Genomic DNA, 57,671 nt, shown 5'->3' with positions numbered 1-57,671 from the left:
ATTTATATTTAAATGAAAATTAATCTAAACTTCATATTGTTTTTCATCTGAAATAATAAAAAAAACCTCTAAAAGTTAGAGGTTTTTTTTAAACAAATAACAACTTAGGCACTAAGCTTGATTTCACGGCATCTTAAAGTATCAGCAACATCGTTTAAAAGTTGTGCCGTTTTATCCCAACCTAAACAGCCATCGGTTATAGATTGACCGTAGGTCATTTCATCCGAAATTTTCTGATTTCCATCAACCAAATGGCTTTCAAGCATCACACCGCGAACATTCGTACTTAAGCGTTCTGCAACAATGGTTTTTAAAACTTCAGGCTGATTTAACGGATTTTTACTACTATTACCATGACTACAATCAATCACTAATGCAGGTAATTCACCTTTTGCTTTTTGTTTGATTTTTTCAATTTCAACCAAAGCAAAGTTTGCACCTGTATTTGAACCACGTAAAATTAAATGTGCATGTGGATTTCCATCCGATTCAATAATAGATGGTAAACCTGATTGGCTTAAACCTAAAAATTGATGCGAATTTGATGCCGATTGAATGGCATCTAAAGCAATTTGAATTGAACCATCTGTACCATTTTTGAAGCCAATACTAAACGGCATATGACTTGAAATTTCACGGTGAATTTGAGATTCACTTGTTCTTGCACCAATTGCACCCCAAGCCAATAAATCATCAAAATATGCTGTTGCCATAGGGCTTAAAATTTCAGAAGAAATGGGTAAACCCATTTCAATTATTTCTAAGTAAAGCTGACGCGATTTTTCTAAGCCTAATTGCATATTTGCAGATCCATCTAGGTTTGGATCGTATAAAAAGCCTTTCCAACCCACTGTTGTACGCGGTTTTTCTATGTATGCACGCATCACAAGGAAAATTTGGTCAGATACTTGTGCTTGTAATTTTAATAAATTTTCAGCGTATTCAAATGCAGAAATCGGGTCATGAATAGAACATGGACCTGTAATCACCATCAATCGTTTATCTTTTCCATTTAAGATATTTTGAATGGTTTGGCGTTGTTCAGAAATTTGATGTACTAATTTTGCAGATAATGGTAACGCTGCCTTTAATTCTGTTGGCAAACTTAAAGTCGTTTCTTTGTTGGTTGTTTTTTCTAATGTATTTACTAAAGCATTCATTTTTCATTCCTTTGGACTGTATTTTTTCAGTCCGATCATTTATTTGAGCATATTGGGTCTAGTGGATTGCGTCATAAGTTGATTAAAGTAAAACCAATAAGAGTTGCTAAAATATGACAAAGTTAATGTTTTCATGAAAATTCTCCAAAATATAAATTAAAAGACATAAAAAAACCTGATCGGGTTGCCGATCAGGTATAAACTGGTGGGCAACCTATTTATCTGCCCAAACGCGTTCAGGCAATTATCTAAATTGCCAGAAATAATAAGTTGCGTTTGAGATAACAGGTTGCTTTAACATCTTTTCATCTAATAAAAATAAGCTTTTAACCAAAATACCTGTAATGACTAGCTTTGACAAGATATTTTTTGTTTCATAGCAAAAAACCTACATTTCACAAAAACATATTATTGGTAAGCATGTCTTTTGCCAGATTTTCAGGTACTGCTTTACTAAATAGAAAGCCTTGCCCCACACAGCATCCAAAGGATTTTAGATTCTCTAACTGTTCTTTTGTTTCAATGCCTTCAGCAATAACATCGAGTGACAAAATAGGACCTAGTTTAGTAATGCCTTCTACAATGGCGCTTACGGATTTTTCCTTATTTAATCTATGAACAAAATTGTAATCAATTTTTAAACAATCGACGGGATAATCGGTTAAATGCGCCATAGAAGAATGCCCTGTTCCAAAATCATCTAAAGCAATACGTATTCCTGCATTTTTTAATTTAGTTAAAGCTCTAATGACGTACTCCGAACCTCTCGATTCAAGAACATGCTCAGTAATTTCTACTTCAATTAATTTGTGCGGTATTTTATATTTTTCTAAACGTTTCAAAATTAATTCTGCATAGTCATCCCGCATAAATTCAACAGGTGATGCATTAATTGCAATTGGAACAACGTTTAAACCTAGCTCAATCCACGTTGATAAATCTTGGAAAACTTGAGTTTGGATAATTTCGCTAATTTGACTCGCCAAATCATAATCATTAAAAGCATCAGCAATTGTTGAAGGAAATTGAATGCATCCTTTTTCATCTTTCCATCGTAAAAGTGCTTCAAATCCTACTAATTGTAATGTTTCTAGATTAACTTTGGCTTGGTAAAAGGGTTCAATATTATGATTGCGAATAATTTGACGTGCCGTGAATAATTGTTGCGCCTTTAAATGGACATCTTTCATCATTTTAGAGTCATACAATCTGAAACCACCTCGTCCTTGTGATTTTAAATCATTTAAAGCAGTATCTGCATATTTCAATAAATGCGTAATATCTTGGGCATCCTTCGGAAATAAAGAACAACCTATACTCATCCCTGCACTGAGTATTTTTCCTTTGTATTTAATGGGTAATTGAATTTGCTTTAAAATCACTTTAGATGTGTTGCTTAAATCACTTAAGTTTCGGACATTTTCAACAACAACTGCAAATTCATCTCCACCCAATCTTGAGATATAGGTATTTTCAGGTAATTTTTTAAGCAGTCTTTTAGATAATACTTTGAGTAAGTGATCGCCTGCATGATGCCCTAATGTGTCATTAATATGTTTAAAATGATCTAGATCAATAATCATCACCGCAAAAGATAAGTCTTTAGTTTTTGCATGTTTTAATGTTTTATAAATGCGTTTTTTTAATGCTCGTCGATTCATTAAGCTTGTAAGCTCATCGGTTTCACTTGCTAATCTTAATTTTTGTTCTGCTAGACGTTGTAATGTGATATCTCTCGAAACGGATAAAATACGTGTTGTCTGGTTTTTATCATTGAGCACAGGCGTTAAAATATTGTCCCAGTACATGATTTTTCCACCTGCTGTACTTTTTCCTGCAAATCGAGCATTTTTTCCATGCGCTGCTTTTTTAATTGCTTTACGACCTTCTTTTTTTGCTTCAGGTGGCAATAGACTCAACCATTCCATGCCAAATTTATCGACACGATCTTGACCTAGTAAAGCATTACATCCTGATCGATTCATGTGTGAAACATGACCTTCTGGTGTAATGACTTTAATACAATCAACACTTGCATCGAGCATACTTGTATTGGTATTTAAGGCTTCTGTAGTTTCACGTAATGCAATTGCGCTATTGTGAATATTGGTGCAACTGACGAACCAATCCAGTTGATTTTCAGAATTTTTCGTACTTTTTGCAATCAGTAAAAACCATTGATAAAGTCCGTTTGCATCTTTAATACGACATTCTTTTTCAAAACTTAAACCTGTTTTTTTTGCATCATTCCAAAACGTATAAATATATTCTGCATCTTTGGGATGAATTGCTTTTAGCGCATCTAGCACTTGAAGATCATGTGTAGGATGCCCAAAATAATTTCTCATTGCTGAATTGCAATAATTTTGCTCTGATTTATGCACCCAGATGAGTTGCGGTGTCATTTCTAATATTTGTTTAAGATCATCACTGAATATAATTTTTGAATCTTTATGACTCATGGATGTTTCTGCCAGATTCGTTTTGGAATCTTGAGAAATACGTAAATGAGTCATATAAAATCCTAATATTAAATAAAAAACCAAATAGAAACTATTCAGCAATAATAATATGAGATTTAAGGAAATCTATATATAGCAAGTTGTTATCCATTTTATTTTATTTATGTTAATTTTTTACATATTATCGATTACTTTATTTTATTAGAATTTCACTAGATTTCCTTCATAAATCACTTTTCTAATTACCAGAAAATTCATAACTGAAGTCCGCTCTCCTATAAAGATTAGCTTTTATCAAAAACCACCTTCATATTCTTACTGAATATATTCTTTAGCCTAGAGACGATAGAACTTTCATTCGTAAATTGAATATTAATGAATGATCATTATTTGATTCATGAAAGAATTTTGAGGCATATAAAAAGCCTAATGATTTAGGCTTTTTATAAACTCACGAAAAGGTTAAATTTTAAAAATGAACAACCGAGCGAATCGATTTACCTTCATGCATTAAATCGAAAGCTTCATTAATTTTTTCTAATCCCATTGTATGCGTTACAAAAGGCTCAAGCTTAATATCACCCTTCATTGCTTCTTCAACCATTTCTGGCAATTGTGAACGGCCTTTCACACCACCAAAAGCACTTCCTTTCCAAGTACGACCTGTAACCAATTGGAATGGACGTGTCGAAATTTCTTGTCCAGCACCTGCAACACCAATAATAATTGATTGTCCCCAACCACGGTGAGCAGACTCAAGTGCAGAACGCATTACATTGACATTACCAATACATTCGAATGAATGATCTACGCCCCAGCCTGTCATTTCTACAATAACTTCTTGAATAGGTTTATCGTAATCTTTTGGATTAATAAAATCTGTTGCACCAAACTCTTTTGCAAGTTTGAATTTGTCAGGGTTCATATCGATTGCAATAATTTTACCTGCTTTCGCTTTTTTTGCACCCTGAACAACGGCAAGACCAATACCACCTAAACCAAATACCGCAACAGAATCACCTTCTTGAACTTTTGCTGTATTTTTAACAGCGCCTAAGCCCGTTGTTACGCCACAACCAAGTAAGCAAACATGTTCAGGATTTGCTTCAGGATTAATTTTTGCCAATGAAACTTCTGCAACCACTGTATATTCAGAGAATGTAGAGCATCCCATGTAGTGATAAATAGGTTCGCCTTTATAAGAAAAACGCGTTGTGCCATCAGGCATTACGCCTTTACCTTGTGTAGCACGAACAGACACACAAAGATTGGTTTTCCCCGATTTACAGAATAAACATTCACCACATTCTGCTGTATAAAGTGGAATAACATGATCACCTGGCTTCACGCTTGTAACGCCTTCACCAACTTCTACAACAATACCTGCGCCTTCATGACCAAGCACAGCAGGAAAAACACCTTCAGGATCATCACCAGATAAAGTGAATGCGTCTGTATGGCATACGCCTGTATGGGTAATTTTTACCAATACTTCACCTGCTTTTGGTGGTGCGACATCAATTTCAACAATTTGTAATGGTTGACCTGGACCAAATGCGACAGCTGCACGAGATTTCATGGAATGCATTCCTTTATTTAATGACCGGCTTACAGTTAATTTACAGTATCGTTATTTTATTCGCAGTTTCAACCTTTAACATACGTTATATTAAAGAGAAATTAGATTTAATCATCCATATGAATATATTTTTAATGAAAAATGGAAAATTTCTTAAAATTACAACACTAATCATATTACTTACAGGATGTAGTTTGCCAATGAATGAAGCACAAAAACAAGCACAAGCTTCTGCCGATCTTAAAGAAAATAGCGCTTATTGGTTGCATGGCAAAAACTTTAATACGCAACTTGAACAAAATCTGACGGCATATTTAGCTTTAGATGATGCATTTTTAAGTATTGCATCTAGACTTCATATTATTAATAAAGCCAAACATAGTATTGATTTACAATATTATATTTGGGAAAACGATAGCATTGGACAACTTTTACTTTCAGAACTACTAAAAGCTGCGGATAGAGGTGTAAAAGTTCGACTATTGATTGATGATCAAAATGGTATACAACTCGATTCAACATTGAAACAGTTGGCACAACATCCAAATTTTGAAATTAAACTATTTAATCCTTACAAATTTAGAAAATTACGTGCAATAGACTATTTATTCAGATTTAAAAATGTAAACCATAGAATGCACAATAAACTAATCATTGGTGATGGTGTCATTGCAGTAACGGGTGGTCGTAACATTAGCCGTGAATACTTCGATGCTAGCGACCAATTTCAGTTTACTGACTTAGATATTATGTTTTATGGTCCATCTGTTTTACAGGCAAATCAGGTTTTTAGTACTTTCTGGAATGATGATTTGAGTTATTCGGTAAAGCAATTATTGGGCGCAGGTTCAGCTGAAGCTCTTAAAGAATTACGTGATAAATATGAATTAGATGATTTAAGAAAAACGCAACAAGAACAGAAAGTTTATAATGCCGAAAAAGTGATTCGTGACACCTTAAAAAGTAGTGCTATTCACTGGGCAAAAGCTCATTTTTTAGCAGACTCCCCAAATAAAATTAGAGCAAATGCAGCAGAACAAGAACTGATTCATACGCAAATATTCAAAATTATGGGACAACCTAAACAGCATATGGATCTTGTATCTGCATACTTTGTGCCACAAAAAAAAGGGTTAAAATACTTACAAAGCATTCAGAGTCAAAATGTCACGACTCGTGTTTTAACCAACTCCTATTTGGCAAATGATGTACCTGTTGTGCATGCTTTTTATCAAAAATATCGAAAAGATTTACTTCAATCTGGTGTACAACTGTATGAGTTTAAACCGTATATCGAACGTACAAAACGCACATGGTATGAAGTGGCAACAGGAAATGTCATACCTGCTAAAAATAAAAATGCATCTCGCTTACATGCTAAATTTTTCGATATAGATGGAATGGTCTTTATCGGCTCTTTTAATTTTGATCCAAGATCAGCATATTTAAATACTGAAGTCGGTTTAGTTGTTGAATCCCAAGACTTAGAAAATGAAATCAGTTAAACACTTAATGAATACCTTCCAGTAATTGCCTATGAACTAAAACTAGATGAAAAAGGTAATCTTATTTGGTTAGACCATAAATTTGATGGTTCTACTGTTATTCATAAAACAGAACCTGAAACGACGAAATTTCAACGTTTTGCCTTTAAAGCCGTATCCTACTTACCTATTGAATGGATGATGTAATGACAAAGGAATTACTTTTGCGCTTATATTTCTAAAAATGAATCCTAAATTTACTTATGTCGAACTTTGTATTTAATTAAGTGCATATTTAATTTAATATTCACACTTTATTTATCTCCCTTTTATTTGTAATGCAATTCTTTGATTTAAGTCGCCAATTTAATTTAAGTAATATTTTAACGCCCTTTCAGACTCTAGAAGATTTAAGCCAGCAAGAATGGTTTTTATCTAAAGTTCGTGTAGATCACGACTGTGAAAATGATAATGAAGTTTTGGAAGGACAAATTGTTTTAAAATCCAATCATAATATTCAAATTGAATTGGAATGGTTAATTCAAGATACAGGACACGAATTACAAGTATTATTCAAAGGCATTGAAACACCAGCTAACCATGAAACATTAGCTATTGTAAAAGGTGCACAATTAGTTGATGAAAATGAACAAAAGCTTTCAACACAAGCTTTAATTTTATGGATCGACGGCACACTTTTAACAATGATTCCAGACTTGCGTAAAGAAATTAAAGCCCGCTTAAACCTTTGGGATTATGTGGAATACGATCATTAATTTTGAGCTTAATTTTCTTGCTGTAATTCTTGAATAGCATTGGCAAGTACATCAAATATTTTCTTATCTATACATTGTGCAACGTTAAAACGCATATAATTTTCAGCCCCTTCAGATTGGCTAAACGCATTTCCAGGGGCAAGAATAATATTTTGTTTTAAGCATAATTGTGAAAGCTGAGAAGCATGAATACCTTCAGGTAATTTACACCAAACAAAAATCCCTGCTTTTGGAATAATCCATGGTTCAATGCCTAATTGTTCAAGTTTGATTAAGGTGTCTTTCGTGAGCTTAAGTAGCTGTTTTTTAAGCCAATCAATATGTTTAGGAAAACTTGTATCCATGAGAGATTGATAAATAATCTCTGCATTTAAATTACTATTACTAAAATTTGTTGAAATTCTTAAATCAATTAAAGAATCAACAAGTTTCAAATTAGAAATAATATACCCGCAACGTACAGCAGCAGATAATGTTTTTGTGTAGCTTCCTATTTGAATCACATGCTCAAAACCCGCTAAAGATGCGTATCTTGGTGCCGGTGTATATTCAAAATCTGCAAATATTTCATCTTCAATAATCATTAAATTTACTTGTTCAGCTAATTTTGCGATTTGATATGCTGTTTGTAATGAAAGAATCGCACCTGTAGGGTTATGTATACCTGTATTGGTTAAATAAATTTTAGGTTTCAAACTGAGTGCTTGCTTAAATTTTTCAATATTTGGACCATGTTCAGTAAATGGAATAGTTACCGCTTTTAAATGATGAGTTTTTATTAACGTTTGAAAGTTAAAATAACAAGGATCATCAATTAAAATGACATCACCTGCTTGTAATAAAAGCCTAAAAATCAGGTCGATGGATTGTGTTGCAGAATCTAAGATAAGAATTTGATTTGGATGAACTTTTAAATCATATACTTCTTTTTTTCGTGCGATAAGTTGTCTTAGCGGTAAATGACCATGTGGAACAGCATAATTCATTAATAAAGATGTTTCTGATTTTGCAACGAGTTTTAAAGCTTTTCGAATAGTTTGTTCAGGCATCCAATCTTCAGGTAGCCATCCACAACCAGGTTTTAAGGCATCATTAGATGCTTCCAAAGCTTGCCTTGAAATCCATAATGGATCAATTTCTCTTTGATAATTAAATTCTTGCTCAATGTAGTCATAGCTCGGTCTATGACCCAATACATAATAACCAGCACCAATTCTTGATTCTAAAATACCTTCGGCAACAAGACGTGCATAAACTTCAACAATTGTAGATACAGAACAATTCATTTGTTTTGCAAATTGACGTACAGATGGCAGCCTTGAGCCTGTAATCAAACTTTTATTGGCTATTTGTTGCTGAATAATTTCTGTAACAGATTCTATTTTCGTTTTAGTCATAGTTTGATTTCATGCTTTTTTAAAATTGTACTGTAATATCTACCATAACAGTTACTTTAAATTGTATTGGATTGTATATCCAAATAAGATGATCAATATCGTTTAATCAGCTTGTGATTAACGAGTATTGAACAATGAATAGTACTAATGACGGTTTTTTATATGGTTTTATTGGCGTTGTAATATTTGCAGGCTCACTACCTGCCACACGTATTGGTGTTATGGATTTTAGTCCTGAATTTATGACATTTGCTCGAGCATCTATTGCAGGAATTATTGGATTAATTTGTTTAATTGCGACAAAACAAATAAAACCTAATTATCGTCAATTTAAATCATTACTTATTGTTGCTTCGGGTGTTGTGATTGGTTTTCCCCTGCTTACTGCTTTGGCTTTACAAACCATTACCGCAGCAAGATCAATTGTTTTTGTAGGAATGCTACCGCTTTCAACTGCTATTTTTGCCGTGATTTGTGCAAATGAAAAGCCTAAACCTATATTTTGGCTATTTGCAATTTTAGGAAGCTCTTTTGTTGCAGGTTATATGCTGCTACATGATCAAGGGCAAATTTTACAAATAGGTGATTTGTACATGATTGCTGCGGTTTTAATTTGTGGTTTAGGATATGCAGAAGGTGGAAAACTTTCACGCGAATTAGGTGGTTGGCAAGTTATTTGTTGGGCTTTAACCATCATGCTCCCTATTATGCTTGTTCTCTCATATTTATATGCACCTATAGATTATTCAGTCGTTCAAATTGGACCAATATTAAGCCTTATTTATGTCGCATTATTTAGTACGCTAATAGGCTTTTTCTTTTGGTATAAAGGCTTAGCTATAGGTGGAATATCCAAAGTTGGGCAAATTCAGTTAATGCAACCTTTTATTGGTATGGTTTTATCGGCAGTAGTTTTACATGAAAATATTGACCTTGCCATGATTGTAGTGAGTATTGCTGTTGTTATATGTGTTGGTTTAGCGAAGAAATATGCTTAATAAAAAGAAATAGGCTTACTTATAGTAAGCCTATTTCTTTAAATAATACATTATATGCTTCAGCTTTCTTTTCTAAAGCCAATGGATAAGCACGAGATGAAGAAGGCATACGGTATAAATTTAAAGCTCTATTATTAAAAATGCATGTAGATGACTGACCAATTTGTGGTTTCAACACTCCTTCAGGCATAGACAACATTAGCGTGTCTGTTGCTTTATCACCTGTAGTAACAATAGAAAAACAGTTTGGCATTTCACTTAATAAAGCTTTTATATTCGTTACTGTTTCAATTTGCAGGAACTTATCAGCAGCATTCGCTTGTAAACGTCGTACCTGATACGCCGTATCAAAAATACCAATGCCTTTTTCATTTAAAAATTCAACAATTTTATCGAGATGGAAATTTTTATTTGGTAAATCTAAAAAATAATCTTTATTTTGAAAAAAACAAATTCCAAAAATACGCCACATATCATTTTGATAATTCGGATAATAAAAATCCATTTTCCAACGTGTTTTAGGTGGTGGAAAACTTCCGAGCATAAGAAGCTTACCGTTTTTTGGTAAAAATGGCGCTAAGGGATGTGTTTCAATTTCAATATTCTGCATATTTATGCAATCATCATTTTAAATAAGCACTCAGCTATATTAAAAGTTTTTACGGACTTTATCAGCGGCTTCTTTTGCCCAAATTTGATAAATTTCTTTACTTGGATGAAAACCATCATGTGCCATGGGTAAATTCAGATGCTGATATTTTACAATATCGTATTCAATCCATTCTAAATACGCTGTTTTTTCTACTAGTTTTTGTAGTTCTTCATTCATTTTTTTCGAATATTGACCAAATAACCATCCTAAAGGATTGGGTAATGCAGGAAATAGATTCATGGGTGGAACACCTGCTGCAATCACTAAACTTGGTTGAAATTTATTTTGAATAAGCGCATAGAGCTTTTCTTGTTTTTTTATCCATATATCTGAAGACATTAATTTAGTCACATCATTTACACCAACAGATGTAAGCACTACATCAAAATGCTGATTAGGTAAGGCTTCTGTTGCACGTATAATTTGAGATGTCGCATCACCAGATTTTGCATGAAGTTTCCATGTAATTTCATAATTATCTTTCAATTCTGAAAGCACACCACCAAGCAAAGCATCTTCTTGTGTTTTTACACCAACACCTGCTGCTGCAGAATCTCCCAAAATTAAAATCGAAAGCTTTTTCCCTTGTCCTGTTATACCCTCACGGACACCTTCAGGTTCAGGCAAACGTGGTGTATTTTTCTTCACTTTTTTACCTTGAATAATCAGCGCAGGGATTAAAGCGATGGTGGCAGCTTTTAAAAACATATCAGTTCTTTGGAGTGATTTTTATAGATAAATTGTATGATTTATCATGATTATAGACATTGACCGAAGTGTCCAAAAACCACAATAAATAGCTGATTATTCATTTATTTAAATAAAGCTCGTTATTCTTAATAAGAATCATTATCATACTTAAGTTTGCTTTATGAGTTGAATATATATGCTTAAAAAAATGAGAACAACCCTATTCACTAGTATATTAAGTATAGTGAGTTTAGAAATTTATGCGGAAAGTTCATCAACAAGTTTATTGCAATATGCTCAGCCATGTGAAGATGTAAAACCTCAAAGCAAACTTCTATTAAATTTACAGAATCAAATTAATATAAACTATTTAAATAAAGAAAAAATAATCGTTCAATTTTGGAAAAACATTGAAAAATACGGTGCACCAATGATTGAACGTATCGATTCAAAACATAGCCGTATTATTTATTTATGGAAAGGTGCTCAGCAAAATGTTCGTTTAATAGGTGGTCCTAGCAATGACCACGAATGGTTAACACGTTTAAAAGATACGGATGTTTGGTTTAAGGAAAGTATTGTAGATAATCGCTTTATTGGTAGTTATAGTTTTGCTGTGGATTTACCTAATATTGATGGATATTTATCTCATTATTGCCCACATTTAAACGTAACTTTAAAAGAATCTAGAGCTCAACGCCGTGCTGTATTACAGGTTCAAAAACTAGATCCTTTCAATAACAAAACATTTTTAGCTGTAGATGATTCATCACAATTACGAAACGAAAATATTTTAGCTTTATCTAATGTTCCAAATTTTGTAGATCCGCAGAATTATCCTAAACATAAACAGCCCGAACTTGTAGCATATACAGTACATAGTCAAATATTAAAAAATGATAGAAAAGCCTACATCTATAAATCTAAAGCTATAAAAAATAAGGACTACATTACGGCTATTTTTTTCGATGGAGAAGAATATGCCAAACTTTTAAATGTTTCAAAAGCCCTTGATATTTTAGTACAACAAGGAAAGCTTCCTCCTATTCAAGCTATATTTGTTGCGCATCCGAGCAGCACTGAACGACCGAAAGAATTAACCCCAAATGCTGAGTATTCACAATTTTTCCGTGAAGAACTTATTCCTTGGGTAGATCAACAATTAAAAAATAGAAATAAGCAAAAAACCGTGATTTTAGGTTCAAGCTTAGGTGGATTAAGTTCTGCTTATTTAGGCTTACAAAATCCAAATGAAATTAGTCATATCGTACCTTTATCAGGTTCATTTTGGTGGCAAGAAAACTCGAATGATTTACCCAATGGTATGAGTAAAATTATTCGTGAACAAATAATTCAGCCACCACAACATTGGTATATTTCAGCAAATACATATGAATCATCACGTAATAATAATGAACTCAGCATTTTGGAAACTGCACCCATTGTTGCTCAAGACTTAAAAAGTAAAGGACATGATGTCACGTTTAAGTATTATGTGGGTGGTCATTCTTATGCAATTTGGCAAGTCATTTTACAAGATGCTTTAATTGACTTTTTTGCTGAAAATAAATGATATTTAGATAAATATGCAATAAAAAAATCCCGCTTTTATTACGGGATTCTTTATTTGAATATACTTAATTTTTAATTCCAACGATTCACTCGTTTAAATGTTCCAATATCATTAAAACGAACACCTACTTCTTTCATGACTTTATGTGCTGTTTTAGCTGTTAATTGACGTACATAAAATGGCTCTTTTACCACAAAATGATGAATTGCATGCGTAGATCCAAAATTACAGCAGAACAATTGGAATGGCATTAACCACCAAGGATTTAACACTTGAGTTTGCTTAATGACATCACGTGGGTCGATATCACCATAATAATGCATATTCGAGCTAATAAATTGCAAACTAAATGAGCGTATAAAATTAGGAATAACCCAAACAACAGCTAAGAAATTAATGACAGGCATGGCTTTAATTAGGCTTGTAGACCAAGTAATGCTCTGACCCAAAATTGGTGCAATACCATTTGCTACGTGATAAATAACAAAGATATACCACAAACCGTAGTAAATAACGCTTAATGGTATAAAACCTAATAATTGAGAAATGACTGCAGATTTACGTTCCTTTTCAGGCTGTTTTTCGATAAAAAGACCAATCATTTTATACATTTGAAATGGGCGTAAATATACCGTCATTAACTGGTCACTAATGACCAAAATACGACGAATGCCCCATGGCATGCCATTACTAATGCCACGTTCTTCTAAGTCGTATTCGGAACCTGAATATTTATGATGATGTAGATGTAAACGTCTACGTGTCCAAGGATTAACGGTATTTGGACGAGCCAACCAAACTAAAGCCATCATTAAATGATGTGCCCATGGTTTTTTCTTAAAATACATATAATGAATTAAATCATGTTCTAATTCATGTGTTAAAGATGCAAATATTGCAATTAAAGGAATACATGCCCATACAGGTAGATAATCATAAGCATAACCTACTGCACATAAAACCATACCTACAAGCGCAACAAATAAAATGCTCGCGCCAATAAAATTTTGATGTTTAAGAATAGGAAAACTTTGACGTAAATCTTCTCCTGCTTTCATCACAACAGATCTGACTTTCGAGATTTTTTGTTGATCTGTCATTTCTGAAGAAAAAGACATATGGGTGAACCTTAAATTAATGGACAGTTGTACATTAAAGTATTTTAATAAAAATGAAACGTGTTTTAATTAAATACATAATCATTTGATTATCTTTTCATCACATTGATTTTAAATTAGATTTTTTACTCTAATTTACTTCGTATATAAAAATGCCTGTAAAATTTACAGGCATTTAAAAACTTAGCGACGCATATTAGGCTTAAAGTTTATATCGCATTTTCCTGCAATATTTTTACCGTTCAACTTTGCAACAACTGCACTTCCTTTCGCTTTTGCTTTGCATGCATTTTGAATTGCTGGATCACGTGAAGCACTACGGTCTAAAGCATTTGGATTTGTTGCTTTAAAGCCAATTTGACAAGTTCCTTCAATCGTTCGATCGCCATGTTTAGCTGTAACTTTGCTATTAACAGCTTTACCCTGACATAAATTGCCAAAATCTGGACGTTTTCCTTGTGAATCTGGCGCTGCATTTGCAGTCGTCATTATCAATAATGCTGTAGTTATTACAAATATTGCTCTTTTCATTTCAAAATCCATTTTATATATGATATTGGTTATCATTTATTATAAAGTGGAAATGTGAAGATATTCGTAAGAAACTTATTTTTATGAAGGAATTAGCCTAATTTATTCACCAACTTCAAAGGCAGTATTTTCATCGCTAAACCAATAGGCAACCAAGGCCATTTAGGTACATAGGCTTTAACGGGTGCTTTTTCAATTTCAGCTGCTAATAAGCGAGAGCCTGTTTTTTCATCAACCTCAAAAGGTAATTTTTTAGCACCTTCATTAATTTCAGTACGGATATATCCAGGGAAAATGGTCGTAACTTTAATCGGTGTTTCAAGTAGTTCAGCACGAATTCCTTCAGCCAATGCAGCAACACCCGCTTTACTTGCACCATAAGCCGTTAAATGTTTTGGCATTCCACGAATAGCACTCATAGATGAAATAACCACTAAATGCCCTGCATTTTGTTCACGAAAAATTTCTACAGCAGCTTCGCATTGTGCTAATGCAGAAATAAAATTAGTTTCAACCGTAGCACGGTTTATTTCAAACCGACCTTTACCAATACGACGACCATCACCAATACCAGCATTCACGATGACACGATCAATATGTCCAAGTTCTTGTTTAAATGCGTGGAATACTTCAAAAACTTGCTCATAATTGGTCACATCAAGTACTTTTGTTGATACTTGAACGCCAAATTTGGACTCTAACTCTTGTTTTAATGCCTCTAAACGTTCTAAACGTCGCGCACAAATAGCCAAGTTATATCCTTTTTGTGCAAATTCACGTGCCATTCCTGCACCAATTCCTGAACTTGCACCTGTAATTAAAATTGTTTTTGTCATGGCGATATCATCATCCCTATATTTATATCAAAATGTTTATCAAACCCAAGTCAGCAATTGCGGATCTATTGCTTTTAAATACTGATGCTCATTCAAGCTCAAAAGTTGTGGTTCATTGCCCACTAAACGCAATGTTGTAATACTTGTATTGGCAATTGCCCAAGTCAATGCAAACGTTTTTTCTACAGATAAACCCAATAATTTTCCAATTAAAATCGAAATAACCCCTCCTGAAGTATAAACAACGGCATAGGGAGGTTTTGTTTCTATCAATTTCTCACAAAGACTATTTAGGGCATTTTCAACACGATTCTGAAATTCAGGCCAAGATTCATCATAATCTTGATGTTCATTTGCAGTCCAACGCTTAACTGCATGACCAAAAACTTCAGATAAAAACTGATGTGGATTTTCAGATTGAGCAAAGCTTTGTTTTAAAGCTTGAGGGTTTGAAAAGCTAGGATCATATCTTTCAAAAACTTGCTGATGATTAAATTCATTCCAAGCATCATTGGTTTCAATATTTACTTCAGGGAAATATTCAGCCAAAGAAATTTTTGCGGTTTGTTGATGTCTTTGCATAGAGCCCGCAACAACATAAGGCTCTTCTTTTAGTATTTTATCTAAATACTGCCCCAATACTTTTGCTTGAATTTCACCATTGGGTGATAACTTGTCGTAACTTTCAGCACCGAAAGAAGCTTGTCCATGGCGAACAAGGTAAATTGTAGTCATTTAGGCATTAACTCTTTAAATTTAGCGATATATTTTTGTGCAATTTCATTGGCTTCAATTTTTTGTAAACCAATGAGCTTCAACGCACGAATGTGTAAGGCATGAATAACAATCCAAAAATCTTTAAATGCAGGATTATTGGTTTGCTTATGATAATAACGGTAATAAATTTGCTGAGCGATCACGGCTAAACGGAATATCCCAAACACTTCATAGAATGTCCAATTATCCGTTTTTAAGCCTGTTTTATTTAAGTAATATTCAACAATTTCGGCACGCGTAAACATGCCTTTTAGATGTGTCGGTTGGCGACGTGTGGCTTTAAAAATAGCATTATCAGAATCTTCAACCCAATATGCCAATGCAGAGCCTAAATCCATTAAAGGATCACCCAAAGTTGCCATTTCCCAATCTAAAACACCAATAATTTTTGTAGGATCTTCAGGATCTAAAATAATATTGTCAAAACGCCAATCATTATGAATTACACACGTTTTTGAATCTTCAGGAATATGATCTTTCAACCAATTACGAACATATTTAAAAGATGGCACATTCAGGGTTTTGGCTTTCTTATAACGACTGTCCCAACCTTCAACTTGACGATGGCAATAACCATCCCCCTTGCCTAATTTTTCTAAATCTGTTCCTGCATAAGGCACTTGATGAAGTTCAATTAATTTATCAATGAAATTGCGACAAAGTTCTTGAATTTGGCTTTCATCAAAATTAATGTCTTTAGGCAAATTTGCGCGTGGAATAATTCCCTCAATTCGCTTCATGACATAAAAATCGCAACCAATGACAGAGTCATCCTGACAAAGTAAAAGCATTTCGGGTACAACGGGATAATATTCGGTAAGCGCGCGCTGTACGTGATATTCACGTGACATATCATGTGCAGATTTGGCTTTTGTTCCATTCGGCGGACGACGTAAGATTAAATCCGCATTTTCATATTTTAGGCGATAAGTCCAATTTGAAGCGCCACCTGAATATTGGGTAACTTCTACAGGACCTGATATTTCCTCACCATGTTCGATCAACCAATTACCGACAGCACGAGCATCAAGTTCTTCGCCATTTCGAACATTTCCACCAACATCAATTGCTGACATCTTTCTTTCCTAATACCCTAAAATTTCATTTTTTATGTTTAGTATCATTTGTTATAGCATGTTTTTTACCGCAAAGTCCTTTCAAAATCATGCTATATATCATCGTGCATTATTTTTTAGAACGTGTGCTGTATCCACGCTTAGCAAGCTCTAGTTTTGCAATCATGCCTTTATGTACTTCATCAGGCCCATCTGCTAAACGTAAAGAACGTGCTTGTGCAAAGAAACCTGTGAGTGGCGTATCTTGTGAAAGACCTGCGCCACCGTGAATTTGCATTGCCATATCCACCACTTTTTCTAAAACACTTGGCGCAACAACTTTAATGGCTGAGATCTCAGTCAGTGCAGCCATATTGCCCAAAGTATCCATTTTATAAGCAGCATAAAGGGTTAAAAGACGCGCTTGATCTATGGCAACTCGAGCTTCTGCAACACGTTCTAAATTACCACCAAGTTTTAAAATTTCTTTACCAAAAGCGGTACGACTCATGCCTCGATCAATCATCAATTCAAGTGATTTTTCCGCAGCGCCAATACAACGCATACAATGATGAATACGCCCTGGCCCTAAACGCCCTTGTGCTATTTCAAAGCCTTGTCCTGCACCGCCAATAAAGTTTTCTATAGGCACACGCACATTATTAAAACTGACTTCGCCGTGTCCATGAGGTGCATCATAATCACCAAAAACAGGCAGCATACGCTCTATTTTTACGCCCGTAGTTTCAATAGGAACTAAAACCATTGAATGTTGATGATGACGGTCTTTTGTTGCATCTGGTGTATGTGCCATAAAAATAATGATTTTTGCATTTGGATCTCCCAAACCTGAAGACCACCATTTACGACCATTGAGTACAATTTCATCACCATCAATAACGGCAGTCGCTTCCATATTTGTTGCATCACTTGAAGCAACAGCAGGTTCAGTCATACAAAAAACTGAACGAATTTTTCCATCTAATAAAGGCATTAACCATTGTTGTTTTTGTGCTTCGGAGCCATAACGCCAAAGTACTTCCATATTGCCACTGTCTGGTGCATTACAGTTAAAGACGATGGGTGCAATTAAGCTTCGACCTGAAAGTTCTGCAATATGTGCATATTCTTGAACAGATAAACCCTGACCCAATTCAGGACACGGTAAAAACATATTCCAAAGATTGGCTTGTTTGGCTTTTTCTTTCAGTATTTCTAATTGCTGTGGCCATTGCCATTTTGTCCAATCGGCACCAACATTTAGTGTATGAACCTCTTTCCAAAAGTCACTTTCAATGGGTTCAATTTCATCTTTTATAAATTTTTTTGTTCTTTCAAGATAATCTTGTGCACGAGCGGAAAGTTCAAACATCACAATATCCTTAAAAATATTTATATATATCCTTTACACACATTAACTCGAAACTTACTATGAATAAAATGATTTAACTAAATATATTGCTATGAATAATTTGCATAATAAAAGCGTCATTGATTTATCACTATTTCATAAAATAGATATCAATTTATATCCTTTATTTATTGCGATCTATGAACATAAAAACATCTCAAAAGTGGCTCAAATGTTGTGTATTAGTCAATCTGCCGCGAGTCATGCTCTACAAAGATTAAGACAACAATTAAATGATGATTTATTTGTACGTGCAAGTGGTCAAATGCTCCCGACGCCTTTTGCAGAACAAATTTATTCATCCATTAAAAAAGCGCTTTCGACCATTCAAAATATTTCAGTTCAGAAAAAAGTATTTGAACCGAATATGGTTCAAAGTTTAAAAATTGCGATACATGATGAAATTGAGCCGATGATTTTTCCCAAGCTCGTTCAACACTTTCAGCAACATAATTTAGACATTCAATTTTTAAGTAGTAAGTTAGATAGAAAGACTGTTTTAGCTGACCTTGCCTCTCAGCAAATTGATTTTGTCATCGATTTAGAACGTCATTTTGATGAAAAAATTCAGTTTACAGCGTTAATGTCAGATCATTTTGTTGCGTGTTCACAATTGAGTTTTATAGATCAAAATGTCTATTTGAACTCCCCTCATATTGGTGTTTCTTCACGACGCACAGGAATGTTGGTTGAAGATATTTATTTGTCTAAAAAGCAACATTCAAGACAAGTTTTTTTGCGCTGTCAGCATTATTCAACTGCCTTACAAATTTTGGAACAATATCCAAATGCAATTTTAACTATTCCTAAAAATGTACTGATGCACTTACAAGCTGCTGAAAATCTCAACTTTTTTGATGTTCCTGTAGACATGCCAGAATTGAATATTGGGATGTATTGGCATAAAGATTTAACTGAAAATAGTCGGCATATTTTTTTGAGGAAGGAAATCAATCAAATTTTTGCTTAGGCTATTTTAAGTCGACTTCTATACGCACAAAAAAAATCGAGTCTTAGACTCGATTTTTTAATTTAAAAGTTAAAACGTTCAAAGAATATTTAAAATTGCTTTCACCGGATCTTCACTATTTCCAGCCAATAACTTTTTATGCATCGTCAGATTTTGCATGACTTGTATTTGAGATTTTTCAACATCCATCAATTTTTCAATTTCAATTGCCAGTTTTTCAGGCGTGGCATCTTGCTGAATTAATTCCTTAATAATCCTCTTCCCTGCAATAATATTAGGTAAAGAATAATAAGGAATTTTTGCCAATAATTTAATAATAATATAGCTTAACCAATTCAGCTTATAAAATGTCACCATTGGTCTGTGTAATAACATTGCCTCTAACGTTGCAGTTCCTGAAGCTAAAGCAATGATGTCAGATGCATTCATCACCTGACGACCAATTTTAGATTCTGTATCCGTATTCTCCATCAATTTAACATTGGCTTTAAAATCATTAGGATATTTATTTAATAATGCTTCAATTTGCTGTTTACGTGCGTCATTAATTGCAGGAACAAGAAATATATATTCAGGATATTTTTTATAAATAATTTGTGCTGCGTCTAAAACTAAAGGTCCTAAGCGCTCAACTTCACCACGACGACTTCCTGGTAATAATGCAATATGCTTTTGTGCAATATCTAAATCTAATTCTTGTTTTGCAGAATTTAGTGGGTTTTCCAAAGGTAACTGGCTTGCAAGTGGATGACCAACAAACGCTGCAGGTACTTTAAACTTTTGATAAAAGGCTTTTTCAAAAGGAAATAAACATAAAACTAAATCAATATTGGCTTTAATGCCATGAACACGCCCCTGACGCCACGCCCAGACAGATGGACTCACATATTGCACTGTTTTAATGGGTAAATTCTTTTGCTTAAGGCTTTTAGATAAACGTAAATTAAAATCTGGTGCATCAATACCAATAAATACATCTACAGGATTTTTAGTCCATTTTTCAACTAAACCATCACGCACAGCAAATAATTTTTTAATATCTTTAAGTACTTCAACAATCCCCATTACAGACAGAATATCCATTGGGTAAGCGCTTTTAAAGCCTTCTGCAATCATTTGAGGACCACCAATACCTTCAAATTCGGCATCTATTCCTTGCTCACGAAAACTACGTATTAGTTTAGCCCCAAGCGTATCACCTGAGACTTCCCCAACCACAATTCCAATTTTAAGCTTTCGATTTTGCAAATCCAGTTCCTTATTTTATCTATGCAGATTGAATTGAATTTTAACATAGTCCTTAAAATTTAAACGAAATACAAATATTAGATTTAACCTATGCATAAAAAACACGCTCTTGTATGTCACACGAATCACATAAAAACATTGATATAGGAAAATAAAATTGCAAGTAGTAAGTTTAATTTACGTTAATAATAAACCTTCTATTCAAAAGATAATAATTATCATTTAAGATGATGCTGTTTAACATTACATGTATATAAGCGATGAAAACCCAATTAAAGCCTCTCATTTTGATGATGGCATGCATATCATCTACTACACTCATAGCTCACACAAATGCCTATGCAGATGATGAATTACCAAGTAAAACTAAACAAGATAATGATTCTGTTACCCTCCCAACAATTGTGGTTGGCGCAGCACAAAAAACAGGTGATAGTCTTCTTGATCAACCATTATCAGCAAATATTATTACTGAACAAAAAATTAAAGATGATGGTACAAAAAAACTAGATGCTGCTTTACGTTATGAGGCCGGTGTTTTATCGCAACCCTATGGTCTAGATAATAAATCTCAATGGTTTAAAATCCGCGGTTTTGATGCTAGTCAAACATTAGATGGTACAGCATTAGCGCCCAATGGCTTTTTTTTATGGGAGCCTGAAATTTATGGCTTAGAACGCTTAGAAGTTGTTAAAGGTTCTAATTCATTTAACTACGGTGCTACTGGTTCAGGGGGAAATGTTAACCTTGTATCAAAACGCCCAACGAAAACACCTCAAGGTGAGTTTAATCTAAGTGCTGGTAATTTAGATCAACGTGAAGCTAGTGCAGACTATAGTGGTTTACTCAATGAAGATGGCTCATTACGCTATCGTGTAGTCGGTTTATACCGTCAGGCAGACAGCCTTATGGATGGTGCTTATATGAAGCACTATTATTTTGCACCTAGTTTTGCATGGGATATTTCAGATAAAACTAATCTTACTGTTTTAACCAGTTATTTAAAGAAAGATGGTGTGCCTACCTCAGGCTTTCTCCCTATTTGGGGTACTTTAATTAATACGCCACACGGTACAATTAATCCTAAAGACAATTTAGGTGAACCAGATACAGATCGCTTAAAGCTAGAGCAAGTTTCTGCCGGTTATGAATTTTCACATGAGTTTGATAACGGATTAAGTTTTGCACAAAATTTCCGTTTTGGTCATATGAATAACTATTTAACTAGTACTTTCGTTTATGGCTCTGATAATGATCGCATCGGTAAGCGTGGTTATAGTCTTACAGATGGTACATCTGATACATATAGTATCGATAATCGACTCATTAAAGAATTTAACGCAGGAATTTTTACCAGTAAAATTATGGCGGGTATTGATTACCAAAAAAATAAAACAGATGGTGTAAATAATGGATTTGGGAGTGCTCCCGATATTGATCTATTTAACCCAGTTCATACACCTAATTTTGCTAGAACTGGTGATATTTATACCCAAGATACAAAACAACTCGGTTTCTATTTATCTAACCAAATGAATTGGAATGATTTAGTTGAAGTCAATGTCGGTGTACGCCACGATAAAGCTGAAGGTGAATCACAGCAAGGTGCTACACACGATAGTTATAAGGTAAATCACACTTCTTATAACACTGGTGTTATATACCATGCGCCATATGGTATTTCTCCATATATTAGCTATTCAACATCTTTCAGACCATTAACTGGGCAAGACGCTAATGGTCGTGGCTATAAACCATATGAAGGTGAACAATATGAAATTGGTTTAAAATACAAACCTACGTGGATTGATGGCGATATCACACTTGCTTACTTCGATTTAAAAGAAAAAAATGCACTTGTTGCTGATAGCTCGAACATTTCTGCTCAGGTTGGTAAGCGTACAAACAAAGGTGTAGAGTTACAAGCTAACTTAAATGTGACAGATAACCTATCTACACAATTTGCTTATACCCACAACAACTCTAAACAAGATTTATCAACTACAAGTACCATTCGCACTCCTGCTATCCCTAATGATCAATTCTCTGCAAAACTTCAATATTTATTCTTAGGGAATCATCCACTTGATGGATTACGTATTGGTGCAGGCGTACGTTATGTTGGTAGTACTGATGATCAACAATATTATGCGGGATATAAAGTAGATTCCTATACATTAGTCGATGCAATGGCAAGCTATCCTTTAAATGAACAGCTTAATATCCAACTCAATGCAACGAACTTAACCAATAAACAATATGTAAGTTCTTGTTCATTCTATTGTTACTATGGCACATCTCGTTCTGTAGATATGCGTGTAACGTATAAGTGGTAACTAAACTTTCTAAAATATACGGTCTGTAATTGCAGACTGTATATTTTTATTTCAATACTTCGCACCAATCACTATTCAAATGTTATAGAAGGTAAAATGATCAGTACAGACTCTAAGCATTGGCACGCTTTGACCATTTTTTATCGATTTTTCTTAGCATTTATCGTTGGTTGCCTATGTGCTAACTATTTTGCTTTTAATCTTACCTTGCTATTTCAATTCATCATGGGAAATGCTGAAGCAATTTATCTTGCCGCATTTATTACGATCTTCTTTTTTATTATTTTTGTTATTTATAGTTTTATTATTCAATCTCTAATGAAACTCACAATCTTCAGTCTCATTTTATTTAGCTTGCTATTTATTTTAAGCAAAACTTTAGGATAAATAATGAAAAGCTCTGCTCGTCAATCTATGGCATGGTTACATTCTTGGATCGGTCTTCTTTTGGGTTGGTTTTTATTTACTATTTTTTTAACTGGTTCTTTAACCTATTACCGCCATGAAATTAATTTATGGAGTCAGCCACAACTTGCCAATATGCAAGTCAAGCAAGAAGTAGCTGTTAATAGTGCATTAAATTATTTAGAAAAAAATGCATCAAATGCTAAAAGCTGGTACTTGCAAATTGCAAATGAAAATAACCCTGTAAATAAAATATTTTGGCAAACACAAGATGGACAATTTAATAGCAAAGTTTTAGATCCAAATACAGCAAAAGAATTAGAAGTCTCAAACAACCAAGCAGGTGAATTTTTATATTTATTTCACTTTCAGCTCTATGGCATGCCTATTTTACTTGCTCGCACAATCGTATCATTTGCTGCATTTATTATGCTCATCAGTTTAATTTCAGGGATTATCACACATAAAAAAATATTCACAGACTTCTTTACCCTTCGTGCTTTTAAAGGACAACGCTCTTATTTAGATGTACATAATGTTAGTTCTGTAATCGCTTTACCTTTTTTTCTGACCATTACATTTACAGGCTTAGCTATCTTGTTTTACCTATATTTCCCCTTAGGAATACAAAAGACTTATCCAGAAAATAATTTCCAATTTTTTGAAGAAATACGTAATGTAAAAACAATTGAAAACCCCAGTTTTCAAACAGAAAAAATGTTAAGTTCTATACAAATGCAAAATCTTGTACGGAAAAATATGGGCGATGTTTCTCTCAATATTATTACTATCAAAAATCCAAATACATCCGAAGCCATAGCAACATTCAGTGCATTAGAAGATCACACCATTACGCAGAATGTCGCACAAACTACATTCAATGCTGTCACAGGTGAAATTCGACCAAGCATTAAAAATCAAAGCGCTGTAGCTAAACTAAGTGCTGGTGTTTACGGCATTCATATGATGACCTTTGCACAACCCTTTTTACGAATCGCACTATTCATATCTGGGATTTTAGGCTGTGTGATGATTGCTTCAGGACTTTTGCTATGGAGCTTAAAAAGACAAATTCAGAAACACACTCAAGCATTTCATTTTGGGCATTATTTGGTTAATCGACTAAACATTACAGCTCTCATTGGCTTAGGAATTTCAATATTAAGTTTCCTTTTGACATATCGACTAAATTCAATATTTAAGCCTATATGCACAGAAACATTCGTATTCTTTAGCGCGTGGCTCGTATCATTTATTCTTTCATTATTTATTGCCAAACAGTATTTATGGAAAATATTTTTAAAAATATTCATTGTATTAGGTTTTACATTAATCATTGTAGATGCAATATACATATCAGAATTTTTAGTAAAAACAGCCCATTTCAGCTATTGGAAAATTGTTCGAATAGATATTTCTATTTTAATGTTTATCCTTTTTGCCATTTTTCTTTATAAGCGAATTGAGCCCATAAAATTCAAATCTCATGAAAAAATAAAAGCCAAAATTGCAAAAGATAAAGCGAATAATGGATATACAAAATGAAGATTTTTCTCCTCGTAATGAGTTTGTTTTTTATTCTTTTATCTACTTATGGCTTTTATTACTCAAGCGAAAAACAGTGTAAAAAAATATTAAATAGCCCATTAAAATATTTCTCTAAAAATACAAAAAGAACTAAAATTATATCAAGCTTATTTTTTATTTTAGCATTGATACTTTTAACATATGTATATGGTTTATCAATAGCTTTTTTAAGTATTTGGATTTTCACAACACCTATTTTAGCCATCTTTATTTTATTTAAAAACGATTTAAAACCTAAAATCAAAAATTAGGATATTGATCATCAATAAGATTCTTTAGCAATTTTTTGCATAAGCAAATCGTTAATCAAGACAACAGCTTATCTTTTAAAGTCATAAGATATGCACGTTTTTTCATAATTGGCGATTTTTCATGGCTGGCCCAATCGAGTTTATTTTAGCAGGTGTTTTAGTTGGTTTCTGTGTAGGAATAACGGGGGTTGGTGGTGGTTCGCTAATGACACCAATTTTGATTAGTCTTTATAAAATTGAACCGCATATTGCTATTGGTACAGACTTACTTTATGCCGCAATTTCTAAATTTTGCGGTTCTTTGGTTCATGCTAGAAAAATGAATATCGTATGGCCAATCGTTATTTGGTTAGCTGTTGGTAGTATTCCTGCATCATTTGCTACACATTGGGTCTTAGATAATTATCTAAGCCAATCTTCAAACTATAAATCAGTTTTAACAACTGTTTTAGGTTTCATGCTAACGCTTACAGGCATTTCAATTATATTCCGTGGTCATATTGAGCGATTTTTCAATAAATTGCGTAAGCAACATCAAACAGAATTAACCGATGATATTGAAATCATTAAACAACAAGCAAAATCAAAACGTCCTTATATTATTTTTATGGGTATCGTTTTAGGTGTCTTTGTCACGCTTTCTTCTGTAGGTGCTGGTGCTTTCGGCATTATGGCACTTATTTTAATGTTCCCGAATTTACCCATGATTCGTATTATTGGCTCAGACGTTGTACATGCAGTTTTACTGACCTTAGTTGCAGGTTTAGGTCATATGAGCTCGGGTAATGTAGATTTCACATTATTAGGATGGTTGCTTTGCGGTTCTATTCCAGCAATTGTTGTGGGTACTTTAATTAGTTCACGCATGCCTGAAAAACTGATTCGTAAAATATTAGGAATTACATTATTTGCACTGGGTATAAACTTCATGTTGAATCCTGTAAAAGCAAAACCTGTTGAAAAACCAACATCTGCAATGGTTTTAAATATTGAAAAAAATCAGCTCGGTTAAATTAAATACCCGATTCATCACTTTTTTTTCAAACTAGTATTCGTCTTTTTTATAACAAAGATGCATGGCATTCATGTTATATTCGGGCTATTAAGCAACCTTTTGTATAATCAAACCAGTGACGGCAATGAATACTCTACAGTCAAATCAAATTACACAGCCAGATATCGACGACGTGAATATTGAAAGTTTTCAACCACTCGTAACTCCAGCACAATTAAAAACAGAACTACCTTTGACTGAAACTGCTTATCAAACAGTACTTCATGGTCGTGAAATCATTCGTAATATTTTAGATGGTAATGACAAACGATTATTTGTTGTTATTGGCCCGTGTTCTATTCATGACCCTGTTGCGGCTCATGAATATGCAGATCGCTTAAAAGTCTTAAGTGAAAAAGTTAAAGATACTTTATACATTGTTATGCGTGTTTATTTTGAAAAGCCACGTACAACAGTTGGTTGGAAAGGTTTAATTAACGATCCAGACATGAATGATTCTTTCAATATTGAAAAAGGCTTACGTATTGGTCGTAAACTTTTAGTTGAATTGAATGAAAAAGGTCTGCCTTGTGCAACTGAAGCACTTGACCCGAACTCACCGCAATATTACCAAGATTTAATTTCATGGTCTGCAATTGGCGCACGTACCACAGAAAGCCAAACTCACCGTGAAATGTCTTCAGGTCTATCATCTCCTGTTGGCTTTAAAAATGGTACAGATGGTGGTTTAACTGTTGCAACCAACGCAATGCAATCTGTTAAACACAGTCATAGCTTCCTTGGTTTGAACGAAAATGGACAAGTTTCCGTAATTCGTACAAGCGGCAATCCTTACGCACACGTTGTATTACGTGGTGGTAATGGTAAACCAAACTACGATGCAGGCTCTGTTGCAGACACTGAAGCAGCTTTAGCTAAAGCAAAAGTAAGTGGCAAAATTATGATTGATACAAGCCATGCAAACTCAAATAAAGACCCGTACTTACAATCTCTTGTGCTTCGAAACTTAACAGAACAGATTGTAGAAGGTAATAAGTCTATTGTTGGTGTTATGGTTGAAAGTCATTTAAAAGGTGGTCGTCAAGACATCCCTGCTAATCTATGTGACCTCGAATACGGCAAGTCTGTAACAGATGGCTGTATCGACTGGGAAACAACTGAAAAAGTGCTTCTAGAAATGGATGCAGCTTTAAAAGATGTATTACCTCATCGTTAATAGAAAGAAAATTCAAAAACGCCATCGATAAGATGGCGTTTTGCTTTATAGTAAGGTTCATATTGGTTTAAAAAGAAAGACGATATGAATGACATTGAAAATAAATTATCTGAAATATCTAATTTTCAGTTTATTCATGAACACTTATTTAGTTCTGGGCAACCATCAGAAGAACAGTTCAAAGCGATTAAAGAATATGGCATTACATCAGTCATTAATTTAGCTTTGGTGGATGCAGATCCACATTTAGAAAATGAAGATCGTATTTGTTTAGAATTAGGTTTAAATTATTTTCATGTGCCTATTCTTTGGGATACACCTTCAGATGATCAGTGCTTACTTATTCTAGACTTGATTGATCATCTTGTACAAAAACAAATGGTTTGGATTCACTGCGCTCAGAATCATCGCGTTGCTAGCCTTATGTACTTATATCGTCAATATTATATGAATATTGATATGCCAACTGCACAAGAACAGTTTCATCAAGTTTGGGAACCAAATGAAACGTGGACTGGCTTAATTCATGCTGTTGCCTTACAACTTCAAGGTCGTAAAGCAACACAAGATTTACAACAATCGTTAATTAGCCCCGATCATTTTGCGTGAGCAATAAGAACTGTTGCCGTAGATAGAATCCCTTCTTGACGACCTGTAAAACCTAGTTGTTCTGTGGTTGTGGCTTTAATACTAATTTGAGTCACATCTACATTTAAAACATTAGCGATACTTTGACGCATTTCTAAATTATGTTTTGCAAGTTTTGGGCGTTCACAAGCGACTGTAATATCTGCATTGTTTAAGCGATAACCACGATCTAGAATAAGCTGATATACATGTTTTAAAAGTACTTTACTGTCAGCACCTTTAAAATTGGGGTCTGTATCTGGAAAATGCTGTCCAATATCACCTAAAGCCAATGCACCCAATAAGGCATCGCATAAAGCATGTAACACAACATCACCATCTGAGTGTGCTTTTAGACCATGCGTATGTGGAATTTGAATGCCCGCAAGCGTAACAAAATCACCTTCCTCAAATGCGTGAACGTCAAGACCTTGTCCAATTCGAATTTGTGCAATCACATTCAGCTCCTTCATAAATAAATCATCGAAATCTTGTATTCATGCTTTCTATTTCGCTATAGTAAGCAAACAACGTAGTGAAAGTATAAGCGATCATGCTGTTGAAAACAGACATTAATCTTTTTAAATATTTAGGCTCAATATTCTTTTTGAGTTGCATGGCTTCGCCTTCAGCATTTGCCCAAGGCCTGAATTGTTCTAGTCAAAATAATTCTGCTCTAAAATTAGCATGTTCAGCTCAATATATAACTGAACGTAATGCAATTGAAGAAAAGACATTAACAGCAACTTTAATAACAGATGCCCCACTACGTTTAATTGAAGATACAGAGAAACTTTGGGTAAACCATTTAAAACAGTGCAAAAGTTTTAATTGTTATAAACAACAATTTGATAATCGCCTTGAGCAACTTAATTTTTATACATCAATGAATCAAAGTTTAACTCAGCATTATTTAAAATATGAAAATGGTGAAATAGCATTTCAACCTATTTATATTCAAATTCATCAACTCACTAAAAATAATATAAAAGTTGAAGGCATTGCATATCGTAATCCAAATAATAAGTTAGAAAAGCAAATTATTCCTTTTTTAGCCTACTCAACAACTGAGCAAAAAAATAATATTACAGACAATGAAAATGACTGTAAGTATCAATTTAATTACAGTAAAGCTTATTTATTGGTAAAAACTGAGCAAAAAAATTGCGAAAGATTTGTCGGAATTTATAGACTTTATGATTAATACTGATGTAGTAAAAAGCAGGTTCATTAATCTGCTTTTTTAGATTAATCACTTTCTTCATTAAAAAAGAAAATACAAAATAATAGGTAAACTAAGCGCAGCAAATACCGTTTGAATACTAATTATACTTGCCATTAAACGGCTATCACCACCTAAAACCTTGGTTAAAATATAAGAAGAAGATGCTGTTGGTAATGCAAAAAACAATACTAATATTTGTGTTTCTAATTTTGGGATATTAAATAGGTAACATAAAACAAATGCTAAACTTGGCATAATAAACATACGTGCCAATGTATTCGATGTTATTGGTAATATATCTCGCCCTAAACCTTTAAATTGTAGAGCGGCACCAACACACATTAGACCCAAAGGCAAACTACATAAGGCTAACTGCTTCAAAAAATTTTCAAAACCTACCCAAAGTGTTAATCCTGAAATATTAAATAAACCACCAACTATACAGCCCATAATTAATGGATTTTTTAATAAAGAAATAAACACCTTTAAGGGTTTCATCTGATCTGCACTTGTAAAAGCCAAAACAGATAAAATATTCACGATAGGAATGCAAAATACTAAAATAATTGCAAAAATTGTCATTCCTTTTTGCTGAAATAATGATGCAACAACAGCTAAACCAATATAAGTATTAAAACGAAGAATACTTTGAACATAAACACCAAAACGTCCAGATGATGTTTTGTTTATACTTTTTAATAAATAAAGTACGCTCATCGCTACTGCAAATGCAATACCAATGACTAACATGATTTGATGAATTGCATTCGCATTAATATCGGCAGATGCTAAATTCAGAAATAACATTGTGGGAAAAAATAGATAATAATTTACTTTTTCTGCACCTTTCCAAAATACATCATCAACAAATAGTTTTTGCTTAAGTACATACCCCATTACAATAAGTGCAATAAGCGGAAATAAAGATACAAAAATCAATAAAGACATGAATACAAATACTTTTTTATTTAGTGAAAATAGAAGTGTACATAAAAAATCATGTTTCTCAATCTGCAATTCTAAGTATTTTAAAATTGATTGAAAATAAATGAAGTATTCAAATTATTCGTTATTAAAAAAAGCATTAGCCTTTGATTAACCTAATATAAAGCTTTAGATTGGACTTGCTGTAAAAAATAAAGCCCGTGTTACACCAGCAACACAGGCATTTATTGATATTGCTTTACAAGTATTAAAAGACCCATAAAGCATTTAATATTTACACAGGATGTTTCGCGTGGATAATCTGACTAATCATTGCAGCGGTTACCGCAGACAAAGTCCAACCTAAATGACCATGACCTGTATTATAGAAGACGCGCTCACGCTTACCTTCACGAACAACAGGCATCATATTTGGCATCATTGGACGTAAACCTGACCAAGGAACTGCATGTTCCGTGCACACATCAAAGTTACGATTTACCCAATCGACCAAAGGCTGAATTCGGTCTGCGCGAATATCACGGTTATAACCATTATATTCCGCAGTTCCTGCAATACGGAAACGATCTTCGCCTAAACGTGAAGTAACAATTTTTGCACTTTCATCGAGTAAGCTAACCCAAGGTGCATTTTCAACACTTTTGGCATCGTTTAAATTTACCGTAATTGAATAACCTTTTACTGGATAAATATTGACACGATCACCCAACATATCTGCAAGCTGGTAACTTCCAACACCACCACAAACCAATATCGCATCTGCTTTCAAAGATGTAGATTCAAGATCTTCATCTTTCATGTTTTCATCACTTTTACTGTAAATGACTTCAACATGATCTGAATGATGTTTTACATCTGTCACATTGGTGCCGAATAAGTATTTAACACCTTTATTTTCAGTAACTTTCGCCAATCCTGTACTGAATTTATGAATATCGCCTGTCGCATCACCTGGGCAATAAAAACCACCGTAGTAGTCGCCTGTTAATGTTGGCTCAATTTCTTTAATTTCTTGATTTGTTACACCGTGTCGCTCAAGACCGCTTTTACACAGCATGTCATTCACTTTAATCGCAACATCATAATCATATTTATTATGATAAAAATGCAGAATCCCACGCTTTTCTAAATTGAAATCGATATTTTCTTCATCTGCAATTTCAAACAAGCGTTTACGCGCCAATAAAGCCAAACGCACTGTTTCATGTGTATTCGCTTCATAATGAGGAATATTCCCCATAAACTCAAATAACCAACTGTATTTATGTAGACTGAAAGATGGATTGAGTAAAAGTGGTGCCGACTTTTGCGACATCCATTTAATCCCTTTCAGAATTGTAGATTTCTGATTCCAAACTTCAGCATTACATGCTGATAGCTGACCACCATTTGCAAAAGATGTTTCCATTGCGGGATATAAATGTCGATCTAGAACTGTCACTTGATAACCAAGTAATGAAAGTTCATATGCAGATGTAACACCTGTAATACCAGCACCAATTACAATAATATGTGGCATAAGCACTCCTTTGGACGCTCTGTTCCTTGTGTATGCCCCATCTGTCATTTGTACCTGAGAGCTTCGATCTATCATTAAAAATGAATCAACCATCCCCTTCGGTGAGTGCCTTTATATGCACTTCTCTCCAGATTTTTTGATTATTACAGTCCTTTTGCCTGAGAGTTTCCTGGGGTGTTGCTCCTTCGGCGAGCACTTCTATGTGCTTCTCTCCTGCAATAATCTATTGTCTTAATACGAGCAATTCTTATACCAATTTAAAGTTTAAATTCTTTTAATTTCTAAGATGTCTAATTTACGCTCGGAATAAGCTTATAGATTAAACAATGTAAATACAATAGAGCTGCATTGAACTATTGTTACAACTTAAGTCGTATATTTTTATGCTTTTAACCGATCCATCTGACATAAAAAAAGCCCTTTTTCAGGGCTTTGATCATCTTATTAATTTTATTTATGAGTATGAATTGACATGACTATACCCATACTTGCAAGCAAGCTAATAACAGCCGTTCCACCATAACTCAACAATGGCAATGGATCACCGGTAACAGGTAAAATACCACTGACCATTCCAGAATTTAAAAATACAAAGAAAAAGAATGTCAGACCAATTGCACCTGCCATCAATCTGCCAAAATTATCGTAACTATTCATGCTGATATATAAGCAGCGAAAAATAATTGCGGCATATAAACTAAATAATAAAAATACACCAATAAAGCCAAATTCTTCTGAATAGGTCGATAAAATAAAGTCTGTATGATGTTCAGGCAAATAACCCAAATGAGATTGTGTTCCCTCTAAGAACCCTTTCCCCATTAAGCCACCAGAGCCAATTGCAATTTTTGACTGAATGATATTCCAACCTGCACCAAGTGCATCTGCTTCAGGATCGAAAAGCGTTAATATGCGCTTTTTTTGATATTCCTGTAAAACAAACATCCAAATGACAGGCATTGTTATAGCAAATGCTGTAAGCGCCCCACCAATCAAACGCCAAGACATTCCACTTAAAAAAAGAACGAAAATACCTGGAATAATCAGACCAATATTTAAATCGGGTTGTAAAAGAACCAGAATAAACGGAATCATCATTAAAACAAGCGCAATGATGATATGTACTAATTTCGGTGGGAAAGCACGTTTTGCAAAATACCAAGCCATCATCAGTGGCATTGCAAACTTCATGACCTCACTGGGTTGCATACTCCCAATGCCCGGCAAGGTAATCCAACGTTTTGCACCTAATCTTGTTTCACCAATCACGAAAACCAAGAGCAGCATAAATATGCCGAATATATAAAGATATGGGCTGACTGCTTGATAAACTTTAGGTGGAACTTGGGCGCATAAAAACATTATGACAAAGCCACTACCAAAGCTAATTGACTGCCTTAGCAACATACCCGAGTCTTCGGCAGTTGCACTGTACACAACCATTAAACCAAGAACTGCATTTAAAATTAAAAAGCACAACAACCATGGGTCTAAATGTAATTTAGTCCATTTTGATGATTTATCATTAATGCTTCTACCATCACGTAGTGCGTGACGTAAAAAACGATACTGCTGTGATGGTATCATTAGCTTTCAAGTTTATTTTAGGTTCCGAATACATCTAATTATATGAGCAATATCTAGGAGTTGGAATCGGAAATATGAGCGTTATGATTGATAATTGCTTTAATAAACATAAAATTTATTTTTGTGATTGTAAAATCAGCGATGCAAGCACTAAATCATCAGGATATGTAATTTTGAGATTATCCGCTCGCCCTTGCACAACCTTAACAGCATGACCCGCATATTCTAATGCACTGGCTTCATCTGTAATGACAATATTATCGAATAAAGCTTTTTCAATTGCCTTTTTTAAATCGCCTAAACGAGCAATTTGTGGCGTTTGCGCTTGCCATAAATGATCACGGCTGACCGTCTTATCAATTTGATGATGTTCAGCGACAGACTTAAGTGTGTCACGAACTGGTATTGCCAAAATAGCACAAGTATTTTGTGATACAGCTGTTTCTACGAGTTGAATTAAAGATGCTTCACTTACACAAGGACGTGCTGCATCATGCACAAAAACCCAATCATCTTCCGATGCAATTTCAATTAAATAATTGAGTGCATTTAATACAGAATGAACTCTTTCTTGTCCACCAATACAAAAATGTGCTTTATCTTTTTCTGCTAAATCTAAAGTTTTGGCAACATTATCCTGCTCACCTATGGCAAGTACATAACCTGACAATGGCAATTGATTTAAACGCTGAACAGAATGCTCAAGAACAGTTTTATCCAAAATACTTTGATATTGCTTCAATTCTGTTTTAGAAAATCGACTTCCCGAACCTGCAGCAGGAATGACAGCCCAAAGCTTATTGGTTTGGAGGAAGCTCTTCTTCTGATTCATTTGTTCTTAAGTCTGAGTTTTGATAAGGATTAACATATAAGGGTTTATATTGCGTACTAATTGTACTCATTTGAATAAACGTTTCATGTGGCTTAATTAAGCCTAAATCTAAGCGAGCATGTTCTTCAATGGCTTCTACACCATTTTTCAAATCATATACTTCTGCCGCTAAAATGCGATTACGTTCTTTTAAATCTACATTAAGTTCTGTTTGTTGTTGTATCTTTTGAGTCAGTTTTTGATGGTCTAACGCCCCACCTTCACCGAAATAATAGGCATACTGAAACCCCGCGATCAAAATGATCGCGAGGCCCAATAACACTTTACTCGAAATTGAGTCGAATAAACGTAGTATTAACATATAGTCGCTTAGTTTAAACCTTTAAACTCAGCTTTACCGCGATAAGCAGCTTTAGTCAACTCTTCAATACGAAGTAATTGATTATATTTCGCTACACGGTCAGAACGGCAAAGTGAACCAGTTTTAATTTGACCTGCGCCAGTACCCACAGCAAGATCTGCAATTGTAGAATCTTCTGTTTCGCCTGAACGGTGTGAAATTACAGTAGAGTAACCATTATCTTTCGCAAGATAGATTGCATCTAGAGTTTCAGTTAACGTACCAATTTGGTTGTATTTGATTAAAATCGAGTTACCAACTTTTTCATTGATACCACGTTGTAAAATCTTAGGATTTGTAACGAATAAATCATCACCAACCAATTGGATTTTGTCACCAAGAATTTCTGTTAGGTAAGACCAACCTTCCCAATCAGACTCGTCCAAACCATCTTCAATAGAGATAATTGGATATTGGTTTACAAGACCTGCAAGGTAATCAGAGAATTGATTGCTAGTGAATGCTTTGTTGCCTTCACCTGCAAGAATGTACTGACCATCTTTGTAGAATTCTGAAGATGCACAATCAAGCGCAAGCATAATATCAGAACCTGCTTTGTAGCCTGTTTGACCAATTGCTTCAAGAATAACAGTAATCGCTTCTTCGTTAGAACGAAGGTTTGGCGCAAAACCACCTTCATCACCAACTGCAGTATTTAAACCTTTTTTGTTTAAAACTGATTTTAAAGAATGGAAGATTTCAGCGCCTGCACGTAAAGCTTCAGCGAATGAAGTGAAGCCAACAGGCTCAATCATAAATTCTTGAATATCAACATTATTGTCCGCATGTGAACCACCATTAATGATGTTCATCATAGGTACAGGCATGATCAAGTTCGTATTGTTACGAAGATCTGCAATGTATTGGAACAATGGAATTTTCTTTTCATCAGCAGCAGCACGAGCAACAGCCAATGAAACAGCTAAAGTTGCATTAGCACCTAATTTTTCTTTATTTTCAGTACCATCTAACGCAATCATCGTATTATCGATGTCTTTTTGTTCGAAGACTGATTTACCTAATAAAGCATCACGGATTAAAGTGTTTACGTTATTAACCGCAGTTTTAACACCTTTACCCAAATAACGAGCTTTGTCGCCATCACGAAGTTCTAAAGCTTCACGAGAACCAGTTGAAGCACCAGATGGTGCACATGCACGGCCAACCACGCCAGATGCTAAGATTACGTCAGCTTCGATGGTTGGGTTACCACGAGAGTCTAAAATTTCACGTGCACGAATGTCAACGATTTGACTCATGAACAATTCCTCTGTTGATTAATAACGAGATGCTTTAGAAGGCATCAATGTGTCTATAATTAATGTGTATCGAGCTTTTTAAAGCCTTTTACCAAGGTATCTAATTCTTTAAGCTGAGCTAAGAATGGTTCAAGTTGCGACATACGCAATGCGCAAGGACCATCACACTTCGCTTTTTCAGGATCTGGATGAGCCTCTAAGAACAAACCAGCCAAACCTGTTGCCATACCCGCACGTGCCAATGTTGTAATTTGAGCACGACGACCACCCGCAGAGTCAGAACGTCCACCTGGAGTTTGAAGTGCATGTGTTACATCAAAGAACACAGGAACATTCATTTCTTTCATATGATCGAAGCCAAGCATATCTACAACAAGGTTGTTATAGCCAAATGCTGAACCACGTTCACAAAGAATAAGCTTGTCATTTCCAGCTTCTAAACATTTATTTAGAATATGACGCATTTCATGCGGTGCTAAAAACTGTGCTTTTTTGATGTTGATAATGGCATCTGTTTTTGCCATCGCTTCAACAAGGTCAGTTTGACGGCTTAAAAATGCTGGAAGTTGGATAATATCAGCAACTTCTGCAACAGGTGCAGCTTGATAAGGTTCATGTACATCAGTAATGATTGGTACATTGAAGTGTTTTTTAATGTCAGCTAACCACTCAAGTCCTTTTTCCAAGCCTGGGCCACGAAAAGAGGTTAAGCTTGAACGATTGGCTTTATCAAAACTTGCTTTGAACACGTAAGGAATACCTAAACGTGTACAAATATCGACATAAGTCTCAGCAATTTCAAAAGCTAAGTCTTTCGACTCAAGTACGTTCATTCCACCAAATAATACAAATGGTAAATGATTCGCCATTTGAATATCGCCAAGACTTACAATTTCTTGTGGTTTTAATGCTGACATTTAAATTTCCCTAGTTTGATCCTAAAAACCCATTATTTAGTTTTTTTTGTACTGCTGTTTAGCAGCGTCAATAAAGCTAGCAAATAATGGATGTCCATCACGTGGTGAACTTGTAAATTCTGGATGGAATTGTACAGCGATAAACCAAGGATGTGCAGGAATCTCAACAGTTTCTACTAAGTGTTGTACCGGTGAATAACCTGAAATTTTCATTCCTTTTTCTTCTAGAGCAGGAATAAAACGGTTGTTCATTTCGTAACGATGACGGTGACGTTCGATGATTTCAGCATGACCATAAACTTCACGTGTTTTAGTGCCTTCAACCAATTCAGATTTTTGAGCACCAAGACGCATTGTGCCGCCAAGGTCAGATTCAGCATTACGTTGTTGAACTTCACCACGCTCATCTAACCATTCTGTAATTAAGCCAATGAGTGGTGACTTAGTAGAACGGTTAAATTCTGTAGATGTCGCATCTGCAATGCCCGCAACATTACGTGCATATTCAATTACAGCCAACTGCATACCTAAGCAAATACCTAAGAACGGAACTTTGTTCTCACGAGCAAATTGAATTGCTTTCATTTTACCTTCAGTACCACGTTCACCAAAACCACCTGGAACTAAAATTGCATCAGCATCTTTTAACACTGTCGCAACATCTTGGCTTTCAAGCTCTTCAGCATTGACATAGTCAATTTGAACTTTAACGCGGTTTTTAACGCCAGCATGTAAAAGTGCTTCGTTTACAGATTTATAAGCATCTGGAAGTTCAACATATTTACCCACCATTGCAACACGAACCGTGTATTCAGGGTTTAATAATGCTTCAACAACATTATCCCAATCTGTAAGATCGGCTTCTGGTAAATCGTTATAACCAAAACGTTCACAAATTAAATCGTCAACATTTTGTTCATAGAACGTACGTGGAATTTGATAAATAGATTTTGCATCTTTACATACAACCACTGCACGTGCTTGTACGTTAGTGAATAATGCAATTTTACGAATTGTATCCGCATCTACATCGTATTCTGTACGACAGATTAAAATATCGGGTTGAATACCAATCGAAAGCAATTCTTTAACAGAATGCTGAGTTGGTTTTGTTTTAAGTTCTGCTGCAGACTTGATGTATGGAAGCAATGTTAAATGCATGAGCATAGTGCGGTTATGACCAAGCTCAACCATTAACTGACGTACAGATTCCATAAATGGAAGTGATTCGATATCACCTACTGTACCGCCAATTTCCACAATCGCAACGTCATAGCCTTCGCCTGCACGAATTACACGTTCTTTAATATTATCCGTAATATGCGGAATAACCTGAACTGTACCACCTAGGTAATCACCACGGCGCTCTTTGTTCAATACGTCTTGATATACACGACCAGATGTAAAGTTGTTTAACTTTGTCATCTTCGCGCGACGTAAGAAACGCTCGTAATAGCCCAAGTCTAAATCAGTTTCAGCACCATCCTCTGTGACAAAAACTTCACCGTGTTGGAATGGGCTCATTGTCCCTGGATCGACATTAATGTATGGATCCATTTTGACCATGGTTACTTTTAAACCACGAGCTTCTAAAAGTGCAGCAACTGAAGCAGCTGAAATACCTTTACCTAGTGATGATACAACACCACCAGTAACGAAAATAAAATGGGTCATTGGGTTTCTCATACAAACGAGCCTAAATCGGCTTACAATGTTGCGTGATTTTACTTTACCTTGTACCCATAAAGCAAAGTCATTCCGCATCTATTCTTCGAACATTCGACAATTGATCACTTTATAATCATTTTTGCTTTATGTCATTCCAATCATTTATAGGATTTTCATATTTTAATTTACTGCTATAATAGTAAAATCCATTCAAGCTACTATTTTTACCATTATGAATAAAAAACTTTTAATTTGTGCAGCAATTGCGACCGGCTTATTATTAACAGCATGCGTAAAAAAAGAAGCACCGAAAGAAGAAGAGCAAACTGATGTTGCCTCATCTGAACCTGTAAATCTTCAACCACTTGAACAGCCTGTTGAAGAAGCTCCTCAAGCTATCCCTGAGACTGTTCAGATTGAGCGTACTGAAACTCAAAATACAACAACTGAAATACGTCGCTCTGTTCAAGAAGCACAACCTACTGAAACAACAGAAAGCGTAACTCCTGCTCCTATTGCAGCAGTAACACCAAAAGTTGAAGAAAAGCCCGCTGTTCAGCCTAAAGCAAACCGTAGCACGAGCAATCAATCTGAAGATGATGCAGTCGCAGCAGCAATTGCAGCAGCAACACCTGCTTTAGAAAACTAAGTTATTATTTTTATAAGACCTAGCAAATTAGAAATAAAAAAAACCAGCTTTTGCTGGTTTTTTTTATTTCTGACACCTTTATTCAAATTTCTTTAAAAAATCACTTATTAATTTTGTCGCCCAAGAACGTGAATGAAGCCCTTCATAAAATCCACAATGACTGCCTTTTTTGGTTGTAATAACAGCTACATCATCCATAGATTCAATCGTTTGCTGATAGGGATAGAAATTTTTAATATGACAAACAGGATCATCTTCAGCATTTAAAATAAGTAAAGGGACTTTAATATTTTCAAAAACATAAATTGGATTTGTTGCTTGAGTATAACTTTCATAATTTTCAAAACCTGCCAAAGCAAAATAAGCTTTTTCAAATTCCACCAAGGTTTTAGTTTGTAATACTTCTGCGACAGACTCCGTCGAACTCCACGTTTGCCGATAAGGCACAATAAATCTTTTAAATAACTTCTGCGTCATGATTTTACTATAAACAGGATGAACATTTGCAAAGCCCAATTCGGTGTTATAACCCGGACATAGCGCAAAAGTTGCTTTCAATGGGGTTTTATCACCTTCCTCACCCAAATAACGGACAAGTAAACCCGTACCTGCAGACGAACCGACACCATACAAATTTGATTTCGGAAATTTATGTTGAATATAAGAAATTTGTTCTTTTAAATCTGCAGTTGACCCAAAAAGATTCATCTGAGGCACAGTTAAAGGTAAATCTGCATGACCACGGCGTAAACATAAAGCAATTCGCCATCCTGTGTAATCATGTAAATCACGCACCAACTCACGCATACTTTCAGGCGAACCTGTTATTGTATGCATGACCACAATTGTAGGTGTCTCAGAGGGTAAATGGAGACCGTACCAAGCAATACCCGTGATACCACCGTCTTGCATTTCAAGTTGCTCAATCAAATCATATTCAAGATGTACAAATCTTTTTTTGATTAAATCGAAATATAACAAATGTGCATGCGTATTACTTAACCATGGCGTTGGTCGATATTTTTGAGATAGCTGTGGCAATTGATCCAAAATGTCTTTCAAATACCCATCAGGCTTACAATAAAGTTTCGGCACTTCTGCGCCAGTGACTTTATCTAAGGTCATGGAAGATATTTTACGAACATTCTTAACACTCAATTTCATTTTATTGATCTACCAAAATTAACCCAATATTGACGTTCAAAAAACATGCCTATCTCAAAAACAATTCATTCAACACAGCTATTTCATATTTTGCATACGTTGCCCCATAAGGACAGCTAAAGCTTCTAATCCACTTTTTGGTCGAATCATCACTTCAAAATCTATAATTTTTCCTTGATGATTAAATTGAATCATATCGATGCCTTTTAATTTTTTCTCACCAATACTCGCGGAAAATTCAAGTACCACATTCAACCCATCTTCACTTAAAAATTCACGATGATATGTAAAATTTTCAAAGACCTGAATGACATTACTCAGAATAAAAAATACAACCTGCTTACCTGCATAAGGGTTATATGCCACAGGTGAACGAAATACAACATCATCGGCTAGCAATTCATTAAGGATGCTCATATCACGTGTTTCTAACATTTCATGCCAACGTGCAATGGCTTTTTCGGTGGTTTCTAACGTCATTTTAAATTCCTTTTTTTGTTATCTTCCATCTTTGATGAGCCCCCTTTAGCAAAGGGGGCTCATCAACCACAATCCCTCTTTAAAAAGGGAGGAATCTATTTACTTTTAAATTGTTGCAGCCAATTCTGCACCTTGACGAATAGCACGTTTGGCATCAAGTTCACCCGCCTCTTTTGCACCACCAATCAAGTGAACATTTTTACCCAAACTTTCAAGTTGTTCATACATTGCAGTATAAGATTCTTGTCCTGCACAAATCACAATATTATCGACATCTAAAATAGTTGGATGATCATTTACCGTAATGTGTAAACCTTGATCATCAATTTTGTCGTAACTTGCACCTGCAATCATTTTGACATCACGGTGTTTTAAACCTGTGCGATGAATCCAACCTGTGGTTTTTCCTAATCCACCACCCACCGAACTCGCTTTACGTTGCAATAAATAAACTTCACGTGGTGATTCTTCAACTTTTGCCTGTTTTAAGCCACCAATATGTTCATAAGAAGTATCAATTCCCCATTCATCATAGAATTTTTCAGGATTTAAGCTACCACTATCTCCCTCATGAGAAAGATACTCCGCTGTATCAAAACCAATACCGCCTGCACCAATAACAGCAACACGTTGACCTACATCTTTCTTATGTTTCAATACATCAATATAAGAAAGAACTTTAGCGTTATCGATCCCTTCAATATTGAGCTTGCGTGGTGTTACCCCTGTCGCAACCACAATTTCATCATAATTTGAGTTTGCTAGTTCATCGTAAGTCGCAAGATGATTAAGCTTTAATTTAATATTCGGTTGTAATTCTATTTTGCGTTTGAAATAACGCAATGTTTCATAGAATTCTTCTTTTCCCGGAACCATTTTCGCAATATTAAACTGCCCACCAATTTGATTAGACGCTTCTAAAATTGTGACTTTATGCCCACGGTCTGCGGCATAAATTGCAAAACTCAAACCTGCAGGTCCTGCCCCAACAACCGCAATATTCTTAGCCACAGAAACATCTTTAAAAATAAGTTCAGTTTCATAACACGCACGTGGATTAACCAAACAAGATGCAACTTTCATTGAAAAAATATGATCTAAACAAGCCTGGTTACAACCAATACAAGTATTAATTTCATCACTACGTCCTTGTTCTGCTTTTTCTACAAAAAATGGATCTGCAAGCATTGGACGTGCCATAGACACCATATCTGCATGCCCCGAAGCCAATACATGTTCAGCCATTTCAGGCGTATTAATACGGTTAGATGTAATCAGTGGAACTTTGACTTGTCCTTTAAGCTTTTCAGTAACCCAGGTAAATGCAGCACGAGGAACTTTTGTTGCAATAGTTGGAATACGTGCTTCATGCCATCCAATGCCTGTATTGATAATCGTTGCACCTGCTTTTTCTATTTCTTTTGCAAGCTTAACCACTTCGTCAAAAGTAGAACCACCTTCCACCAAATCCAACATTGAAAGTCGATAAATAATAATAAAGTTTTCACCAACTTCTTCACGTGTTCTTTTTACAATTTCAATAGGAAAACGAATCCGATTTTCATAAGATCCACCCCACTCATCATCACGATGATTGGTACGTGCAGCAATGAATTCGTTAATTAAATAGCCTTCCGACCCCATAATTTCCACACCATCATAACCCGCATATTGTGCCAATTTTGCACAATTCACAAAATCTGCAATGGTTTGGTTCACTTCTGCTGAAGTTAAAGCATGTGGTTTCGTTGGATTAATAGGTGCTTGCATTGCAGATGGTGCAACGTTTTCAGCTTGATATGAATAGCGACCAGTATGCAAAATTTGCATGGCAATTTTACCGCCCGCGTCATGCACCGCTTGCGTAATAACCTTATGTTTTTCTGCTTCTGCTGTGGTATCGAGTTTTGATCCGCCTGCGAATGTAACACCTGCATCATTTGGGGAAATTCCTCCCGTCACAATTAAAGCCACACCACCTTTTGCTCGTTCTGCATAAAATGCCGCCATACGGTCGTATCCACCAGGTGCTTCTTCTAAGCCCACATGCATAGAACCCATCAACACACGGTTTTTAAGTGATGTAAAACCTAAATCTAAGGGTGCTAATAAATTTGGAAAATTCGACATACATACTCCTTGGCGAGCTTTGTGCTGGCTATTTTTATGTTTAATGCAACTTGTTGCATACTTTTATATTCGAGATTTGATTTTTATGCAACATGTTGCATAATAAAACCCATTAAAAATTACATGATGTACCTTTATGTCTTTAGCGCATGTGTTACTGACCAGCTTATTAGAAAAACCAAGTACAGGTATTGAGCTAGCAAGACGATTTGACCGATCAATGGGCTTCTTTTGGAATGCAACGCATCAACAAATATACCGCGAATTAAATGCAATGCTACAAAAAGGTTGGATTTCAACCCTTGAGGATTCTGACTATGCTGGTCGCACAAAAACCTATCAAGTTGAGTTATTAGGTCGAACCGAACTGGCACATTGGATGGTCAAACATAGCGAACCCGCTCAATTACGTGAAGAATTGATGGTGCGCCTACGTGCAGAAGCACAATTAGGTGGAAATACCGTTTTACCTGAACTTGAACAACATTTAATTCTACACAAAGAAAAATTACAGACTTATCAGCAAATTTTCGCTAAAGATTTTGATGATAAAGATGTACAAAGCCGCACGCTTTACATCCATAAAATGATTTTACAATTGGGTATAAATTTAGAAATTGGTTGGATTGAGTGGCTAGAAGAAGTTATTCCTGAACTTAAAAAGTTCAATGATTAATCACACAAATATTAGGACAATCTTATGCCTTATTACACCATGCAAGATAATGAAAAATTATATGTTCGTGAATTTGGGCAAGGTCAACCTGTTTTAGTGCTTTCTGGTTTAGGTATGCAAAGTTGGCAGTGGCTACCGTTTCTTTATGCTTTAAAAAATCAATTTCATTTTATTATTCCAGATTGGCGTGGTTTTGGACGCTCAAGCCAATGTGCAATTCCCCAACTCGATGCCATTTCAAGTCATTGGCAAGATTTAAGTACACTTATCGACAAAATGCAGCTTAAAGATTTTCAATTGATTGGCTATTCTATGGGTGCAACAACGGCAATGCACGGCATGCAATATGGCAATCTTTCAGAACATTTACGCAGTTATTTACATATCGATCAAACACCTAAAATCACAGTAGATGATTCATGGCAATATGGTCTGTTTGGTCAAGAACATCAGCAATTTAAATTATTATTAAAGAAAATTTCTACTTTTCTAAATCAGCATTCCACAACAGTTTTTATTGAAGATTTAAGTGAAAAAAGTCGGAATAAATTAGTCAAAATATGGGCTGAGTTTATTGCCTTTCAATCGAGCAATAAAATTAGTCCATTTCTATTCAAACTGGCAGAAAAGCAACCAAAACTGCAAAAATATGTTTTACCGATTCATCGCCTCGATTATTTAAAGTGGTATATCGATAACTACTTGTATCATAAGGAAGATTATCGTCAGACAATTTCACAGCTAAATTGCCCAACCACCTTTTTTAGTGGTGAAAAATCGACGTTATACCCCATTCAAGGGCAAAAGATCATTGCGAAAAGTGTGGCGAATTCACATCAAGTCATCTTTAAAAAATCTGGACATACTCCACTTATCAATGAACCAATAAAATTCACACGAGCATTACATCTATTTTTAACAAATCGATCTTCACCATGATTTTTAAATATCACTATCAAGATCTGTATTAATTCGATATATTTTTCATCTCAGCATATATAAAACAACATACTGAATTAACATGTTTCACCTATAGCAAGCAAAATAAACACGCTAAAATTCATGGCGATTTAAACATCACAAAACATTTGATTTAAGGAAAAACTATGGCGCAGTTTGCAGTCATTGGATTGGGTAGTTTTGGTGCAACTGTTGCAACAGAGCTAGTCGGTTTAAAACATGATGTGATTGGCATTGATATTGAAAAAAAGTATGTAGAAAATATTTCTGATGTACTAACACATTCTGTGATTGCCGATGCAACCGATGAACATGTTTTAGATGAACTTAATATCACGCAATGTGATGCTGTTGTTGTTGCCATTGGTGAAGATATCGAAGCCAGTATTTTGTGTGTTTTGCATCTTAAAAATTTGGGTGTAGAAAAAATTTGGGTAAAAGCTAAGTCTAAAGCGCATCACATGATTTTGACTCACTTAGGGATTTGTAAAATTATTCATCCCGAAGAAGATATGGGCGTTCGTATTGCACAATCTTTGAGTTATCCGATGGTTAGCCGTTATATGGCATTAAATGATGATCATTACTTAGTAAAAGTCGATATTACCGAAAATTTAAAAGGAACTCGTTTTCATCATGTGATGGATCATGTACCCGAAGTTCGTGCCATTTTGCATAAACGTGAACAAGAAATTAGCTATATCATCGATCCTAATTTAGTTTTACAAGAGGGTGATATTTTAGTGATTGAAGGTGCTTTAGAGCCTTTGCGTCGCTTATCTAAACACTTCACTGCGAAATAGGAACATCGCTATGAAGCAGCTTCGCAACAAAAATAATAATAGCGTTAATTTAAGCCCACCAAGTTTATTAGCACTTGGTTTCCTTAGTTTTATTATTATCGGAACACTACTATTAAAATTACCATTTTCAAATCATGGTGATTTGTCTTGGTTTAATGCTCTATTTACAGCCACATCAGCCGTGACCATTACAGGTCTGTCTGTGGTCAACGTAGGCGAAGCGTATACGGTCTTTGGTAAAGTCGTGATTATGTTGCTCATTCAATGTGGCGGTTTAGGCTTTATGACCTTTGCCATATTGGCTGCATTAAGTTTGTCACCTAAAATTGGTTTAAAACAGCAAGTCATGGCTCAAGATACTATTGGACAAACCAGTTTAACCAAAGTCTCTTTCACCATAAAAGGTGTCTTACTTTATTCCTTATTTTTTGAAGCAATTGGCACTGTTATTTTAACCATTGCATGGATGCAAGATTACGATTTTGCAAAAGCTTTTTTCTATGCCGCGTTCTATAGTGTTTCGGCATTTAATAATGGTGGATTCTCTTTATTTCCCAATAGCTTAATGAGCTTCCACGACAAGTATTTTATTACCTTTACCATTAGTATGCTCTACATTATTGGCGGTATTGGCTTTGTGGTACTGATGGATATTAGGCGTGCCAAACGCTGGAAAAAGCTTTCAGCCAATAGCAAACTGATTATTTCAACCATTGCAGGTTTAAATTTAGCAGCATTTATCATTTTATGGGCAATAGAAGCAAATAACCCGCTCACCTTAGCACCTATGAGTATGGGTGATCAGGCTTTAAATGCTTGGTTCCATGCCACAGTTCCTCGCTCTTCGGGCTTCAGTAGTTTAGAACTCAGCAATATGAGAGATGCTTCAACATTAGTCACCATGGTACTTATGTTTATTGGTGGTGGTTCTTTAAGTACCGCAGGTGGTATTAAAGTTGGCACATTTATTATTGTGGTTTTAAGCGTCATCACCTTTTTAAGACGCTCTGAAGAACTGCGTATATTTAACCATTCTGTTGCCAAAGCAACCTCATTTAAAGCACTTGCTGTTGTTTCAATTACAGGTATTTTGATCTTTATTGGATTGTTTAGCTTATTGCTTTTAGAACCCAATCATCACTTTTTAGATTTACTATTTGAAGCTGTTTCCGCTGCCTGTACCGTTGGTTTATCGCGTGGTATTACAGGTCAATTACAACCCGCAAGCTTGTTTATTTTGATGTTACTTATGTTCGCAGGGCGTTTAGGACCTTTAACCTTGGCATATTTAATTGCTACACCTAAGAAAAGTCGCATTAAACATCCCCAAACAGACATACAAATTGGTTAATCTTTTCTAAGTCATCAATTAGACATAAAAAAGCCACTTTTAAAAGTGGCTTTTTTTTGAAACTAAAACTTAGAACCAATCGAGTAAAGATACACCCAAACCGACATAAGTGGCTTTATGATTATAATCAATTAAGCTTTCACCATAGCCATGGAATAATTGAAACTTACCACGTAAACGACCACTAATTGGGAAGTTCCAATCGAACTGAGCAGCACCACGTGAGTCATCACCACCTTTTAAGCTATGACGTAACATCAAGGTAAAATCTTGCTCTTTATAACGGTAAAATGCAGTTAAATCACCACGACCAATATAGTCTTCAATATCTGGATTATTATCATCTTTTGCATTCTCCTCAATGCGATACCAAGGACGAATCATCAACGCAAAATTTTCACGTTCAAAACCTACATTGAAGATGACACGATTCCAACTACGTGACCAAGGATCTGAGCGACCATTCGATTGATGATTAAATGTCACTCCCAATAAACGACCATTTAAACCAAACATTTCGTAATTGGTACGGAACATTAAGCTTGCTTCAGGCTCGTAATTGGTTTCACGAAATGGACGAGATTCATCCGCATTGTACATTTGCCAACGAGATGATTGCGTATAGCCCAACCATAAATCACCGTTATCGCCAAAAATATTCTCAAAGGCCTTGGTTTTCAATGAAAGTTGATATTTCATTTCCATTGAATCTAGCGGCACGATTTCATCAGAAGCAACTACATTTTGAGGATTTTTACTTACAGGTTGTTCATTTTTTTTAGATGTCCAAAATGCAGGTAAAACATAAACAGGTTTGTACGCTCGAACTTGCCATGTGCCAAGTTTACTTTCGGGTGAAAGCTCCCAACGACTATCAAGTAAAGATGTATTTGGATCAAATTTTGGTGCATCAACAGCAACTACATTATTTTTAATTTTTTCTTTAAAACTTTCGGTTTCAGTTGAAATAGAACGTGCTGCTTCACGCTCCGAAACCAAAGAAGATGTTTCTGATGTTGGAGCTTTAAATAGCGCGTCATAACAAGCCAGTCGCTCTGGATTCGATTGTAATGCCACACATGCATCTGCACTTGCAGGTGAAACTGCATTAGCCGCATGAAGTTGCTCGATACACCCAGCACCAAACATAGCTGTGCTTAAACTCAATAAAATTGGTTTATGTTGAAACGCCATTTAAACTTCCCCGAAAAAATTAATTAACTTGCTTAATATCGAAACCAAGTTGTTGTAATTGCTCACGTTTAGCTACAGGTGCTACAACAGCTTTAGTTGGCTTTTTATTGCGCAAATATACATCAGCAACACGCTTCAAGTCATCTAAATTTACAGCCAATAAGCGTTCACGCAACAATGCTCTAAACGCAGGTGTACGTGCATGCAATAATGAATAACATGCTGTAATCGCTTCACCAGCAGGTGAACCTGGTTTATCCATGCCTGCAATTAAACCCAAAATGGCTTCTTCTAATTGATGCGGTAATTGTTCAGCATTAAACAACCAATCTACACTTGCTTCAAAGTCTTGGAATGTTTCAACTAATCGTGGATCACGATAGCTATAAAAACGGAAAGAACATGCATTGCCGTCATAGCTTGCTCCACCACCATAAGCACCACCTTTTTCACGAATAGCACTATGCAAGAAACCGTTACGTAAATAAGCAGCCAAAATCATTAAAGGCGCAGCATCGGGATGTGAAACTTCTACAGCTGCGTAAGCAGATGAACAGAACTGAACATTGGCTTGAATGAGCCAAGCTTCATCTTTATCGCTATTTTCAAAAGAAACTTGAGTCAGTTCAGCATCAATATTTGGAATTGACAACTTATCCCAAACATTTTGAACTTCTTCAATTAAACGATCTGACTGATGCTCTTCACAGACCAATAAGAACTGTTTTGGTGCTTTCAATAAACGATTATGAATGACTTTTAATTCTTGAATCAGTTGATCATAAGCAGCATCATCTTTTTCAATATTGCTAACCAATTCACCTAACCAATTTAAAGCACCTAAACCTGTTGTATTGTAATCACGCAACGCTAAGGCACTGTGGTTACGACCTGCGATTTGCATTGCATAACTATGACCAGAACCAGAAAGACGTGAAGACCAACGCGTTTTACGTTGTTGTAAAAGCTCAATAATGCGATCTTTTTCATCGAAACGTAATTGTTCAAAAGCAACTTTTAACAAACGAATTGCTTCAAAATTATTGACCAATGATTTAGTCGTAAGGGTTAACCATGCCGTAATTTTACCTTTATCGTCCACTTTTGAACGTAAAGATGCACCCATACCAATGCCACCACTTACAGCAGTTTGCAGTTGTTGCAACTCTAGATAATCGTATTCACCTGCGCCCACTTCACCCATCAAAATAGACAATAAACTAAAGTAAGGAGATTTTACGATGTCATCTGGAATTTGAATTAGTACTTGATTGTAATAAATACCATTAGTGCCTGCATGGTATAAATTTAAAGGCGTATCGGTTTGATTCGAAATAATTTCACGAAGTTGACCTTGCACAATTTGAATTTCAGCGGGCACATCTTCCAAGCCAACTTTTGGCAATAAGTTCAAATCATCTGGTGTATCTTGACGAACTTTTAAAGCTTCAGTTTGCGCAATAATTTCTGCTTTTTCAGCTTCTGTAAGTTTTGCACCAATTGCAGCTAAACGCGCTTTTTCTTCTTCCGCTTCTTTTGCAGATTTTGTTGCATCTGGCACTAAAGTCATTTGCACACGATGTGGATTATCAATTAAATGTTCTTTAATTAAGTTTGATAACCACATTGGGTCTTTCAATTCTTCTTTCACATTGGCAATTGCTGTATCTACATCCCAAACATCGACGGGGTCTGTATGATGAATTGCACTGCTTAAACCATTTAAAATCAGGCTTAAACCATAAGGCATACCATCGCCATTAATTTCACGTTGATGTAATTCAATTTGATGCAAAATTGCATCTACCATTTGTGAGTCAACAGGTTTAGACGCCACATCTTCTAAAATATTGAATACGCCATTTTTAAATTCTTCAGCATGTTCAGGATTAGAACCTTGAACGCCACAGAAGAATGTCATTTCATAATTAGAATCATCTACACCCATAATTGGACCTGTAGATTGTGCGTATCCGCACGTTTCTAAATAATGACGTAATGGCGATGCGGAATCTTCAAGTAAAATCCCTTCTACAAGACGCATACCTAAACGAATTTTAATATCGCTTGCTTGTGGCAATAGCCAAGAAATAATGTGATAAGTCTTATCATTTAAATCTTCAGCATCTACCGCATAAGTTTCTGTAACTTCAACAGGCGCAGTCAAACGTGTTTCAGGCTTAGATTCTAGCGTCTGACCTTTATCGAATTTTGCCAAAGCTAAAGTTTCGAATTGCTCTTGAAGCTTATATGCAGGCTCATTACCAAAAGTCATAAATACAGCATTACTTGGATGGTAATGTGATTTATAGAAATCAACTAACTCATCGTAAGTTAAATCTGGAATATCTTTAGGATCGCCACCTGAATTGTAGTGATACGTGGTTTCAGGGAATAAATGATGTGCTAATTGATGATATAGCTGATCTGATGGCGAACTCATCGCACCTTTCATTTCATTAAATACTACGCCTTTATAAACAGGCTCACCATTTTCAAGTTCAATGCGAATACCTTCTTGTGCAAAATCTAAAGGATTTAAATTTGCGGCAAAAGTTGCATCTAAATACACTGAAAGTAAGTTTTGAAAATCTTTTTTATTCTGTGTCGCAAATGGATACGCTGTCCAATCGGCAGACGTAAATGCATTCATAAAGGTATTAAGTGAACGACGAATCATTAAAAAGAATGGGTCGCGTACAGGAAACTTTTCTGAACCACAAAGTGCTGTATGTTCTAAAATATGCGCTTCGCCTTTTGAATCCATAGGCTGTGTGCGAAAGGCAACTAAAAACACGTTTTCATCGTGATTGGTTGCTAAGTGATAATGCACTGCACCCGTCACTTTATGTTTATATTCGCATACTAATATGTCTAAGGCTTCAACATGGTGTTGACGTACCAACTGAAACGCTGGATGAACAGTTTGAGAAATAGTTTCAGTGACATCTACAGTCATGTGATCTCCAAATTTAATGCTTTTTTAAGTGTGGCGATTATACCTTAAAAAAGCCTTGGAAATGTCACAATCTCTGTATTCCTAGTTTTTTAGTGCGTATTAGAATAAGTATTCTAAAAGACACAATTATTCAGATTAAACGTGATGAAATCATAACGTTTCGTTTATAAATTTAACCATCAAAAAGCATTACGAGCACACAACCCGTAATGCTATAAAAACTATATCAAATACTTAAAATAATTATAGTTTGGATGATTTTCCACAAATACATAATTCATTTTTTGGTAAAATTTTTCACCAGATTTTGTATCTGTGTTTAGACACAATGCAGAAAAATTAGAAATTGCCTTTTTCTCTAAATATTGCAGTAATTGCTTACCTACACCATGTTTACGATATTGGGGTAAAACATAAAAACGACGTACACGCCCAATACGCGTCTCAACATCTTGGTCATTCCATTGCAAGTTTAAGCCACCACATGCAATTAGTTGACCATCATCATAAGCCATAAGCAGAAACTCGTTCGGCTTATCAAATCTATTTTTTCCACTCTCAAACTCTTCAATCATTCGCACAACAAACTCAAACCCCTCTTTGTTTGCTTGTTGCGCTAGCTTAGAAATTTCTTCTGGTAGTTCCTTAACTTCTTTCACATCTATTGTCATATTAATTCCCTTAACCGTCATACAAATATGTATACCAACACACCCATTAAATGTTGAATTTTATTCATGAATCTATTGCTATTTTGAGCATTGGTGTAAACTCATCATTCTAAATTTTTACGTGACTGAAGAACATGGCAACTGTTGATCTTTTTGCAATTGGTAATGCGTTAATTGACCAAGAATTTAAAGTCTCTGATGACTTCCTTATTCAACAAAACTTGCAAAAAGGCACCATGCAATTAACAGATGGTGAAACACAAGCAAATTTATACAACAACTTACTCAAAACTCAAAGCTATAAAGGTCAAGCTTCTGGTGGTTCTGCTGCAAATACAACAGTTGCTTTTAGCGCATTAGGCGGTTCAGCTTTTTATGCTTGCCGCGTTGGTAATGATGATCTTGGCTCAATTTATCTAAATGGCTTAAATGACGCAGGCATCTTAACCTCTACAAAATCAATCAGTGAGGGTGTTACAGGGACTTGCATGGTACTGGTCAGCGAAGATTCTGAACGTACAATGCATACTTACCTTGGTATTACTGCCGAGCTTACAGATGCCCAAATCGACTTTACACCATTAAACACTGCAAAATGGTTATATCTTGAAGGTTATTTATCTACAAGTGATTCTGCACGTTTAGCCGTAAAACAAGCACGTGAAATTGCCAAGGCAAATGGCGTAAAAATTGCTTTAACTTTATCCGATCCCGCAATGGTTCAATATGCCCGCCAAGGCCTAGATGAACTCCTTGATGATGGTGTAGATTTACTATTCTGTAATGAACAAGAAGCTTTAATGTATACAGAAACTGACAACATTGATGCAGCATTAGCTAAATTAAAATTACTTAGTCAGTCCATTGTCATTACATTGGGTGCAAATGGCGCACTTATTTCAACTGCACAAGAAACATTTACAGTTGCAGGACGTAAAGTCGTAGCCGTAGATACCAATGGTGCTGGCGATGCATTTTCAGGATCATTCTTGTATGCTTTAAATGCTGGATTAAATGAAAAAACAGCAGCAGAAATTGCAATATTAATGTCGAGCCAAGTGGTTTCTCAATTTGGTCCTCGCCTTGCTGTAAACCAATATGCTGACCTACTTAATGGCTTTAATCAGGAATCTGCTTAAATGAATCGAATTTGCATGATGGAAGAAGTTCCAGAACGTGAGGCACGTTCTTTTGAACTCTCTGATGGAAATACTATTTTTGTGACTCAACGTGATGGTGCATTTTATGCCTATCAAAACTTATGTCCGCATTTACAAGTCGAACTTGAGTTTCTTGAAAATCAGTTTTTAGACCGTGATCAAGAATATATTGAATGTTCTAGCCATGGGGCTTTATTTGTTGTGGAAACAGGTGAGTGTATTTCTGGGCCATGCCAAGGCGAATCACTTGAAAAAGTAGGAATTTCAGTACATTCTGACGGTGGTATTTACTTAACCGAAGAATAATTTTTTATAGGTTTTCGCCATGCATGCATTCTTAACAGATGTTGACTTATTTCCTTTCCATTTAAGCTTAACCATCTTAATTGTGCTGAGTATGGCGGAAACTATTGGTTATTATATTCATATTAAGCCCAGCAACCTATTCAACCACCTTTTCCCTAAACGCCTGACAGACTCCCCCTTAATCAATGTTAAATTTTCCAAACTGCTTATTTTCATCTTTCTATTATTAAATTTCAGCGTTGCTGGCTATTTCATTCAGTTCTTTATTTTCGCTAAACATCATTCATTTGTGCCATCTTATTACATTATTCTACCTGCTTTAATTATTGCAGTATTTTTTACTGTATTTATGATTCACTGCTTAGACCAAGTCATTAAACCTAAAACACTTAAACAAAATATTAGCTTAATTGGTCGATTAGCCACCATTTCAAGCGGACATGCACGCCCAGGCTCTTCTGCCCAAGCGCGTGTTCGAGATCAATTTGGACAACTTCACTATGTACAAGTAGAGCCAGAATTTGGTGAGCTCGAGTTTCAGACTCAAATTATTATTGTGAGAAAAAAACAATCTCACTACATTGCTCAGAAAATCTCGAAGTCTAAAGACTTATTCAAATAAGTCATTCAATGAGGCAATTCGTTTAGAATCCTTTAGTTTCTAGAAACTCGCCTCATGCAACAAATCTATTGAAATTTTGATTTATCATCAGTTTTATTTTTCTAAAATTTCAGCCAAATCTCATACATAAAAATCAAAAAAATAAGACAATGAATTTTTCAACACTTTTTCTCCTTAAAAAATGCTAACACACCACACTGCCTAGTAAATTGACATCATATAGAAGTATTAAAATATAGACCAAGTCACATATATTTAAAACTTGCAATTTTAGTTTACACTTAAAACCAACCAATTTGGTTTGCTTTAAATCAACATAATATTAAATAATTTATTATCAAAGCATTTTAGTTGGTTTTAAATATATTAATTCAACCAAAATACTCGGATTTAATTAATAAAAAAAATTAGTATAATAAAAAACAGTGTGTTTATAAGTTATTGTTTATATTGATAATAATAAATTATTTTTATTTATACCGTTCAGTCTATTTATTTTACATATCAAATGTTTAATAATATAAATATTGTTTAATTTTAAGACTTAGTAAAATGAGCTTAGTCCCCAAAAATCTGAATAAAAGAATCACTCGAGAAATAGCAATCATATTAATTATTAAGATTGTTATTTTACTCATCATCAAAAATATTTGGTTTGACGCCCCAACTATCCCTAAAAATTTTGACAATCAAGTTGCCGAGCGTATTGCTGGCAGCACATCCCAATCTAAGGAGACACGTTGATGATTTCTGAAAGCGTGGTCGATTTATCGCGGTTCCAGTTTGCCATGACTGCGATGTATCACTTTATTTTTGTTCCACTGACTTTAGGTCTTGCATTTATTCTTGCCATTATGGAAACCACGTATGTGATTTCAGGTAAAGAAATTTACAAAGACATGACTAAGTTTTGGGGCAAACTATTCGGTATTAACTTCGCGCTTGGGGTAACTACTGGTTTAACTATGGAGTTCCAGTTCGGAACAAACTGGGCATATTACTCACATTATGTAGGTGATATTTTTGGTGCTCCACTTGCCATTGAAGGTTTAATGGCCTTCTTCCTCGAATCTACATTCATTGGCCTATTCTTCTTTGGATGGGATCGCCTATCTAAAGGACAACATTTAGCAGTAACTTGGCTTGTAGCGCTAGGCTCGAACATGTCTGCTCTATGGATCTTAGTTGCAAATGGTTGGATGCAAAACCCAGTCGGCTCAGCATTCAACTATGAAACTATGCGTATGGAGATGATGGACTTCGGTGCACTTATCTTTAACCCTGTTGCTCAGGTTAAATTTGTACACACAGTCTCAGCAGGTTATGTGACGGGTGCAATTTTCGTACTTGCCATTTCAAGCTACTATCTATTGAAAAAACGCGATCTACCATTTGCTCGTCGTTCTTTCGCAATTGCTGCAATCTTTGGTTTAGCATCTACATTTTCTGTCATTTTACTTGGTGATGAATCGGGTTACGAAATTGGCGATGTACAAAAAACTAAACTTGCTGCCATTGAAGCAGAATGGGAAACCGAACCTGCTCCAGCTGCATTTACTTTATTTGGTTTCCCGAATAAAGAAACAATGACAACAGATTACGCTGTGAAAATTCCATATGTCATGGGGATTATCGCGACACGTTCTACAGATACGCAAGTTACTGGTATTAAAGATCTGATTGCTCAACACGAAGTTCGTATCCGTAATGGTATGGTTGCTTATTCACAACTTGAAAAATTACGTGCAGGTGATCAATCTGAAGAGCTAAAAACTGCATTTGCTGAATCTCAAAAAGATTTAGGCTATGGCTTACTTCTTAAAAAATACACATCAAATGTTGTAGATGCTTCTGAAGAACAAATTAAATCTGCTGCAAAAGACACTATTCCGCACGTACCAAGCTTATTCTGGTCATTCCGTGCAATGGTTGCTTCAGGTTTCCTAATGCTCGTGTTATTTGCTTTCGCAACGTTCGCTGTCGCTAAACGTAATGCTGAAAACAAACCATGGTTATTAAAATTCGCCCTATTCTCTTTACCACTTCCTTGGATTGCTGCGCAAACAGGTTGGTATGTTGCAGAAGTTGGTCGTCAACCGTGGACAATTGGTGAAGTTCTTCCTACACACTTATCTGCATCTTCATTGAGCACAGGTGATGTTTGGGGTTCAATCATCGCATTAGCATCGTTCTACACTGTTCTACTTATCATTGAAATGTACTTAATGATTAAATTCTCTCGCCTAGGGCCAAGTTCGCTTCACACTGGTAAATACCATTTTGAAAAACTTGAAGCTGAACAAAAGGCAAAAGAGGAGTCTCAAGCATGATCGAATATGAACTACTCAAAATAATCTGGTGGGTATTGGTCGGTGTTTTACTGATTGGTTTCGCACTTACAGATGGTTTCGATATGGGCTCGATGGCACTTATGCCATTCGTAGGTAAAACAGATAATGAACGTCGTGCGGCAATTAATACCATTGCCCCACACTGGGACGGTAACCAAGTTTGGTTCATTACAGCAGGTGGTGCATTATTTGCTGCATGGCCAATGGTTTATGCAACAGCATTCTCTGGCATGTATTGGGCGCTGTTACTGGTTCTGTTTGCCCTGTTCTTGCGACCCGTCGGATTCGACTACCGATCTAAACTTGAAAATACTCAATGGCGTACGTCTTGGGATTGGGGTTTAGCTGTAGGTGGTGCTGTTCCTGCACTCGTATTTGGTGTTGCATTTGGTAATATGTTCTTAGGCGTACCGTTCACATTAGATGAAACTGTACGTTCTACATATACAGGTAGCTTCTTTGCCCTCCTTAACCCATTTGCGCTTGTTTGCGGTATCGTAAGTTTATCTATGCTGTGTGCACATGGCGGTGCATGGTTAATGCTTCGTACAGATGGTGATTTACGTGCACGTTCTGCAAAAGCAACTCAAATTATGGGTATTGTCTTCTTAGTTTGCTTCTTAGGCGCAGGCGCATGGTTATACTTTGGCAATATCCAAGGTTACACGCTTGTTCAACCTTTTGATACAAATGGTGTTGCGAACCCACTAGCTAAAGAAGTTCTTACAAATGCAAACCCTGGTTGGATGAATAACTACAGTACTTATCCTATTACTATTATTGCTCCTGTTCTTGCCATTTTAGGTGCATTAATTGTGATTCCTGCTGCTGGTAAAGCAAAAGCTGGTTTAAGCTTCTTGGGTACAAGTCTTGCTGTGATTGGTACAATCTTAACCGCTGGTTTTGCATTATTCCCATTCCTAATGCCATCAAGCATTAACCCAACTGTAAGCTTAACAATGTGGGATGCCGTATCAAGTAAAAATACACTCACTGTGATGACAGTTTCAGCATGCATTTTTGTGCCATTGATTCTGATCTACACAACTTGGTGCTACTACAAAATGTGGGGCGTTATTACAAACAAACACGTTCAAGACAATACGCATAGCCTGTACTAAGGCTATGTTTAGGAGAAGAAATTATGTGGTATTTTGCTTGGATTCTCGGTGTTTTGATGGCATGTTTTGCAGGTGTTTTAAGTGCCCTTTACATTGAACACAATCAAGATTTAGATGAGGAATAAGACATGACTGAAGTGACAGTGGCAACAACTGAAGAAAAAAAACCTAACAAATTTGTGATGGTCATTTCATTTTTGTTGGCATTGCCACTTGCGGCAGTTTTATTGGTGCATCCAGCAGCAATGTTGGATGCCAACGGTGAATATAGCCATCGCGCCATGATGTTTATTATGATTGGTATTTCTGGTGGTTTTATTCATGGTGTAGGTTTCACACCAATATTTTGGTTCTGGAAATGGCTTTTTAGCCCTTTTCTTTCATGGCCTTTAATGCTATGGGGTTACTACACTTGGTTCTTGGCTTAAGCCTTCCTCACCAATAAAAAGAGCGCTTTATGCGCTCTTTTTTACAAATTTTAATAAGCTTAATTAAAGTTTTTCTTTATGCACACCTGTAAAATCTTTATACTCCAAATTGAAATTTTCGGTGGTGTTTCCAAAAGTAT

General features: G+C 35.3%; 51 protein-coding genes, 1 pseudogene and 1 riboswitch. Of the genes and pseudogenes, 24 read left to right on the top strand and 28 right to left on the bottom strand.

Annotated elements, in window-relative coordinates; translation table 11 throughout:
* Positions 1–104: 104 nt before the first annotated feature.
* The 3 genes from A6M14_RS01765 to A6M14_RS01755 form a co-directional block, all read right to left on the bottom strand.
* A complete protein-coding gene (locus tag A6M14_RS01765; protein WP_152873173.1) occupies positions 105–1,160 on the bottom strand; it encodes a 3-deoxy-7-phosphoheptulonate synthase in 1,056 nt (351 codons plus the stop codon).
* Positions 1,161–1,555: 395 nt separating this feature from the next.
* Positions 1,556–3,676, bottom strand: a complete 2,121-nt coding sequence (locus A6M14_RS01760) for a sensor domain-containing protein (protein ID WP_152873172.1) — start codon at positions 3,674–3,676, stop codon at positions 1,556–1,558.
* 415 nt (positions 3,677–4,091) lie between these two features.
* Positions 4,092–5,201 carry an S-(hydroxymethyl)glutathione dehydrogenase/class III alcohol dehydrogenase gene (locus A6M14_RS01755; protein ID WP_152873171.1) on the bottom strand — a complete coding sequence of 370 codons (1,110 nt, stop codon included), beginning with the start codon at positions 5,199–5,201 and terminating at the stop codon, positions 4,092–4,094.
* A 119-nt stretch (positions 5,202–5,320) separates the two neighbouring features.
* On the opposite strand from A6M14_RS01755, the pseudogene A6M14_RS01750 reads away from it, so the two are divergent.
* Positions 5,321–6,892 (top strand): annotated as a pseudogene (locus A6M14_RS01750) (phospholipase D family protein).
* A gap of 131 nt (positions 6,893–7,023) precedes the next feature.
* Entirely contained in the window at positions 7,024–7,461 is a 438-nt protein-coding gene (locus A6M14_RS01745; protein ID WP_152873170.1) for a hypothetical protein, read from the top strand.
* An 8-nt stretch (positions 7,462–7,469) separates the two neighbouring features.
* Here A6M14_RS01745 and A6M14_RS01740 read toward each other — a convergent pair whose 3' ends face one another.
* A complete protein-coding gene (locus A6M14_RS01740; protein ID WP_152873168.1) occupies positions 7,470–8,858 on the bottom strand; it encodes an aminotransferase-like domain-containing protein in 1,389 nt (462 codons plus the stop codon).
* Between the two features lie 134 nt (positions 8,859–8,992).
* On the opposite strand from A6M14_RS01740, the gene A6M14_RS01735 reads away from it, so the two are divergent.
* Positions 8,993–9,856 carry a DMT family transporter gene (locus A6M14_RS01735; protein ID WP_152873166.1) on the top strand — a complete coding sequence of 288 codons (864 nt, stop codon included), beginning with the start codon at positions 8,993–8,995 and terminating at the stop codon, positions 9,854–9,856.
* A gap of 19 nt (positions 9,857–9,875) precedes the next feature.
* Here A6M14_RS01735 and A6M14_RS01730 read toward each other — a convergent pair whose 3' ends face one another.
* Together A6M14_RS01730 and A6M14_RS01725 are read right to left on the bottom strand one after the other, a co-directional pair.
* Positions 9,876–10,466 (bottom strand): uracil-DNA glycosylase family protein, encoded by a 591-nt coding sequence (locus tag A6M14_RS01730; protein ID WP_152873164.1) that lies wholly within the window; start codon positions 10,464–10,466, stop codon positions 9,876–9,878.
* 39 nt (positions 10,467–10,505) lie between these two features.
* Positions 10,506–11,216: an SGNH/GDSL hydrolase family protein gene (locus A6M14_RS01725; protein WP_152873162.1), complete on the bottom strand. Its 711-nt coding sequence runs from the start codon at positions 11,214–11,216 to the stop codon at positions 10,506–10,508.
* A gap of 226 nt (positions 11,217–11,442) precedes the next feature.
* Here A6M14_RS01725 and A6M14_RS01720 point away from each other — a divergent pair, with 226 nt between their 5' ends.
* Complete coding sequence (locus A6M14_RS01720) at positions 11,443–12,771, top strand: alpha/beta hydrolase-fold protein (RefSeq protein ID WP_338325161.1); 1,329 nt, start codon at positions 11,443–11,445, stop codon at positions 12,769–12,771.
* Between the two features lie 71 nt (positions 12,772–12,842).
* Here the strand turns inward: A6M14_RS01720 and A6M14_RS01715 are convergent, their stop codons facing one another.
* The 6 genes from A6M14_RS01715 to A6M14_RS01690 form a co-directional block, all read right to left on the bottom strand.
* Entirely contained in the window at positions 12,843–13,889 is a 1,047-nt protein-coding gene (locus tag A6M14_RS01715; RefSeq protein WP_152873158.1) for a fatty acid desaturase, read from the bottom strand.
* Positions 13,890–14,072: 183 nt separating this feature from the next.
* Positions 14,073–14,378, bottom strand: coding sequence for a hypothetical protein (locus A6M14_RS01710; protein ID WP_228720319.1), 306 nt, complete (start codon positions 14,376–14,378; stop codon positions 14,073–14,075).
* A gap of 134 nt (positions 14,379–14,512) precedes the next feature.
* A complete protein-coding gene (locus A6M14_RS01705) occupies positions 14,513–15,256 on the bottom strand; it encodes an SDR family oxidoreductase (protein WP_152873154.1) in 744 nt (247 codons plus the stop codon).
* Positions 15,257–15,295: 39 nt separating this feature from the next.
* Positions 15,296–15,991 (bottom strand): histidine phosphatase family protein, encoded by a 696-nt coding sequence (locus tag A6M14_RS01700; protein WP_152873152.1) that lies wholly within the window; start codon positions 15,989–15,991, stop codon positions 15,296–15,298.
* The gene (locus A6M14_RS01695; protein ID WP_152873151.1) at positions 15,988–17,109 is read right to left on the bottom strand and encodes a phosphotransferase family protein; all 1,122 of its coding nucleotides are present in this window, start codon (positions 17,107–17,109) and stop codon (positions 15,988–15,990) included. Before A6M14_RS01695 ends, A6M14_RS01700 begins: the two co-directional genes overlap by 4 nt.
* A gap of 109 nt (positions 17,110–17,218) precedes the next feature.
* Complete coding sequence (locus A6M14_RS01690) at positions 17,219–18,460, bottom strand: acyl-CoA dehydrogenase family protein (protein WP_152873149.1); 1,242 nt, start codon at positions 18,458–18,460, stop codon at positions 17,219–17,221.
* Between the two features lie 91 nt (positions 18,461–18,551).
* Here A6M14_RS01690 and A6M14_RS01685 point away from each other — a divergent pair, with 91 nt between their 5' ends.
* Entirely contained in the window at positions 18,552–19,469 is a 918-nt protein-coding gene (locus tag A6M14_RS01685; protein ID WP_152873147.1) for a LysR family transcriptional regulator, read from the top strand.
* A 78-nt stretch (positions 19,470–19,547) separates the two neighbouring features.
* Here A6M14_RS01685 and lpxB read toward each other — a convergent pair whose 3' ends face one another.
* Positions 19,548–20,717, bottom strand: coding sequence for a lipid-A-disaccharide synthase (lpxB, locus tag A6M14_RS01680; protein WP_152873145.1), 1,170 nt, complete (start codon positions 20,715–20,717; stop codon positions 19,548–19,550).
* Between the two features lie 260 nt (positions 20,718–20,977).
* Here lpxB and A6M14_RS01675 point away from each other — a divergent pair, with 260 nt between their 5' ends.
* The 5 genes from A6M14_RS01675 to A6M14_RS01650 all read left to right on the top strand — a co-directional run bounded on the left by A6M14_RS01675 (position 20,978) and on the right by A6M14_RS01650 (position 28,136).
* A complete protein-coding gene (locus A6M14_RS01675) occupies positions 20,978–23,053 on the top strand; it encodes a TonB-dependent siderophore receptor (RefSeq protein ID WP_152873144.1) in 2,076 nt (691 codons plus the stop codon).
* Between the two features lie 390 nt (positions 23,054–23,443).
* Positions 23,444–25,003 (top strand): PepSY-associated TM helix domain-containing protein, encoded by a 1,560-nt coding sequence (locus tag A6M14_RS01665; RefSeq protein ID WP_152873140.1) that lies wholly within the window; start codon positions 23,444–23,446, stop codon positions 25,001–25,003.
* Between the two features lie 414 nt (positions 25,004–25,417).
* Entirely contained in the window at positions 25,418–26,308 is an 891-nt protein-coding gene (locus tag A6M14_RS01660; RefSeq protein WP_152873138.1) for a sulfite exporter TauE/SafE family protein, read from the top strand.
* A 127-nt stretch (positions 26,309–26,435) separates the two neighbouring features.
* Complete coding sequence (locus tag A6M14_RS01655; protein ID WP_152873136.1) at positions 26,436–27,527, top strand: 3-deoxy-7-phosphoheptulonate synthase; 1,092 nt, start codon at positions 26,436–26,438, stop codon at positions 27,525–27,527.
* A gap of 84 nt (positions 27,528–27,611) precedes the next feature.
* Positions 27,612–28,136, top strand: coding sequence for a protein tyrosine phosphatase family protein (locus tag A6M14_RS01650; protein ID WP_152873134.1), 525 nt, complete (start codon positions 27,612–27,614; stop codon positions 28,134–28,136).
* On the opposite strand, the gene ispF is transcribed toward A6M14_RS01650, so the two are convergent.
* Entirely contained in the window at positions 28,124–28,612 is a 489-nt protein-coding gene (gene ispF / locus A6M14_RS01645; protein WP_163123878.1) for a 2-C-methyl-D-erythritol 2,4-cyclodiphosphate synthase, read from the bottom strand. The two genes, A6M14_RS01650 and ispF, sit on opposite strands and share 13 nt — an antisense overlap.
* 95 nt (positions 28,613–28,707) lie before the next feature.
* Between ispF and A6M14_RS01640 the strand changes: the two genes are divergently transcribed.
* Positions 28,708–29,358: an A1S_1983 family putative colistin resistance protein gene (locus A6M14_RS01640; protein WP_152873131.1), complete on the top strand. Its 651-nt coding sequence runs from the start codon at positions 28,708–28,710 to the stop codon at positions 29,356–29,358.
* A 60-nt stretch (positions 29,359–29,418) separates the two neighbouring features.
* Here A6M14_RS01640 and A6M14_RS01635 read toward each other — a convergent pair whose 3' ends face one another.
* From A6M14_RS01635 to A6M14_RS01600, 8 genes are all read right to left on the bottom strand, one after another.
* Positions 29,419–30,327 (bottom strand): AEC family transporter, encoded by a 909-nt coding sequence (locus tag A6M14_RS01635; protein ID WP_152873129.1) that lies wholly within the window; start codon positions 30,325–30,327, stop codon positions 29,419–29,421.
* A 271-nt stretch (positions 30,328–30,598) separates the two neighbouring features.
* Positions 30,599–31,843 (bottom strand): D-amino acid dehydrogenase, encoded by a 1,245-nt coding sequence (locus tag A6M14_RS01630; protein ID WP_152873127.1) that lies wholly within the window; start codon positions 31,841–31,843, stop codon positions 30,599–30,601.
* A 136-nt stretch (positions 31,844–31,979) separates the two neighbouring features.
* A riboswitch (glycine riboswitch) is annotated at positions 31,980–32,069 on the bottom strand.
* A 224-nt stretch (positions 32,070–32,293) separates the two neighbouring features.
* Positions 32,294–33,430, bottom strand: a complete 1,137-nt coding sequence (gene rodA, locus A6M14_RS01625; RefSeq protein WP_152873125.1) for a rod shape-determining protein RodA — start codon at positions 33,428–33,430, stop codon at positions 32,294–32,296.
* A 115-nt stretch (positions 33,431–33,545) separates the two neighbouring features.
* A complete protein-coding gene (gene ispD, locus A6M14_RS01620) occupies positions 33,546–34,262 on the bottom strand; it encodes a 2-C-methyl-D-erythritol 4-phosphate cytidylyltransferase (protein WP_152873123.1) in 717 nt (238 codons plus the stop codon).
* Positions 34,228–34,623 (bottom strand): septum formation initiator family protein, encoded by a 396-nt coding sequence (locus A6M14_RS01615; protein WP_152873121.1) that lies wholly within the window; start codon positions 34,621–34,623, stop codon positions 34,228–34,230. The genes ispD and A6M14_RS01615 overlap by 35 nt, the downstream gene beginning before the upstream one ends.
* 8 nt (positions 34,624–34,631) lie before the next feature.
* Positions 34,632–35,921, bottom strand: coding sequence for a phosphopyruvate hydratase (gene eno / locus A6M14_RS01610; protein ID WP_152873119.1), 1,290 nt, complete (start codon positions 35,919–35,921; stop codon positions 34,632–34,634).
* 59 nt (positions 35,922–35,980) lie between these two features.
* Positions 35,981–36,838 carry a 3-deoxy-8-phosphooctulonate synthase gene (gene kdsA / locus A6M14_RS01605; RefSeq protein WP_152873117.1) on the bottom strand — a complete coding sequence of 286 codons (858 nt, stop codon included), beginning with the start codon at positions 36,836–36,838 and terminating at the stop codon, positions 35,981–35,983.
* 36 nt (positions 36,839–36,874) lie between these two features.
* A complete protein-coding gene (locus tag A6M14_RS01600) occupies positions 36,875–38,512 on the bottom strand; it encodes a CTP synthase (protein ID WP_152873115.1) in 1,638 nt (545 codons plus the stop codon).
* Positions 38,513–38,738: 226 nt separating this feature from the next.
* Between A6M14_RS01600 and A6M14_RS01595 the strand changes: the two genes are divergently transcribed.
* Positions 38,739–39,155 carry an internalin gene (locus A6M14_RS01595; protein ID WP_152873113.1) on the top strand — a complete coding sequence of 139 codons (417 nt, stop codon included), beginning with the start codon at positions 38,739–38,741 and terminating at the stop codon, positions 39,153–39,155.
* 78 nt (positions 39,156–39,233) lie between these two features.
* Here the strand turns inward: A6M14_RS01595 and A6M14_RS01590 are convergent, their stop codons facing one another.
* The 3 genes from A6M14_RS01590 to A6M14_RS01580 form a co-directional block, all read right to left on the bottom strand.
* Complete coding sequence (locus A6M14_RS01590) at positions 39,234–40,319, bottom strand: YheT family hydrolase (protein WP_152873111.1); 1,086 nt, start codon at positions 40,317–40,319, stop codon at positions 39,234–39,236.
* 78 nt (positions 40,320–40,397) lie between these two features.
* Entirely contained in the window at positions 40,398–40,799 is a 402-nt protein-coding gene (locus A6M14_RS01585) for a nuclear transport factor 2 family protein (RefSeq protein WP_152873109.1), read from the bottom strand.
* A 105-nt stretch (positions 40,800–40,904) separates the two neighbouring features.
* Positions 40,905–42,929, bottom strand: coding sequence for an NADPH-dependent 2,4-dienoyl-CoA reductase (locus tag A6M14_RS01580; RefSeq protein ID WP_152873107.1), 2,025 nt, complete (start codon positions 42,927–42,929; stop codon positions 40,905–40,907).
* Positions 42,930–43,065: 136 nt separating this feature from the next.
* On the opposite strand from A6M14_RS01580, the gene A6M14_RS01575 reads away from it, so the two are divergent.
* From A6M14_RS01575 to A6M14_RS01560, 4 genes are all read left to right on the top strand, one after another.
* Entirely contained in the window at positions 43,066–43,605 is a 540-nt protein-coding gene (locus tag A6M14_RS01575) for a PadR family transcriptional regulator (RefSeq protein ID WP_152873105.1), read from the top strand.
* A gap of 24 nt (positions 43,606–43,629) precedes the next feature.
* Positions 43,630–44,544 (top strand): alpha/beta fold hydrolase, encoded by a 915-nt coding sequence (locus tag A6M14_RS01570; RefSeq protein ID WP_152873103.1) that lies wholly within the window; start codon positions 43,630–43,632, stop codon positions 44,542–44,544.
* Positions 44,545–44,711: 167 nt separating this feature from the next.
* Positions 44,712–45,368 carry a potassium channel family protein gene (locus A6M14_RS01565; RefSeq protein ID WP_152873101.1) on the top strand — a complete coding sequence of 219 codons (657 nt, stop codon included), beginning with the start codon at positions 44,712–44,714 and terminating at the stop codon, positions 45,366–45,368.
* Between the two features lie 10 nt (positions 45,369–45,378).
* Positions 45,379–46,719: a TrkH family potassium uptake protein gene (locus tag A6M14_RS01560; RefSeq protein ID WP_152873099.1), complete on the top strand. Its 1,341-nt coding sequence runs from the start codon at positions 45,379–45,381 to the stop codon at positions 46,717–46,719.
* A gap of 69 nt (positions 46,720–46,788) precedes the next feature.
* Here A6M14_RS01560 and A6M14_RS01555 read toward each other — a convergent pair whose 3' ends face one another.
* From A6M14_RS01555 to A6M14_RS01545, 3 genes are all read right to left on the bottom strand, one after another.
* Complete coding sequence (locus A6M14_RS01555; RefSeq protein ID WP_228720340.1) at positions 46,789–47,868, bottom strand: phospholipase A; 1,080 nt, start codon at positions 47,866–47,868, stop codon at positions 46,789–46,791.
* A 64-nt stretch (positions 47,869–47,932) separates the two neighbouring features.
* Entirely contained in the window at positions 47,933–50,872 is a 2,940-nt protein-coding gene (locus A6M14_RS01550) for an insulinase family protein (RefSeq protein ID WP_152873095.1), read from the bottom strand.
* Between the two features lie 221 nt (positions 50,873–51,093).
* A complete protein-coding gene (locus A6M14_RS01545; RefSeq protein WP_152873093.1) occupies positions 51,094–51,543 on the bottom strand; it encodes a GNAT family N-acetyltransferase in 450 nt (149 codons plus the stop codon).
* A gap of 134 nt (positions 51,544–51,677) precedes the next feature.
* Here A6M14_RS01545 and A6M14_RS01540 point away from each other — a divergent pair, with 134 nt between their 5' ends.
* From A6M14_RS01540 to A6M14_RS01505, 8 genes are all read left to right on the top strand, one after another.
* A complete protein-coding gene (locus A6M14_RS01540; protein ID WP_152873091.1) occupies positions 51,678–52,682 on the top strand; it encodes an adenosine kinase in 1,005 nt (334 codons plus the stop codon).
* A gap of 15 nt (positions 52,683–52,697) precedes the next feature.
* Positions 52,698–53,009, top strand: coding sequence for a Rieske (2Fe-2S) protein (locus A6M14_RS01535; protein WP_171500224.1), 312 nt, complete (start codon positions 52,698–52,700; stop codon positions 53,007–53,009).
* A 19-nt stretch (positions 53,010–53,028) separates the two neighbouring features.
* Complete coding sequence (locus A6M14_RS01530) at positions 53,029–53,631, top strand: OB-fold-containig protein (RefSeq protein ID WP_152873087.1); 603 nt, start codon at positions 53,029–53,031, stop codon at positions 53,629–53,631.
* 552 nt (positions 53,632–54,183) lie between these two features.
* Entirely contained in the window at positions 54,184–54,375 is a 192-nt protein-coding gene (gene cydP / locus A6M14_RS01525) for a cytochrome oxidase putative small subunit CydP (protein WP_152873085.1), read from the top strand.
* Positions 54,375–55,961, top strand: a complete 1,587-nt coding sequence (locus A6M14_RS01520) for a cytochrome ubiquinol oxidase subunit I (RefSeq protein WP_152873083.1) — start codon at positions 54,375–54,377, stop codon at positions 55,959–55,961. Before cydP ends, A6M14_RS01520 begins: the two co-directional genes overlap by 1 nt.
* Entirely contained in the window at positions 55,958–57,103 is a 1,146-nt protein-coding gene (gene cydB / locus A6M14_RS01515) for a cytochrome d ubiquinol oxidase subunit II (RefSeq protein WP_152873081.1), read from the top strand. The genes A6M14_RS01520 and cydB overlap by 4 nt, the downstream gene beginning before the upstream one ends.
* A gap of 23 nt (positions 57,104–57,126) precedes the next feature.
* Positions 57,127–57,228: a cytochrome bd-I oxidase subunit CydX gene (cydX, locus tag A6M14_RS01510; protein WP_152873080.1), complete on the top strand. Its 102-nt coding sequence runs from the start codon at positions 57,127–57,129 to the stop codon at positions 57,226–57,228.
* Between the two features lie 3 nt (positions 57,229–57,231).
* Entirely contained in the window at positions 57,232–57,531 is a 300-nt protein-coding gene (locus tag A6M14_RS01505) for a cyd operon YbgE family protein (protein WP_152873078.1), read from the top strand.
* Positions 57,532–57,671: the final 140 nt, after the last annotated feature.

The organism is Acinetobacter portensis (assembly GCF_009372215.1).
Classification (GTDB): domain Bacteria; phylum Pseudomonadota; class Gammaproteobacteria; order Pseudomonadales; family Moraxellaceae; genus Acinetobacter; species Acinetobacter portensis.
This window is presented reverse-complemented; position numbering and strand designations above follow the sequence as displayed.

Bases quoted from the DNA above. Each gene is read 5' to 3' on its own strand.
- A6M14_RS01520 (WP_152873083.1), top strand. From the start codon at position 54,375: ATGATTTCTGAAAGCGTGGTCGATTTATCGCGGTTCCAGTTTGCCATG.
- A6M14_RS01695 (WP_152873151.1), bottom strand. From the start codon at position 17,109: ATGTCAGCAATTGATGTTGGTGGAAATGTTCGAAATGGCGAAGAACTT.
- A6M14_RS01755 (WP_152873171.1), bottom strand. From the start codon at position 5,201: ATGAAATCTCGTGCAGCTGTCGCATTTGGTCCAGGTCAACCATTACAA.
- eno (WP_152873119.1), bottom strand. From the start codon at position 35,921: ATGAGTCAAATCGTTGACATTCGTGCACGTGAAATTTTAGACTCTCGT.
- A6M14_RS01580 (WP_152873107.1), bottom strand. From the start codon at position 42,929: ATGTCGAATTTTCCAAATTTATTAGCACCCTTAGATTTAGGTTTTACA.
- A6M14_RS01675 (WP_152873144.1), top strand. From the start codon at position 20,978: ATGAAAACCCAATTAAAGCCTCTCATTTTGATGATGGCATGCATATCA.
- A6M14_RS01600 (WP_152873115.1), bottom strand. From the start codon at position 38,512: ATGACCCATTTTATTTTCGTTACTGGTGGTGTTGTATCATCACTAGGT.
- ispD (WP_152873123.1), bottom strand. From the start codon at position 34,262: ATGAATCAGAAGAAGAGCTTCCTCCAAACCAATAAGCTTTGGGCTGTC.
- A6M14_RS01710 (WP_228720319.1), bottom strand. From the start codon at position 14,378: ATGACGACTGCAAATGCAGCGCCAGATTCACAAGGAAAACGTCCAGAT.
- A6M14_RS01545 (WP_152873093.1), bottom strand. From the start codon at position 51,543: ATGACAATAGATGTGAAAGAAGTTAAGGAACTACCAGAAGAAATTTCT.
- A6M14_RS01535 (WP_171500224.1), top strand. From the start codon at position 52,698: ATGATGGAAGAAGTTCCAGAACGTGAGGCACGTTCTTTTGAACTCTCT.
- A6M14_RS01570 (WP_152873103.1), top strand. From the start codon at position 43,630: ATGCCTTATTACACCATGCAAGATAATGAAAAATTATATGTTCGTGAA.
- A6M14_RS01705 (WP_152873154.1), bottom strand. From the start codon at position 15,256: ATGACAAAAACAATTTTAATTACAGGTGCAAGTTCAGGAATTGGTGCA.
- A6M14_RS01575 (WP_152873105.1), top strand. From the start codon at position 43,066: ATGTCTTTAGCGCATGTGTTACTGACCAGCTTATTAGAAAAACCAAGT.
- A6M14_RS01655 (WP_152873136.1), top strand. From the start codon at position 26,436: ATGAATACTCTACAGTCAAATCAAATTACACAGCCAGATATCGACGAC.
- A6M14_RS01595 (WP_152873113.1), top strand. From the start codon at position 38,739: ATGAATAAAAAACTTTTAATTTGTGCAGCAATTGCGACCGGCTTATTA.
- A6M14_RS01690 (WP_152873149.1), bottom strand. From the start codon at position 18,460: ATGTTTGAACTTTCCGCTCGTGCACAAGATTATCTTGAAAGAACAAAA.
- A6M14_RS01565 (WP_152873101.1), top strand. From the start codon at position 44,712: ATGGCGCAGTTTGCAGTCATTGGATTGGGTAGTTTTGGTGCAACTGTT.
- A6M14_RS01715 (WP_152873158.1), bottom strand. From the start codon at position 13,889: ATGTCTTTTTCTTCAGAAATGACAGATCAACAAAAAATCTCGAAAGTC.
- A6M14_RS01685 (WP_152873147.1), top strand. From the start codon at position 18,552: ATGAATAATTTGCATAATAAAAGCGTCATTGATTTATCACTATTTCAT.
- cydP (WP_152873085.1), top strand. From the start codon at position 54,184: ATGAGCTTAGTCCCCAAAAATCTGAATAAAAGAATCACTCGAGAAATA.
- A6M14_RS01585 (WP_152873109.1), bottom strand. From the start codon at position 40,799: ATGACGTTAGAAACCACCGAAAAAGCCATTGCACGTTGGCATGAAATG.
- cydX (WP_152873080.1), top strand. From the start codon at position 57,127: ATGTGGTATTTTGCTTGGATTCTCGGTGTTTTGATGGCATGTTTTGCA.
- A6M14_RS01530 (WP_152873087.1), top strand. From the start codon at position 53,029: ATGCATGCATTCTTAACAGATGTTGACTTATTTCCTTTCCATTTAAGC.
- A6M14_RS01550 (WP_152873095.1), bottom strand. From the start codon at position 50,872: ATGACTGTAGATGTCACTGAAACTATTTCTCAAACTGTTCATCCAGCG.
- A6M14_RS01725 (WP_152873162.1), bottom strand. From the start codon at position 11,216: ATGTTTTTAAAAGCTGCCACCATCGCTTTAATCCCTGCGCTGATTATT.
- rodA (WP_152873125.1), bottom strand. From the start codon at position 33,430: ATGATACCATCACAGCAGTATCGTTTTTTACGTCACGCACTACGTGAT.
- A6M14_RS01765 (WP_152873173.1), bottom strand. From the start codon at position 1,160: ATGAATGCTTTAGTAAATACATTAGAAAAAACAACCAACAAAGAAACG.
- A6M14_RS01745 (WP_152873170.1), top strand. From the start codon at position 7,024: ATGCAATTCTTTGATTTAAGTCGCCAATTTAATTTAAGTAATATTTTA.
- A6M14_RS01555 (WP_228720340.1), bottom strand. From the start codon at position 47,868: ATGTTTGGTGCTGGGTGTATCGAGCAACTTCATGCGGCTAATGCAGTT.
- cydB (WP_152873081.1), top strand. From the start codon at position 55,958: ATGATCGAATATGAACTACTCAAAATAATCTGGTGGGTATTGGTCGGT.
- A6M14_RS01590 (WP_152873111.1), bottom strand. From the start codon at position 40,319: ATGAAATTGAGTGTTAAGAATGTTCGTAAAATATCTTCCATGACCTTA.
- A6M14_RS01505 (WP_152873078.1), top strand. From the start codon at position 57,232: ATGACTGAAGTGACAGTGGCAACAACTGAAGAAAAAAAACCTAACAAA.
- A6M14_RS01640 (WP_152873131.1), top strand. From the start codon at position 28,708: ATGCTGTTGAAAACAGACATTAATCTTTTTAAATATTTAGGCTCAATA.
- A6M14_RS01730 (WP_152873164.1), bottom strand. From the start codon at position 10,466: ATGCAGAATATTGAAATTGAAACACATCCCTTAGCGCCATTTTTACCA.
- A6M14_RS01740 (WP_152873168.1), bottom strand. From the start codon at position 8,858: ATGACTAAAACGAAAATAGAATCTGTTACAGAAATTATTCAGCAACAA.
- A6M14_RS01660 (WP_152873138.1), top strand. From the start codon at position 25,418: ATGGCTGGCCCAATCGAGTTTATTTTAGCAGGTGTTTTAGTTGGTTTC.
- A6M14_RS01735 (WP_152873166.1), top strand. From the start codon at position 8,993: ATGAATAGTACTAATGACGGTTTTTTATATGGTTTTATTGGCGTTGTA.
- A6M14_RS01700 (WP_152873152.1), bottom strand. From the start codon at position 15,991: ATGACTACAATTTACCTTGTTCGCCATGGACAAGCTTCTTTCGGTGCT.
- A6M14_RS01615 (WP_152873121.1), bottom strand. From the start codon at position 34,623: ATGTTAATACTACGTTTATTCGACTCAATTTCGAGTAAAGTGTTATTG.
- A6M14_RS01630 (WP_152873127.1), bottom strand. From the start codon at position 31,843: ATGCCACATATTATTGTAATTGGTGCTGGTATTACAGGTGTTACATCT.
- A6M14_RS01665 (WP_152873140.1), top strand. From the start codon at position 23,444: ATGAAAAGCTCTGCTCGTCAATCTATGGCATGGTTACATTCTTGGATC.
- A6M14_RS01635 (WP_152873129.1), bottom strand. From the start codon at position 30,327: ATGTCTTTATTGATTTTTGTATCTTTATTTCCGCTTATTGCACTTATT.
- A6M14_RS01760 (WP_152873172.1), bottom strand. From the start codon at position 3,676: ATGACTCATTTACGTATTTCTCAAGATTCCAAAACGAATCTGGCAGAA.
- A6M14_RS01560 (WP_152873099.1), top strand. From the start codon at position 45,379: ATGAAGCAGCTTCGCAACAAAAATAATAATAGCGTTAATTTAAGCCCA.
- kdsA (WP_152873117.1), bottom strand. From the start codon at position 36,838: ATGTCAGCATTAAAACCACAAGAAATTGTAAGTCTTGGCGATATTCAA.
- A6M14_RS01650 (WP_152873134.1), top strand. From the start codon at position 27,612: ATGAATGACATTGAAAATAAATTATCTGAAATATCTAATTTTCAGTTT.
- A6M14_RS01540 (WP_152873091.1), top strand. From the start codon at position 51,678: ATGGCAACTGTTGATCTTTTTGCAATTGGTAATGCGTTAATTGACCAA.